The sequence below is a fragment of the Paenirhizobium selenitireducens ATCC BAA-1503 genome (genome assembly GCF_000518785.1).
Lineage (GTDB): Bacteria > Pseudomonadota > Alphaproteobacteria > Rhizobiales > Rhizobiaceae > Allorhizobium > Allorhizobium selenitireducens.
Genome location: NZ_JAEG01000012.1, coordinates 54,260 through 110,912, shown reverse-complemented (window position 1 = coordinate 110,912; position 56,653 = coordinate 54,260). Strand labels below are relative to the sequence as shown.

The following is a 56,653-nucleotide window of genomic DNA, read 5'->3' as shown; positions in this document are numbered from 1 at the left end:
GATTCCGTCCGACATCTGACCGATGCGTTCCGACGCTCCTGGGCCGACCACGTCGCCTTGATGGATCGGCGGGAAACCGAGGACAAGGTTCGGCTCTGCCACGGCGACCTGCACCTGAGAAACCTGTTCATGGGCCCGGCCGGGCCCCGCATGTTCGACTGCATCGACTTCAACGACCAGATCGCAACGGTCGACGTGCTCTATGACCTCGCCTTCCTGCTGATGGATCTCTGGCAACGCGGTTTCGCCGATTTCGCCAATGTGGTGGCCAATCGCTATCTCGACATCAGCCGGGACGACGACGGCTTTGTCCTCCTGCCCTTTTTCATGGCGGTTCGGGCAGCCGTGCGGGCCCACGTGACCGGCACGCAGATCGAGGAAGGCGCTGATGCGGAGGGTCCTTTGGCCCAGAGCGCCAAGGCCTATTTCGAATTCGCCGCATCGCTGCTGTTTCCAAGCGCGCCACGGCTCGTGGCCATCGGCGGCTTGAGCGGTTCCGGCAAGTCCACGCTTGCCGATGCGCTCGCGCCGCGGCTGGCAGGACCGCCGGGAGCCCGCATCCTGGAAAGCGACCGTATCCGCAAGGCTATGTTCGGCGTGGCTCCCGATGAGCGCCTGCCGCTTGAGGCCTATCGCCCGGAGATCTCCCGCAAGGTCTACAAGGAACTCGCGGATCGCGCGCGCCTCATCCTCTCCGGTGGGGGAGCCGTGCTCGTCGATGCGGTCTTTGACCGTCCGGAAGATCGCGACACGATCCAGTCGCTCGCCGAAGAACTTGGCGTGCCGTTCACCGGCATCTGGCTGGAGGCCGATTCTTCACTGTTGATGGCAAGGGTCCGGTCGAGACCGCAAGGCCAGTCCGACGCGACGGTCGACGTACTGCAAGCGCAGCTGGCCAAAGATTTGGGACCGATGCGCTGGAGCCGCATCGATAGCGCCGGCCCGATCGAGACGGTGCTGGCGGCAATCGAATCACACCTCACCTAGACGCTAGCGAATGTTGAAGCGCACCGGCGCGGTGATTGTCTTGCTGACACCCGGCGGCGGGGCCGGAACGGGAGAAGCCCGGCGCACCATGTCCAGCACCGCCTGATCGAGGCTCGAATGACCTGACGAGCGCGACAGCGACACCGAAAGCACATTGCCACCGTCGTCGATGCGGAACCGCACGTAGACGATGCCTTCCTCGCGATTGCTGCGCGCCTCGGACGGATAGCGCTTGCGGCGCTCCAGATGCGACATCAGACGCGACTGCCATTTGGCGGGACTGACATTGCGTCCACCGCCGGTGCTTGTCACCTTCGCCGCCGTGCGGTCGGACTGGGCGACCTCGACCTTGGCCTTGCGCGCGGCTTGGGATGCCGGCGGAGGTGGCGTCCTGGGCTTCTCCGCCCTCTTCTTTTCCGGCGCCTTCTTCGACTTTTCCTTGACCGGTTTGGGCGGCGGTGGCCGCCCAACGGGGATCGGAACCGCCACGTTCTCCAGCTGCGCCATCACCATTTGCTCGATCGGGTTGATCTCCTCGACCGGCTCCGGCAAGGGTTCGGGAACCATCGGGGGCGGTTCGATGACGGGCTCCGGCACCTTTTCGACCACCTCCTCGACGGGCGGTTCGGGGATGGGCTGCGGCATGGGTTCGGGCAGAGGTTCCTCGGCAGGCTCGGGCGCCGGCTCGTGCGAGGCCGTCTTGATCTCCTCGGCATCGACCTGATCGGGGACGATCTGCTCCTCCTGCGTCACCTCGGCAACCGGTTCAGGGGCAAGTTCGATCATGATCACCGCCGGAGGGGCGGCGTCCTCGGCCACCATGTCCGGCTCCTGCATCAGCAGCGCCACAGCCCCGGCATGGACAGCTGCGACGCAGAGAGCCGCAGTCGTCCACAACAGCAGCTCGCCGAACGCCCGGCCCGGGGAACGTTGCAGCGGGACCCGACTCACGGCCGCACCCCGGTCCCGGACTCCGCCGGCTGGGTCGAAACCTGCGCGGAAGGCAGGGCCTCGAGCCCCACCAGCGCAATCTTCAGATAGCCGGCATCCCGCAGCAGGTTGATCACCTCCATGAAGGCGCCATAGTCCACGGCCTTGTCGGCGCGCAGGAAGATCCGGGCCTCCTTGTTGCCCTCGGTCAGCCGATCGAGATCCGAACCGAGCGTCTCGCGGGCCGCAGTCTCGTTGCCGAGCGAAAGGCTCATGTCCTCCTTCAGGGTGACATAGACTGGCTCGTCTGGACGCTCCGTGGGCTTCGCTGTCGAAGCCGGAAGATCGACACTGACATCAACGGTCGCGAGCGGCGCTGCCACCATGAAGATGATCAGCAGCACCAGAATGACATCGATGAAGGGCGTGACATTGATCTCATGATTTTCCGCGAGATCGTCGCCGGAGTGATTTTCCCGTATGCCGCCGGCCATGTCCGTTACTCCGCAGCCAGCGGCAAGGACGTGGCCAGCACGCCATTCGGCACCCTCCGATAGTCGAGATCGCGACTGACCAGCCGTTCGATCCCCGCGGCCGCATCCCCAAGCAATTGCCGGTAGCCGGTGACCGAGCGGGCAAAGACATTGTAGATGATGACCGCCGGGATGGCGGCAACCAGGCCGATGGCAGTGGCGAGCAGCGCTTCGGCGATGCCGGGCGCGACGACGGCAAGGTTGGTCGTCTGGGACTCCGAAATGCCGATGAAGGCGTTCATGATGCCCCAGACCGTGCCGAACAGCCCGACGAAAGGCGCTGTCGAACCGATCGTCGCGAGCATACCGGTTCCCTTGGCAATCTGGCGGCCGGCACGAACCTCGATGCGGGCGAGGGCCGAGGCGACGCGTTCCTTCACACCTTCGCCACCAACATGGGCGATGGCGGCGTCCGACAGACGGATTTCCGCGCTGGCACTGCGCAGCATCGATACGACCACACCGCCTTGGCGCGCCATGCGGCCAGAGGCAGCCTCCAGCGTGTGGGCCTCCGTGATCGCCTTCAGCCCGCGGGTCGCGCGGATCCGGGCGCCGGCGAGCTGCAGCGTCTTGGCGAGCCAGACTGTCCATGTGGCGAGCGACGCAAAGGCAAGGGACAGCATCACCCCTTTGACCACCCAATCGGCAGCCAGGAACATGCCGAGCGGCGAGAGGTTGTGCGGCAGGTCAACGCGCGCGTTCTCTGCGCCCTCGGGCAGTCCGACGAGCGCCTCTGTTGCGACTGACATGGGAGTTGCTGCGTCACCTACGGCCGGTGCGCCGGATGGGGCAGCTTCGAGGGCCGTCGTCGTCGCCTCAGTGACCGGCGAGGCAGTGGTGGGCAAAGTTTCCTGCGCGAATGCGGCACTGGAGACGAAGGCAAGAGAGACTGCCAGGGCGAGACTTGCGGTGGAAGGTCCCGAATGACGACGAAACACTGGGAGTTCCTTTTCTGACAACAGGCATTGGAGACACGGCACGCCGCCATCCGGCGCGAAGCCCCTGGCAATGCGCTGGAATGCTTCTTCGATATTAAACTTGAGTTATTTTGACAAGTAATAACCTGCGCAGCATTCGAAAAAGTTGACAATCGCACACGAGATTTATGCACCAACGGACGACGGCTCAGGTCGATACGGACCGAACCGGACCCGCCGCCCCTCCCTTGGGAATCAGGTGCCCGATTGCTCTCGGCCTGCCATCTTGCGCGGGACCTTGGCCGACTTCTCCTGGCGAAACTCGCGCACCACCAGCGCGTAGAGCGCTTCGGCCGGCGGGCTTAGCGGAATGCCCTTCCGCGTGATGATGCCGATCGTCCGCACGACCGAAGGATTGCGGATCGGCACGGCGACGATATCGGTCGACCGGCTTGCTTCGAGGGCGATCCGGCAGCAACTCCACCCCGGTCGGCGTCAGGGTCACCTGACGTGTCGTGCGGGCCAGGAGCTTCAGGCCGAGATCGTCCTCCCGCTTCTTGATCCGGTGGCTGAGCGCCGTCTGCGACAGGTTTAGATGGGCCGCGGCCCGGTGAAAGCTGCCGCGCTCGGCAATGCGCAAAAAGGCCTCAAGGCCGAGAAAATCGACCCGCATGAATCATGCCGTTCCTTTGATGAGACATGGGAATGAATACCGCTGAAAACAGAATTTGATTGAAGCCCGGCGGGGACGCAGGCTCAATCATCGCGTACGTTGCGCCAGCGACCGCATTCGCCCTGCTCTTTGATCATTGTCAAAGCACCGTGACATTGCGGTGGTTATTCTCGATAACATTACAATCGCTCCGAGCGACACGACATCAAGAACACCATCCGGGAGGGTTTCCATGTCTACAGTGCAGCAGTCCATCGCATGGTTTGAAACACTGGGACGCCACGACGTCCCACGCGTCGGCGGCAAGAACGCCTCGCTGGGCGAAATGGTGCAGACCCTGGCCGCCGGAGGCATTCGCGTGCCCCCGGGTTTCGCCACCACCTCCGACGCCTATTGGAGCTACGTCGCAGCGAATGCGCTCAGGGAACGGATGACTTCCTTCCTCGCGCAATGGGAAGCCGGCAAGGCGACGCTCGCCGAGACCGGAGAGGCCATCCGCAACATATTCCTCAAGGGCGACTGGCCGGCAGACATCGAAACGGCGATCCGTGCGGCCTATCGCGAGTTGTCGAAGCGGGCCGGCGTGGACGAAGTTGAAGTCGCGGTACGATCGAGCGCGACGGCCGAGGATCTTCCGGATGCCAGCTTTGCCGGCCAGCAGGAAACCTTCCTCAACATCAAGGGCGAGACGGCACTGATCGATGCCTGCCGCCGCTGCTATGCCTCGCTCTTCACCGACCGTGCCATCAGCTATCGCAAGACCAAGGGCTTCGACCACATGAAGGTGGCGCTGTCGATCGGCGTGCAGCAGATGGTGCGCTCCGACATCGGCGGCTCGGGCGTGATGTTTTCGATCGACACAGAGACCGGTTTCGACAAGGTCGTGCTGATCAATGCGGCCTGGGGCTTGGGTGAAAACGTCGTCCAGGGCACCGTGGACCCGGATGAATATCAGGTCTTCAAGCCGCTGCTCGACAACAAGGCGCTCTCGCCGATCATCGAGAAGAAGAAGGGCGCCAAGGACATCAAGATGATCTACGCGGTCGGCGACAAGCCGACCCGCAACGTGCCCACCTCCAAGGCCGAGCGCGCGGCCTGGGTGCTGAGCGACCCGGAAATCGTCGAGCTTGCACGCTGGGCGGCGACCATCGAACAGCATTACGGCTGCCCGATGGACATGGAGTGGGCGCGCGACGGCAATACCGGCGACATGTACATCGTGCAGGCCCGCCCGGAAACGGTTCAGGCGCGGCGTGATGTCGGCATCTTCAAATCCTACACCATCCACAACAAGGGCAAGCTGCTCACCAAGGGCCTGTCGATCGGCGATGCGATCGCCAGCGGTCAGGTTTGCCTGATCGAAACCGCCAAGGACATCGAGAAGTTCGTGGACGGCTCCATTCTCGTCACCCAGACCACCGACCCTGACTGGGTCCCTATCATGAAGCGCGCCGCAGCCATCGTCACCGACCATGGCGGGCGCACCTCGCATGCCGCGATCGTCAGCCGCGAACTCGGCCTGCCCGCCGTCGTCGGCACCGGCAATGCCACGGAAATCCTGCATACCGGTCAGGACGTGACCATCTCGTGTGCCGAGGGCGACGAAGGCTTCATCTATCAGGATATCGCCGATTTTTCGGTCGAGGAACTCGACGTCACCGACCTGCCGGAAACCAAGACCAAGGTCATGCTGAACCTCGCCAATCCGGGTTCGGCCTTCCGCTGGTGGCGCCTGCCGGCCGATGGCATCGGTCTTGCCCGCATGGAGTTCGTCGTATCGAACGCGATCCGCGTCCATCCCATGGCGCTCGTTCATTTCGACACGCTGAAGGACGAGAAAGCCAAGGCCGAGATCGCCGCGCTGACCGCTGGATATGACAACAAGCCGGACTATTTCGTCGACAAGCTTGCCCTGGGCCTGGGAAGACTTGCTGCCGCCGTCTACCCAAAGCCGGTCATCGTGCGCATGAGCGACTTCAAGACCAATGAATATGCCGGTCTCGTCGGCGGCGCTGAATTCGAGCCGGCGGAAGAAAACCCGATGATCGGCTTTCGCGGCGCCTCGCGCTACTACTCGCCTCGCTATCGCAATGGCTTTGCGCTCGAATGCCAGGCGATCAAGCGGCTGCGCGACGAGATGGGGTTCACCAATGTGATCGTCATGATCCCCTTCTGCCGCTCGGTCGGCGAAGCCGACAAGGTGCTCGGCGTCATGGCAGAGAACGGCCTGAGGCGCGGCGAGAACGGCCTCCAGGTTTATGTGATGTGCGAGATCCCCTCGAACGTCATCCTGGCGGCCAAGTTTGCCGACCGTTTTGACGGCTTCTCGATCGGCTCGAACGACCTCACCCAGCTCACCCTTGGCGTCGACCGCGATTCCGGCGAACTGGCCGATCTGTTCGACGAACAGGACGAGGCGGTCAAATGGATGATCGAGAAGGTGATATCCGAGGCCAACAAGGCGGGTGCCAAGATCGGCCTTTGCGGCCAGGCGCCCAGCGACCATCCGGAATTTGCGGAATTCCTGGTCGAATGCGGCATCGACTCGATGTCGGTGAGCCCGGACAGCTTCATCGCCGTGAAACAGATCGTCGCAGAGGCCGAAAAGACCAAGACCGACCGCGGCTGACAGCCGGCGACAAGCAGAAGCGGTGCGGGCGAAATCTCCCGCACCGATTGATCGGTGTCAAAACATGCGGCCCATATCGTCGTATCGTGATATCGTTCGCATGCCCGCAAAGCGCGCATATTGGCGACCGCGGGTTTCTACGCAGAACAAGTAGCCTTTTCCAAAATGCCATTCGGCAATCGGACCCTTGCGTCCGCAATAATCGGGAGGATGCCATGCGTAACTTGAAATCCATTTTGACTGCCACCGTCGTTTCCCTCTTCATGCTTCCTGCGACCGGCCATGCGGGCGGCACCGTGGAAGTTCTTCACTGGTGGACCTCGGGCGGCGAGGCGAAGGCCGTCGGAACGCTCAAGGAAGCCTTCGAGAAGCAGGGCGGCAAGTGGGAAGACTCGCCGATCGCCGGCGGCGGCGGCGATGCCGCGATGACCGCGCTTCGCGCCCGCGTGATGGCCGGAAACCCACCGGCCGCCGTGCAGCTGAAAGGCCCCGGTATTCAGGAATGGGCCGATCAGGGTGGCCTCGCCGATGTCGAGGATGTAGCCAAGGCGGAGAAATGGGACGATGTCCTGCCGCCGTCCCTGGCTGAAATCATGAAATACCAGGGCAAATACGTTGCCGCCCCGGTGAACGTCCACCGCATCGACTGGATGTGGATCAATCCCGCCGTGCTCGCCAAGGTCGGCGCCGAGGTACCGAAGACCTGGGACGAGTTCAACGCGGTCGCGGACAAGCTGAAGGCCGCGGGCATCACCCCGCTCGCCCATGGCGGCCAGCCCTGGCAGGACGCGACAGTCTTCGAAACGATCGTGCTGAGCATGGGAGCCGACTTCTATCGCAAGGCGCTGATCGAACTCGACCAGGAAGCGCTGACCGGCGACACCATGGTCAAGGTCTTCGACCAGTTGCGCAAGCTGCGCGGCTATGTCGATCCGGGCTTTTCCGGCCGTGACTGGAACCTCGCAACCGCCATGGTCATGAATGGCGAAGCCGGCTTCCAGATCATGGGCGACTGGGCCAAGGGTGAGTTCCTGGCCGCAGGCAAGGTGCCGGGCAAGGACTTCATCTGCGCCCCGACCCCCGGCAACGGCTACAGCTTCAACACCGACAGCTTCGCCTTCTTCAAGGTTGCCGGCGATGACCGGATCGAAGGCCAGAAGGTACTCGCGAGCCTGATCATGTCGCCAGAGTTCCAGGAGACCTTCAACCTGGCCAAGGGCTCCATTCCTGCCCGCACCGACATCAAGCTGGACAAGTTCGATAGCTGCGCCCTCAAGTCCTACGAGGACATGACCGCAGCCGTGAAGAACAACACCTTCGTTCCGTCCATGGCCCATGAAATGGCGGTTCCGCGCACCGTGCGCGGCGAATTCCTCGACGTCGTCACCAACTTCTTCAATTCGGAGATGAGTTCGGCCGACGCGGCCAAGGCGATGGGTGAAGCGGTGAAGCGCGCCCAGTAAGGCATTTCTTCGATCGATGACCACCGGTGTACGGCCAAGCCGGACTCCGGTGGTTCCCTTTGGCGCGGCGCAGAATCGCGAATGGGGATGAAGACAAGGCCGGGAGGAGTTGTGAAATGAACACCAAAAGCCGACGAATCGCGCTCGATCGCTTTTTCGAGCGATGGCTGCCGCAGATCGTCGTGTCACCGATGTTTGCCGCGAGCCTGGTGTTCGTCTACGGCTTCATCGCCTGGACGGTCTACATCTCCTTCACCAAATCCGGCGTCATGCCAAACTACACGCTGATCGGCCTCGCCCAGTACGAGCGGCTGTGGACCACGCCACGCTGGTTCGTCGCGATCGAGAACCTGTTCATCTTCACTAGCCTGTTCATGGTCTGCTGCATGGTGATCGGCCTGTTCCTGGCGATCCTGCTCGACCAGCGAATTCGTGCCGAAGGCATGATCCGCACCATCTATCTCTACCCCATGGCGCTGTCGTTCATCGTCACAGGCACCGCGTGGAAATGGATCCTCAACCCGACGCTCGGCATCGAGAAGATCATCCAGGGCTGGGGCTTTCCCGATTTCAATTTCGACTGGCTCGTCGATCCGAACATGGCGATCTACACCGTCGTCATAGCCGGCGTCTGGCAATCCTCCGGCTATGTCATGGCGCTGTTTCTCGCCGGCCTGCGGTCGGTCGACGACGAGATCATCAAGGCTGCGGCGATCGACGGCGCAGGCCCGTTCCGGACCTACTGGAGCATCATCCTGCCGATCGTCAGGCCGGTCTTCTTCTCCGCCTTCGTGGTTCTCGCGCACCTGGCAATCAAGAGCTTCGACCTGGTCATGGCGCTGACCGGCGGTGGACCGGGCTATGCGACCGACATGCCGGCGACCTTCATGTATTCCTTCGCCTTCCAGCGCAGCGAACTCGGCACGGCGGCCGCAAGTGCGGTCATGATGCTGGTCACCGTGACGGCGATCTTCATCCCCTATCTCTATTCGGAACTGAGGAGGCCGGCGAAATGAGCGGAGCCGCCATCTCCGGCATTGTCCGGCCCCGGGGCCTGAAGAACACGCTGCTGCGCCTGCTGCTCTTCGCCATCCTCGGGCTCTTCTGTCTCTACTATCTCATGCCGCTCTTCGTCATGATCTCGACCTCGTTGAAATCGCTCGAAGAGATCCGCACGTCGTCGCTGATCAGCCTGCCGAAGGAGGTGACCTTCGCTGCCTGGGAAAAGGCCTGGAGTTCGGCTTGCGTCGGCGTGCGCTGCACGGGGCTGCAGCCCTATTTCATGAACTCCATCCTGATGGTCGTCCCGGCGGTCGCCATCTCCACCCTGCTCGGCGCGCTCAACGGCTACGCGCTGACCAAGTGGAAGTTCCCCGGCGCCGACATCATCTTTGCGCTGATGTTGTTCGGCTCCTTCATCCCCTTCCAGGTCGTGCTGCTTCCCATGGCCCGCATGCTCGGCTATTTCGGCCTGGCCGGCAGCGTCTACGGCCTGATCCTGGTCCACACCGTCTACGGCCTTTCCTTCACCACGCTGTTCTTCCGCAATTTCTTCGTCAGCGTATCGGACGGAATCGTTCATGCGGCAAAGATCGACGGAGCCGGCTTCTTCCGCATCTTCTTCACCCTGCTCTTGCCCATGTCGCTGCCGACCATCGTCGTCGCCGTCATCTGGCAGTTCACGCAGATCTGGAACGACTTTCTGTTCGGCGTGGCCTTCACGGTCGGGGACAGCAATCCGGTGACCGTGGCGCTCAACAACATCGTCGCGTCGAGCACCGGCGTGAAGGAATACAATGTCGACATGGCGGCGGCGATCATCGCGGCCCTGCCGACCCTGCTCGTCTACATCGTGGCGGGAAAATACTTCGTGCGCGGTCTGGCCGCAGGTGCCGTGAAAGGGTGATGAGATGGCAAAAGTAGAACTGCGGGACGTCTGGAAGAAATTCGGTACGGCCGAGATCATCAAGGGCGTGAGCATCGACCTTGATGACGGCGAGTTCGTCGTGCTTGTCGGGCCTTCGGGTTGCGGAAAGTCCACGCTCCTCAACCTGATTGCCGGGCTCGAGACGCTGACCAGCGGCGAGATCCGGATCGGCGACGCGCTGGTCAATGACGTACCGCCGAAGGACCGCAACATCGCCATGGTGTTCCAGTCCTACGCGCTCTATCCGACCAAGACCGTGCAGGAGAACATCACCTTCGGCATGCAGACCCGTGGTGTCGATCGCGCCGTCCAGGACAAGGCGCTCGCAGACGTCTCCCAACTCCTGCATATCGAGCAGCTGCTCGACCGCAAGCCGGGGCAATTGTCGGGCGGCCAGCGCCAGCGCGTCGCCATGGGCCGCGCCCTGGTGCGCAATCCCGACGTCTTCCTGTTCGACGAGCCGCTCTCCAATCTCGATGCCAAGCTGCGCATCGAAATGCGCACCGAAGTGAAGAAGCTGCACCAGCGCCTCGGCAAGACGATCGTCTACGTCACCCACGACCAGATCGAGGCGATGACGCTCGCCTCGCGCATTGCCGTCATGGACAATGGCCATGTGCGGCAGTTCGGCACGCCCGAGGAGGTCTATGAAAACCCCGTCGACCTCTTCGTTGCCGGCTTCATGGGCTCGCCGTCGATGAACATCGTCAAGGGAAAGGTGCTCAACGAGGATGGCTACGCGATCGCCGTCACCGACGAGGAAGGCACGATCCGCTTTCCCCTCGGCCCCGAGCAGGCCGGCAAGGTCAAGGGACGGGAAGGCGACGAAATCTATCTCGGCCTGCGCCCCGAAACGATCACCCATGTCGGCGCCCACGGTGCAGAGCAAACCGAGCTGTTCGTCTTCGAGCGCGCGGTCGACGTGGTCGAACCCACCGGTCCGGACACCATGCTGGTCTTCACGCTGGGCGGCATGGAAGCGATCGCCCGGGTGCGGCCCGAAGAGCGCGTCAAGCCCGGCGAGACGTTCCGCTTCGAGGTCAACATGGGCAAGGCCAAGCTGTTCGACGGCAAGGCCGGCATGCGGCTGTAAGCAGTCGGACGAAGCCGCCGGGCAAGATCAGCCCTTGTTCGCCTCGTAGAGTGCCAGCACGTCCGCACGTCGGCAAAGCTCCGTGCCGGAAGTCATGACCGCCGCGGCACCCGCCGCCAGGCCGAAGCGGAAGGCCTCGCCGATCTCGTGGCCCTCGGCCAATGACCAGGTCATCGCGGCGACAAAGCTGTCTCCCGCACCGACCGCCGATTGCACCGGCACATCGATTGCCGGCACGCGCTGGATCGTGTCGGCACCGACCAGGATCGCACCATCGCCACCGAGCGTGACTGCGATATAATCTGCGGCACCGCTGCGCACGATGGCCTGGGCAGCAGATCCAGCGTTGTCATGATCGATCTTCTGACCGACAAAGCTGGCCAGCTCGCCAAGGCTCGGCTTGACGAGGAAGACTTTCGCCTTCGACAGCGTCTCGTGCAATGCCTCGCCGGACGTATCGAGGATAAGGCGGGCTTTCTTGCGGGTCGCAATTTCGGCCATACGCGCATAGGTACCGTCAGAGACGCCGCGCGGCAGGCTACCGCTGGCGACGACATAGTCAGCATCGCTTCCCTCGAGCAGATCGAAGACCGGCGCCAGCTCTTCCTCGGTGACCTCCGGTCCTTCCGGGACGAAGCGATATTCGAGATTGGTCGAGAGTTCCCGCACGTTGTAGGCGACCCGGACAGGATCATGGATGCGAAACCGGTGTTGCTTGACGCCGAGCGGCTCGAGCATGGCTTCGAGCAGCGTCCCGGTGGCCCCGCCGGTGAGGTAGAGCAGCTCGCACTTTCCGCCCAGCTCGACGATGACGCGTGCGACATTGATGCCGCCGCCGCCTGCATGCTGGCGCTGATTGTGCGTACGGGTCTTGTGCGTGTGACGAACCGCATCGGCGTCGCTGGAAATATCGATGGCGGGATTGAGCGCGATGGAGAGAATTTTCGACATGCCCGAGCCTAGCGTCCCTTCATGACAGTTCCAAGAAATCGTTTCGCACCGCAACCGGCCGAGTGAAGCTATAGCCTCAATGCCCCGAGGGTCGCAAGAAAGCGCACGACCGCAGCAGCCGTGATCCTTCGTCTCAGGCCGTCGCCTTCCAGAGCCCTTCGGAGTTCCGCTCCAAAAGCGGCGTGGCAATTACGCTTCGGGTCCTCTCCGGCCACCCCTCCCCGCAAGCCGAAATCGCCGGCCTCCAGCGCTCGGTCTGCAACATGGCCACCGCGAGCGCCACCGGCTCGATGTCGAGCGCGGCCAGCAGGTTCAACCCGGCCACCATGGATGCGCCGCTCGACATGACGTCGTCGACGAGGACGACGCGACGGCCCTGGAGCAACGGCAACATGCGCGGATCGGCGAACAGACGCTTCTGCTGGTGCGGCGTGGTGATCGAACTCATCGGCACCGACAATTCGTCGAGATACCAGAACTTGCGCGAGGTCCCGAACGGGACATAGCGGGTGTGGCCGAGCTTCTGTGCCACGGCGGAGGCAAGCGTCAGCCCGAGCGTCGGCAACCCCACGATCACGTCCGGGCGGTATTCGGCAAGTCTGTCGGCAAGACAGCAGGCGAGCGTGTCGAGCACCGCGAAGCTCGCCTGGTTGACGATGAGGGATGCAATCCCATGCTGGCCGTCGGCAAGCGGCCGGATCGGCAGAAGCATCTGCCCACCGTCAGGCAAGCTTGCCGGATAGCTTTGGCGGTGCGGGCCGGCAGGGTCGAATCTGCCCGGAGGTTCTATCGTCTGCCAATAGTCGTGAGGCTGCATGCGATAACCCTTGCTCCACGGAGCGTTGCGAACTTTCCGTTCATCGCAAGGCCACGCGTCTTTGACAATGCACGCTTTCGCGAAACACGCCTGCCCCCACCGTTCAGTAATTCTTGACGGAGCGTCCGGATTTTACGGTTGTCTTTAGCCAATCGCACATTACCTTTGGCCAACGACGCCGCGACCGGGCATTTGCGAGCCTGCGCGGGCAACACAGGAAAAGACATGTATACCGGTATCGTCCAGGCGGTGGCCCCGGTCACCAACATCATCCGTCATGACGGATACACCGAATTCCATATCCAGTTTCCCGAACGGCTGGTCGAAGGCCTGCAGATCGGCGGAAGCGTTTCGGTGGAAGGCGTCTGCCTTTCCGCGACCTCCATTGAAGGAACGACCGTGACCTTCGACGCCATGGACGCGACCCTGGAGCGCACCAACCTGTCCGACCTTTCCGTCGGCGACGGTGTCAACCTGGAGCGCTCGGCCAAGCCGACGGACGAGAACGGCGGCCATGCGATTGCCGGCCATATCGCCACGACCGCAACGCTGATAGGCGCCAAGAGCGAAATGCCGGGCGCCCACATCCACTTTTCGGTTCCCGAGGAATGGGCGAAATACATCTTCCCGCGCGGCTTCCTGGCCGTGAACGGCGCAAGCCTGACGGTTGCGGAAGCCGAAGGCAACGTGTTCCAGATCAATCTCATTCCCGAGACGCTCCGGCAGACGACATTTCCCCGCTACAAGCCCGGAGATCGGCTGAACATCGAAGTGGACCACCAGACGATGGTGATGGTCGATGTGGTGGAACGCACGCTGACGCGGCTGCTCGACAAGCGCGCCTGAGAAATGCGGGCCCGGCGACTGTTCAGTGGCTCGGCCTCAGCGCGGTCCACGGCCGTTCGCTGATCAGCGAGACGAGCACCTTGAAATAGTCGGCCGGCTTCTGCGCGCAGAGCCCGGGCGGAATGCCGTTGGCGGCGATTTCGGCAAAAGGCGAGCCGGAGACGATGCGGAACGGGATGCCCTTCTTCCGGAGTACCGCAACGATGGGCGTGACCGCGCCGTCCCGGACATGAAAGTCGAGGATGGCGGCCGAGATGTCTTCCTGTTCCAGAATTTCGAGCGCATCACGCACGGTTTCGGCGGTGACGACATTGACCCCTGCGCGCGATACGCTGTCGGCGGCGTCCATGGAAACGAACACATCATCCTCCACGATCAGGATGGTATCTGTGGGCAGGTTGGCTTTCATCGGCATGGCAAAGATCTCCTTTGCTGCCACAACGCCTGCAACTCGAAGTTTGTTCAGATTTTAGTCAATTCGTGAACTGCTTGGTAAACAAAGGGTTTACCGCGCTACGCGGAACAAATCGCAATTGAAAGTTGCCGGTGGCGCATTCAACAGACGGGCATCGCGCCACATCGTTGTCTTTCGATGGAACCAGTGCGGTCGGCATGCGTTTTCCATTGGATCATCACAATGGGAGAATGACCATGCAGATCGTTGGAACACAGGTACACGAAGATATGGGTGGCGTTCCGGGCTACACTGTCGAGTTCGTCGGCGACGGTGGCGAAGTCGTATCCGTTCGCATAAAGCAGAGCGAAAGCGGCGATCTAAATCGGGAAAACGCCCTTGCCAAGGCGCGCGTCCTGCTTCTCCAGGTGGGCGCCTTCGACGGCGCCACCAAGAAGGAGCGCGACGACAACCTCGCCCGCAGCGGCGACGATGCGGTATCGGATGCCGTTCTGAGCGCTCGGCGCGCGCGGGACGAAACCGAACTCGATTCACAGGTTGACGAGGGACTGATCGATACCTTCCCGGCCAGCGATCCGGTATCGGCCACTTACTCGTCGACAGCCGGCTCGAAAGAGCGCCACTAACATTCGGAGATGCAGAAAGGAGAGCGTGTCGGCATCTGCCGATGCGCCCTGTCGCATTGCAAATGCGCCTCCCACATTAGCGCAGCAGGCTCTGGCCTCCTGGGTTACGAAATGACGCTTGGGAGCAGCGCCTTGCGCCAAACTACCGCAGAGTGTCAAAGGTTCCCTCAGCCACGGACACAGGCGGTATTCCTTGCGCCTTCAGGGAACAAATTCCGCACCGCAGCATTGAGCATGCGCAATTCCTCCCGATCAAGGATCTACCAATGGATGCTCGCAGCATGCAGTTCGCAGTCGAAGCCGGTGAATGGCAGGTGCTCGGCGCGCGTTTCGATGGAGAAGGCACGAATTTCGCGCTGTTTTCCGCCCATGCGGAGAGGGTCGAACTCTGCCTGTATGATGAGAGCGGCAGGACGGAGATCGCCCGGATCGAATTGCCGGAATACACCAATGAAGTCTGGCACGGCTACCTGCCGGGAGTGAAGCCGGGCATGCTCTACGGCTACCGCGTGCACGGCCCCCATGACCCGGCAAACGGCCACCGCTTCAATCCCAATAAGCTCTTGCTCGATCCGTATGCGCGCGAGATCGTCGGCGATATCGCCTGGACGAAGGCGCATTTCGGCTATGACATCGATAGCGACGAGAAGGACCTGTCGTTCAGCGCGCTCGACAACGGCGCGGACATGCCGAAATGCCGTATCATCGATCCGCGGATCAGCCGTGAATACAATGGCTCCCCGATCATCCCATGGGCGGACACGATCGTTTACGAGACCCATGTGAAGGGTTTCACCAAGCTCAACCCGGCGATCCCGGAAAACCTGCGCGGCACGTTCGAGGGCCTCGGCCATGCGGCGGCCGTCGACTATGTGAAAAGCCTCGGCATCACCTCGATCGAGCTTATGCCGATCCACGCCTTTCCCGACGACAGTCACCTGCTCGACAAGGGCCTTCGCAACTATTGGGGCTATAACACCATCGGCTTCTTCTCGCCCGCGTCGCGCTATTATGGGCCGAAGGGACTGGACGGGTTTCGCGACATGGTTCGCGCCTTCCATGACGGCGGCATCGAGGTGATCCTCGACGTCGTCTACAACCACACGGCCGAGGGTAACGAACTGGGGCCGACGCTTTCCTTCAAGGGCATCGACAATTTTTCCTACTACCGCACCATGCCCAACAATCATCGCTATTACATCAACGACACGGGCACCGGAAACACGGTGAACACCTCCCATCCCCGCGTTCTGCAAATGGTAATGGACAGCCTGCGCTACTGGGCGGAGGACATGCATGTCGACGGTTTCCGCTTCGATCTCGGAACCATTCTCGGCCGCGAGCCGGAAGGCTTCGACCAGCGGGGCGGGTTCTTTGATGCCGTGGCGCAGGATCCGGTTCTGTCGAAGATCAAGCTGATTGGCGAGCCCTGGGACATCGGCCCCGGCGGATACCAGGTCGGCGGCTTTCCCCCGGGGTGGGCCGAGTGGAACGACAAGTATCGCGACTCGACTCGCGACTACTGGCTGGACAAGGATAACTGCGCGCCTGACTTCGCGGCCCGACTGCTGGGCTCAGGCGACATCTACGACCTCAGGGGCCGCCGCCCCTGGGCCAGCGTCAACTTCATCACCGCCCATGACGGCTTCACCCTCAATGATCTCGTCTCCTATGACGGCAAGCACAACGAGGCGAACGGCGAGGACAACAACGACGGCCACAATGACAACCGGAGCCACAACTACGGCGCCGAAGGCCCGACGGACGACTCCGGCATCAACGCCCTTCGCGATCGGCAAAAGCGCAACTTCCTCGCCACGCTGTTCTTCTCGCACGGGACGCCGATGCTGCTCGCCGGGGACGAATTCGGGCGCTCGCAAATGGGCAACAACAACGGCTATTGCCAGGACAACGAGATCAGCTGGCTGCATTGGGAAAACCTGCCGCAAAGCTGCGAGGTGCTGCGCGAATTCACCGCAAAGCTCATCGCCCTTCGCAAAGAGCAACCGCTGCTGCGCCGCGCCAGCTGGCGGGACGGTACGACCATCGAATGGTATAATGTCAAGGGCGGCGCCCAGCGGCCGGAACACTGGCTCGACCGCAACCCCCTGGCATTGAGACTGCAACGCGACGATCTGGAAGGGATCGAGGGTGCCTGGCCGGAAATCCTGATCCTGTTCAATCCCGTCGATGAGGAGATGCGCTTCACCATGCCGAAGAGCGGCGGGGGCGCCAGCGACTGGCATCTGGAACTCGACACCAACGACCCCGTTCGAAAGGGCGATCACGTTGCGTCAGGAGACACCATGTCGCTCGTGCCCCGCTCCCTCGTCCTGTTCCGCCGCGCCTGACGCGGCAGTGCGTACCCGGAGCGGAGGAGAGCCGGATCAGTTTTGCGAGGCGTCGGTGATGACCTCGAAGTCGTAAAGCTCGCCCGCCAGCTTCAGGCGGCGGGCCGAGATGAGGATCGGCACGGTCTCGCCCTTGGCGTTGCGGATTTCCGCGCGCTCGCCCGAATAACCGCCCTCCTGGTCGAGCATGGCCAGCCGTCGCTCGCGCGCTTCATTGCCGATGGCCAGGCCCGAGGAAACCATTTCATGGCCGCGAATTTCCTCCCAGGTCCTTCCGACCAATTCCAGATAGGCCTTGTTGACCCGCACATAGCGGGAACTGTTCTGGCCGATCGTCGAAATCGAGAAAGCCACGGGCGACAGGTCGAACAGCGTCTGGATGAGCGCATCCGACGCGCCTTCGGTTTCTCCCGGATCGCCGATGAGGCGGTCCAGATCCTCCAGCTCATGGGCCATCGGCATTTCGATGTCGACGGGCATGGAGGCTTCGTCGCGAACGACCGCCACCAGGCGCCACAGATCAACCTCAAGGAACAACGGCTTGGTCGCATCCGTCACATCGTCCAGGTTGGCGGGCACGGACTGCGCCGCTTTTGCCAGCCGCACGGACTCGGCTTGCGACCGCGCAGCCGCGGCGAGGCCCTGATAGGCATTCACCGTCATCTGCCTGACCAGCTCATAGGCTTCATCCAGCAGAACGCGGCGGCAGACATCCACCGTCTCATCGACCAGCACCATTTCATCGCTCGTCGGCAACCGTTCGAGAATGCGCCAGACGCGCGCCTCGTCCGGGCTTTCCCACGTCATGGGAGTTCCGTGCGGGGCAAACCGGATCAGCGCCAGCACCGTCTCGGTGGAGAACGCGTTGGTATCGGTCGGACAGTCGGCCCCGTCTCCCCCCGCCTCGACCGCCGTCAGGCGTGCGGGGCTGCCATTGTCGTCGAAGAAGAGCGAAACCTCGCGAATCTTGTCCGGAAATTCCAACCACGGATGTTCCCGCCTGAATCCGGCAAGGGCTTTCTTGTCCAATACGGCAACGGCGTACATGTCTGCTTCTCCTTGCCTGCAGGCGGATCAGAACCCGAATATATGTCACGATCCAATACGTGCCGGCAGCGCGACAGGATCCTTTGCGCGCCGACACTGGAGGTCGCGTGGACCGGGCGGCCATCCCTTGGGACAGTCGTAGATCACGCGCATCTAAAATTCTAACAAACCGTGAATCGTTTGCTCACTGCTAACCGCGGAGCAGTTGACGAACAATTAAATTTCTTGGTCGATTGATAAACCGCAAGAATCTAAGGATTTTCACAGAGAATCACTGCAAAACCCGTCAAATCCGGGTTTAGCGGGCGCTTCCCTCCCCACAAGACGGACCGTGCCGCGCTGGCATCACCTGGGAAAAGCCGCAAATACCAAAAAAAGTAAGGCGGCCCGGAGGCCGCCTTTTTCATTCCGTAACCTCATCCAGCCTCAGAAGAAGGCCTGGATGCCGGTCTGGGCACGCCCAAGGATCAGCGCATGAACGTCGTGCGTGCCCTCATAGGTGTTGACGGTCTCCAGATTCTGCGCGTGGCGCATGACATGATACTCGATCTGGATGCCGTTGCCGCCGTGCATGTCGCGGGCCTGGCGGGCGATGTCGAGCGCCTTGCCGCAGTTATTGCGCTTGATCAGCGAGATCATCTCCGGGGCGAACTGGTGCTCATCCATCAGGCGGCCGACGCGCAGCGAGGCAAACAGGCCGAGCGTGATTTCCGTCTGCATGTCGGCGAGCTTCTTCTGGTAGAGCTGCATGCCGGCAAGCGGTTTGCCGAACTGCTTGCGGTCGAGGCCATACTGGCGGGCACGGTGCCAGCAATCCTCGGCCGCGCCCATGACACCCCAGGAAATGCCGTAGCGGGCGCGGTTGAGGCAACCGAACGGACCTTTCAGGCCGGAGACATTTGGCAGGATCGCATCTTCACCCACTTCGACGCCGTCCATGACGATTTCGCCGGTGACCGAGGCGCGCAGCGACAGCTTACCGCCGATCTTCGGTGCCGAGAGACCCTTCATTCCCTTTTCGAGGACGAAGCCGCGGATTTCGCCGCCATGGGCTTCCGACTTCGCCCAGACGACAAAGACGTCGGCGATCGGCGCATTGGAGATCCACATCTTGGAGCCGCGCAGGCGATAGCCGCCCTCGATCTTCTCCGCACGGGTCTTCATGCCGCCCGGATCGGAGCCGGCATCCGGCTCGGTCAGGCCGAAGCAGCCGATCAGTTCGCCCGAGACGAGACCCGGCAGGTACTTGTCCTTCTGCTCTTCCGAGCCGTAGGCATAGATCGGGTAGATGACCAGCGAGGACTGCACGCTCATCATCGAACGATAGCCGGAATCGACGCGCTCGACTTCGCGGGCCACGAGGCCGTAGGAGACATAGCTCGCATCCGCCGCGCCGTACTTTTCCGGCAGGGTGACACCCAAAAGACCGGCCTGGCCCATCAGCTTGAACAGTTCCGGCGCAACGGTCTCGCCAAGATAGGCTTCGTTGATGCGCGGCATAAGCTCGCTCTGGGCAAAGGCCTCGGCAGAGGCCTGGATCATGCGCTCGTCTTCGGAGAGCGCCTCCGCCATCAGGAATGGATCACTCCAGGAAAACGGCCGCATTTCGCTCATAGGTCTGATATCCTCTTTAAACTGGTGCATAGATTGATGAAACGGGACGCGAACGCAAGACATGTTTACTCATGCGGCTATCAGGTCTATTCATAGCCGATGCTGACCCATCAACGCCGTTTCCTGCCTTCGACCAGTGCGCTCGCCGCCTTCGATTCCGTCGCCAAGCTCGGCAGTTTTTCCGCCGCCGCCAACGAACTGAACCTCACCCAGGGCGCGATCAGCCGGCAGATATCCCTCCTCGAAGACCAGCTCGGGGTCAAGCTGTTCGACCGCAACAACCGCGGTGTGGAGCTGACACCGATCGGCAGGGACTATGCCAAGGGGATCGGCGATGCGCTGGCAACCATCCGCACCCTGTCGCTGGAGGCGATGGCGAAAGCGGAAGACACGCATCTGCGCCTTGCCATCCTGCCGACCTTCGGCACGCGCTGGCTGATGCCGCGCATTCCGGACTTCCTGCAGAAGCACCCATCAGTCATCATCGACTTCGCCACCCGCATCGGCCAGTTCGACTTTGAAACCTCCGGCCTTGATGCTGCGATCCACATCGGCGAACCCAACTGGCCCGGCACTGATTGCCAGTTTCTCATGCAGGAAATGGTGGTGCCGGTCTGCAGCCCCGCCTTTCTCCGCGACCACCCCGTGGCACGGCCGGAAGACATGCTGTCCATGCCGCTGTTCGACATGGCCTCGCGCCCGCGGGCCTGGGAGCATTGGTTCGCAAGTCTCGGCATAGCCAACGGCCGCGGCGGCGGCATGCGGTTCGAACAATTCTCCAACGTGGTCCAGGCCTGCCTTGCTGGCCTCGGCATCGCGCTGGTGCCGACCTTCCTGATAGAGCCGGAGCTGGCGAGCGGGCAGTTGGTGCGCGCCTGGAACCACGAGGTGAAGAGCGCCAGCGCCTATTATCTTGTCCGCCCACTGTCGAAGATGGCCTATCAGCCCGCCACCGCCTTTTCCAACTGGCTGCTGGGGCAGGTGCGGGAATTCAACGCTTCGAACGACGGCACCCCCGGCTGACCTGTAAAGGCAAAACAGCTCGCGGTGAACATTCGACTTGTCAAAGTCATCCGATGATTTAATCTATTTGGCATGAAACCTGTTCAGAAGACCAGCCTCGCCGACACGGCGACCGAAGCCATTCGCGCCGAGATTATCTCCGGACGTTTCGCTGTCGGTTCGCGCCTGCCGAATGAAGCGACCCTGTCCGCCACGCTCGGCATCAGCCGCGGAACCGTCCGCGAGGCCGTCCGGGTCCTTGCCTCTCAGGGGCTGCTCGAAGTGCTGCAGGGGTCCGGCACCTATGTGCGTTCCGCCGCCGACAGCCGGCGCACGCTGGACGCCGCCCGCCACGCGAGCCTTCGCGACCGCTTCGAGGCCCGCTGCGCGCTCGACGTCGAGGCCGCCCGGCTTGCCGCCCGGCGTGCGGGCCCGGCGACGATCGCGCAGCTGCGCGCCCTGCTCGCCCAGCGCGGAAGTTCCGATGCCGGCGACCGGGAGAGTTTCATCGCCCGCGACCTCGCCTTCCACAAGGCGGTGATCGCCGCATCAGCAAACCGCGCCCTGATCGAACTTTTCGATTTCTTCTCCGCCTCGATCGCGGAAACGATCCAGGCGACGACGGCCGGCGATCTGCCCGAGCCCGACATGGCCGCCCATGTGGCGATCGTCGATGCCATTGAAACCGGCGACCCGGACAAGGCCGATGCGGCAGTGCGCCGTTTCATGGCCCCGGTCTTCGCCTTCCTGGACGAAAGACTTGAAGCGTGACCATCACCGGACGGACCAAGCCGCTGGACCTTGGCGACGAACTGCTGATTGACGCCGAGGACATGCCGCCGGAGGCACCCGCCGCCGCGACAATGAGCCCGCTCGCACGCCTGCTGCTCGGCGTCAGCCTGGTGCTGATCGCCTTCAACCTTCGGCCGCTGTTTTCCAGCGCCTCGGCGCTGCTGCCGGAAATCCGCACCGAACTCGGGCTGTCGGCGGCCGGCGCGAGCCTGCTTACGACGGTACCCGTCGCGTGCCTCGGGCTATTCTCGCCCCTCGCACCCCGTCTGGCCGCACGTCTCGGCGCCGAGCGCACCCTGCTGGCGGCCGTCGCCCTTCTCGCCCTCGGCACCGCCTTGCGCGCCTTCCACTCCCTGCCCCTGCTCTTCCTCGGCACCGCACTTGCCGGCGCCTGCATCGCCGTCGGCAATGTCCTGCTGCCCGGACTGGTCAAGCGCGACTTTCCCGACAAGGCCGCGCTGATGACCGGCTTCTACACCATGGCGCTCTGTGCCGGTGCAGCGGGCGCCGCCGGCCTGACGCTGCCGATCGAGACCGCGCTTGGCGGTTCGCTCGGCGCTGCCCTGGCGATCTGGGCGATCCCCGCCGCCGTCGTCGGACTGATCTGGCTGCCCCAGGCCCTCGGCAGCCGGGCGAAACCGGCCAAGACCAGCTTCCGCGTCGAAGGTCTCTGGCGCGACCGGCTGGCCTGGCAGGTGACCCTGTTCATGGGTCTGCAATCGGCGCTTGCCTATTGCGTCTTCGGCTGGCTGGTGCCGATCCTTCGCGATCGGGGCATTGACGGCGTCACCGCTGGCGCGATCGTTTCGCTGTCGGTCATGGTCCAGGCCGCCTCCTGCATCGTCTCGCCGCAGATCGCCGTGCGCGGCAAGGACCAGCGCGTGGTTCACGTCGCATTGGCCGCCATCGCCGTCACCGGCCTGCTCGGCCTTCTGTTTGCGCCGCTCTGGACCGTCTGGCCCTTTGCCATTTTGCAGGGCATCGGCCAGGGCGGGCTGGTTGCCGTGGCGCTCACCGCCGTCGTGCTGCGCTCGCCCGACCAGCATGTCGCCGCCCACCTCTCGGGCATGGCGCAGTTCGTCGGCTACACGCTGGCCGCCATCGCACCGCTCCTCGTCGGCCTGATCCGCGACTGGACTGGCAGTTTTGCCGCCACATCCATCGTCTTCGTCGCCTTCGGCCTGGGCGCCGCGATCAACGGCTGGGGTGCGGGGCGCGCCCTGCATGTCGATGTCCGGACCATCCAGAATCCAGCCTGACGCAGACCTGTGTCGGCGCTCACAGCGCGACATCCGCGCCGATTGACAAGCGCCTGTTATGGACGAAGAGTACTCTCCGCGAAAATGCTCAAGCGTGGGGAGGGACATCATGTCCAGGCGCAGGTCCAACGGTTTCACCGCACTCTTGTTTGGTCTTCTGGCGCTTGCGCCACCCGCGCTTTCCGCCGGCGGACGCAGTATCGTGACCACCCGCGACGGCGACTATTTTGGGTTCGACCTGAGAACCGAGCAGAACGTTTCGCTCGCCCAGTGCCAGTCGAGCTGCATCGCCGACCAGGAATGCCGGGCCTTCACCTACAATCCCAAGGTGAAATGGTGCTTCCTGAAATCCGACTTCAACCAGCTGAACACCTTTGCCGGTGCCGTCGCCGGACGCATCGTCGAGCAGGGCGCTGAGCCGGATATCGGCGCGCCGCAGCGCCCGGATTTCGTCTCCGAACAGCTGATGGAAGATGCCCGCCAGCAGCGCGCCGACCTGGCGCTTGGCGAAGACCAGCAGGGTTTCGGCCATAACGCCCTGCTCGAGCAGGGTCGGCAGGCGCTGTACACCAGCAATTTCGAAGGTGCCCTTCACGCCTTCAAGGGTGCGCTCGCCTTGACCCCCGAAGATCCGGCCCTGTGGATCGAGGTGGCCCGCGCCGCCAATTCCGTCACGGGCAATAGCGAAATGACCGGCCAGGGCGTGCTTGCCGCCCTGAACGGCTTTCTCCTGACCCGTTCCACCCAGGCTCGTGCGGATGCGCTCGCAGTGCTCGCCAAGGGGCTGGAGAACTCGGAGAACTTTCGCGGCGCGCTCAGCGCCTACAAGGCCAGCCTCGAACTGGTGACGGCCAAGACCGTGCAGGCCGCCTATAACGACCTGCGCGCCCGCAAGGGCTTCCGCGTCGTCAGCCACACGGTCGATGCCGACAGCCTGACGCCGCGCGCCTGCGTCGAATTCTCCGATCCGCTGGTCAAGCGCGGCGTCGACTATACCCCCTTCGTCACCCTCGACGGTTCGGCTCCGAAGGCGGTCGACGCCAAGGACAACCAGATCTGCGTCGAAGGCCTGACTCACGGCCAGCGCTACAAGCTGGCGCTCCGTGCCGGCCTGCCCTCCTCCGTTGAGGAGAACCTCGAAGCCCAGGTCGATCTCGAAGTCTATGTGAAGGATCGCTCGGCCGCCGTGCGCTTCACCGGCGACAATTTCGTTCTGCCTTCGACCGCCCGGCGCGGCATCCCGATCGTCTCCGTCAACACGGAGAGCGCCAAGCTGGAACTTTATCGGATCGGCGACCGCAATGTGGCCCCGCTGCTGGCCGCCTCGCAGTTCCTCACCCAGCTCGACGGCTACGGCGCCGACCGCATCGAAAGCGAAAGCGGCGAGCTGATCTGGCAGGGCACGATCGACATTGCCAGCGAGCTCAACAAGGACGTGATCACCAGCTTCCCGGTCGACGAGGCGCTGCCCAAGCGCCGCGCCGGCATCTATGTGATGACCGCCGCCGTCGCCACCGCCAATAGCGAGGACTGGGACACCCGGGCCACCCAATGGTTCGTTGTCTCCGACATCGGGCTCTCGACCTTTGCCGGCACTGACGGCCTGCATGTCTTCGCCCGCTCGCTGGCAAGTGCGGCACCGCTTGCCGATGTCGATCTTCAGCTGATCGCCAAGAACAACGAAATCCTCGCCACCGCCCGCACCGACGCGGACGGCCGCGCCCGCTTCGACGCAGGCCTGATGCGCGCCGGGGCAGCGCTTGCCCCCGCCGTGATCGTGGCCCGCAAGGGCGAGGACGACAACGTCTTCCTCGACATGACCCGCGCCGGCTTCGACCTCTCCGACCGTGGCGTCACCGGTCGGCCTGCGCCCGGCGCCATCGACGTGCTCGCCTGGACCGAGCGAGGCATCTACCGCCCCGGCGAAACCGTCCATGCGGCGGCGCTGTCGCGCGACACCGAGGCCGATGCGATCGAGAGCCTGCCGCTCACCTTCATCTTCAACCGTCCCGACGGGGTGGAATTCCGCCGCATGGTGGTAACCAGCGATGCGCTCGGCGGTTATTCCGCCGATCTTCCGCTACTGGCCGACGCCATGCGCGGCACATGGACGATCAACATCCACACCGATCCGAAGAAGGAACCGATCGCCCAGAAGGGCTTCCTGGTCGACGATTTCGTGCCGGACCGGCTGGAATTCGACATCACCAGCGACACCACGAGCGTCGAGCCGGGCGTCCCCGTTCCGGTTTCCGTCGACGGCCGCTACCTCTATGGCGCTCCGGCTGCCGGCCTGATGCTCGAGGGTGAGGTCAACATCCGCCCGACCCGCACGAGCCCGGCCTTCGAACGTTATGTCTTCGGTCTTGCCGACGAGGAGCAGAGCGAAGATACCCGCATCCCGCTCGAGGCGCTCGAACCGCTCGACGAGGACGGCAAGACAAGCTTCGACGTGGACATCAGCGAACTGCCGTCGACCACGCAGATGCTGGAAGCCGAGATCGTGCTGCGCATGGTCGAAGGCGGCGGCCGGGCCGTCGAGCGCAAGCTCACCCTGCCGGTTCGTCCCGAAGGAGCGATGATCGGCGTGAAGCCGGAATTCACCGGCGACCTCGCCGAGAACTCCATCGGCCGCTTCCATGTCATCGCCGTCGGCCCCGACGGGGAAAAGCAGGCGCTTGCCGGCGCCAGGTGGAAGCTCGTCAGCCTGGAGCGGAACTACCAGTGGTATCGCGAGGGCTCGTCCTGGCGCTATGAACCGATCGTCACCACCAAGCAGGTGGCCGACGGCACCGTGGACGTCGAAAGCGACGGCGCGGAAATCGCCGTGCCCGTCACCTGGGGCCGCTATCGCCTCGAAATCGAACAGGCAAGCAGCGACGGTGCTGCGACCAGCGTCGAATTCGACGCCGGCTGGTTCGTCGAGGCAAGCTCGACCGAAACGCCCGACGCGCTGGAAATCGGTCTCGACAAGGAGAACTATAAGGTCGGCGACACGGCCAAGCTGAAGGTTTCCCCGCGCTTTGCCGGCGAACTGCTGCTGACCGTCGGCACCGACACGCTGGTGACCGCTCAGACCGCCAGCATTCCGGCCGGCGGCGGCGAGGTTGAGATCCCGATCACGGCCGATTTCGGCCCCGGTGCCTATGTCACCGCCACCCTGTTCCGTCCCGGCGAGGCGCAAGAAAGCCGCATGCCGATGCGCGCGATCGGCGTGACCTGGCTGACGGTCGATCCGGGCGCCGACAAGCTGGCGATCAAGCTATCGCCCCCGGAAAAGACGCTGCCGCGCCAGGCCCTGCAGATCCCGATCGAGGTGGCCGGAGCCGGCATCGGCGAGGAAGCCTATGTCATGGTTGCCGCCGTCGACGTCGGCATCCTCAACCTGACGCGCTACGAAGCGCCCGATCCGGAGACCTGGTATTTCGGCCAGCGTCGCCTGGGCATCGAGATGCGCGACCTCTATGGCCGCCTGATCGACGGCTCGCTCGGTGCGACCGGCAAGTTGCGCACCGGCGGTGACGGCGCCGAAATGCCGCTTCAGGGCAATCCGCCGAAGGAAAAGCTCGTTGCCTTCTTCTCCGGTCCGGTGAAGCTGGATGCGCAAGGCAAGGCGACCGTCAGCTTCGACATTCCGCAGTTCAACGGCACGGCCCGCATCATGGCGGTCGCCTGGTCGAAGACCGGCCTCGGCCATGCCCAGACCGACGTGATCATCCGCGATCCGATCGTGGTCACGGCAAGCCTGCCGCGCTTCCTTGCCCCCGGCGACGTCAGTGCTCTGAGGCTCGACATCGTCGCCACCGACGCTCCGGCCGGCGACTACACGCTGGCGGTCACGCCGAGCGATCCGGTCTCGGTCGAGGCAGACGATGCCACGCAGACGATCAGCCTCGAAGCCGGCGGCAAGACGACGGTCACCCTGCCGCTGACCGGCGTGCAGCCTGGCCAGGGCACGATCGACATCGCGCTTTCCGGTGGCGACGGGATTTCGCTCGACCAGCAGCTCATCGTCCCGGTCAGGCCGTCCTCGCTGCCGGTCACCGAACGCCGGATCATCAATCTGGCCGCCGGCCGCAGCCTCACCGTCGACGGCGACCTTCTGGCCGACAGCCTGTTGCAGGACGCCTCCGTCAGCCTGAACGTCTCGCGCGCCGAGGGCTTCGACATCCCGGCGCTGATGATGAGCCTCGACCGCTACCCCTATGGCTGCGCCGAGCAGACCACCAGCCGTGCGCTTCCGCTCGTCTATTTCGATGAGCTGCAGTCCGGCTCCGGCCTGCCCGCCGACGCCGAGATCAAGAAGCGTGTCCAGGATGCGGTCTACCGCGTGCTGTCTTACCAGTCGTCCAGCGGCAGTTTCGGCCTCTGGGCACCGGGTTATGAAGACCTCTGGCTCGACGCCTATGTCAGCGATTTCCTGACCCGGGCGCGCGAACAGAAGTTCGACGTGCCGGACGAAGCCATGGTGCAGGCGCTGGAAAACCTGCAGAACCGCATCGGCTACGACACCAACATCAAGGATCGCGGCAACGAGATCGCCTATTCGCTCTACGTGCTCGCCCGCAACCGCAAGGCCGCGATCAGCGACCTGCGCTATTATGCCGACACGATGCTCGGCGACTTCCCGACGCCGCTGTCCAAGGCGCATCTGGCGGCCGCCCTCGCCCTTTACGGCGATGCCGAACGCTCGCGCGCCGTCTTCCTTGATGCCGCCGGCATGTCGGAAGAAGCCCGCATCCACAAGGTCAGCCTGAACCGCTCGGACTACGGCTCGTCCTTGCGCGACGCCGCCGCCGTCCTGGCGCTCGCCGCCGAGAGCCGGCCCGTGCCGCCGATCGTGCCCATGCTGGCCAAGGTGGTGAGCGCGGAACTGCGCGAGAAGCGTTATCTCAGCACCCAGGAACAGACGTGGGCGCTGCTTGCCGCCCGCGCGCTGGACCAGGGCGACGAGGGCATCAACGTGGAGGTCAACGGCGCCGATCATAGCGGCGGCTACCGCGCCAGCATTACCGGCGACGCGCTGCTCGAACATCCGGTCACGCTGACCAACAAGAGCAGCGATCCGCTGACGGCGTCGGTCACCACGGTCGCCGCACCGAGCGTGCCGCTGCCGGCAACCGAGGAAGGCTTCACCATCGCCCGCAGCTACTACACGCTGGACGGCGAGGAGGCCAATGTCAGCGAAGCCAGCCAGAACGAGCGCTACGTCGTCGTGCTCGAAGTCACCGAAACCGACGAATGGCCGGCCGAACTGCTGATCACCGACCTTCTGCCGGCCGGCTTCGAGATCGACAATCCGAGCCTCGTCGATAGCGCCAAGCTCGCCAATTTCGACTGGATCGGCGAGACCGAAACCGCCCATCTCGAATTCCGCAACGACCGCTTCATCGCGGCCATCACACGGAACGCGGGGGAAAACGGCGCGATCACGCTCGCCTATGTGGTCCGCGCGGTGACGCCGGGCGTCTATGACCACCCCGCTGCCCATGTCGAGGACATGTATCGCCCGCAGTTCTTCGCCCGCACGGCGACAGGACGCATGGAGGTCTTGGCAGCGGAATAATGAGGCTGTTTCGAACCATCGGCATCGGCACGCTCGCCGCCTCCTTGGCGGTGGGCGTGCTGGTCGCCGGCCTTGTCTGGGCCGACCGGGCGTTCCCTCCGCCGCTGGAAGGGGCCGCAAGCGTCTCGACGGAAGTGGCCGATCGTGACGGACGGCTGTTGCGCGCCTTTGCCACGCGGGACGGGCTTTGGCGCCTGCGGACGCGCGCAGCCGATGTCGATCCACAATTCCTCAAGATGCTGATAGCCTATGAGGACCGGCGCTTCGATGAACATGTCGGGGTCGATCCCGTGGCACTTGGCCGGGCTGCGCTTCAGCTCGTCGCCAATGGCCGCATCATCTCAGGCGGCTCGACCATCAGCATGCAGGTGGCACGCCTGATCGAGCCACGGCGCGAACGGTCGATCACCGCCAAGCTCATCCAGATCGCACGGGCAATCCAGATCGAGCGGCGCCTCGGCAAGGCGGAAATCCTCGATCTCTATCTGACGCTCGCGCCCTATGGGGGCAATCTCGAGGGCGTGCGGGCCGCAAGCCTTGCCTATTTCGGCAAGGAGCCGCGCCGGCTTTCGGTGGCGGAGGCGGCCCTGCTCGTCGCCTTGCCGCAGCTGCCGGAACGCCGCCGACCGGATCGCCATCCGGCCACGGCCGAAGCCGCCCGTCACCGGGTTCTCGAGCGCATGCAGACGGCCGGTGTGCTCGACGCGAGCGAGATCGCCCGCGCCGACACAAGTGCCGTTCCCACCCGGCGCGCGCAGCTGCCGGCACTGGCCGCACATTTGGCGGAAGCCGCCCGCAAGAAGGATCCGACGGCGGAGCGCCATGAAACGACGCTGAATGCCGACATCCAGCAGAGACTGGAAACCGTCGCGCTGCACGCCTCGGCCAAGCTCGACCCCAAGGTTTCGCTCGCCCTGATGATGGCCGATGCGGAGACCGGCGAAATCCTCGCCGAAGTCGGCGCCGCCGACTATTTCGACGCCTCCCGATCCGGCTGGATCGACATGACGCGCCAGAGCCGCTCGCCGGGCTCGACGCTGAAACCCTTCATCTATGGCCTAGCCTTCGAAGAGGGCCTCGTCGCCCAGGAGACCATCGTCGAGGATCGCCCCGCCGACTTCTTCGGCTACCGCCCGAAGAATTTCGACATGACCTACCAGGGCGATGTCTCGATCCGACAGGCGCTGCAATTGTCGCTCAACGTGCCGGCGGTTCGCCTTCTCGATGCGCTCGGCCCGACCAAGCTCATGGCCCGCCTGCGCCGCGCCGAGGTGACACCGCGCCTGCCGACCGCCGAAGCGCCGGGCCTTGCGATTGCGCTCGGCGGGGCCGGCCTGTCGCTGAAGGATCTGGTCCAGCTCTATGCAGGGCTGGTGAACCGCGAGAAGCCGGTCAGGCTCGGTGACGGCATTCGCGATCTGCCCGGAGCGATCGACAGCCCGCCGCTGTTCGAACCCGTCGCCGTTTGGAATGTCGCCGATGTGCTCTCCGCCGTCCTGCCGCCGCTCGGCAGTCCGAAAAGCGGCATCGCCTACAAGACCGGCACGAGCTACGGCTACCGCGACGCCTGGTCCGTCGGCTACGACGGGCGTTACGTGATCGGCGTATGGATCGGCCGGCCCGACAACGCCGCCATTCCTGGCATTTCCGGCTATGCCACCGCCGCGCCCGTGTTGTTCGAGGCCTTCGCCAAGTCGGGCATTGCCGGCACGCCGCTTCCCCCGGCACCGCGCGGCGCTGCCCGCATCGCCCAGGCCGAACTGCCCGTCAGCCAGCGGCGGTTCTCCATGCAGGCGAACGGCCTCATCTCCGCCTCTGCGCGGGAAAAGCCGCCGCAGATTGTCTATCCGCCGGAAGGCGCCCAGGTGGAACTCGGCACCGCGCCGGACGGCTCAGCCCTGCCGCTGATCCTCAAGCTGCAGGCCGGGCGCGCGCCGTTCCGCTGGCTCGCCAATGGCAAGCCACTCGCCGAACCGACGAGGCGGCGCACCAGCGACTGGATGCCGGAAGGCTCCGGTTATTCGACGCTGACCGTGATCGACGCCGCCGGCCGCGCGGCAAGCGTCGGCATTTTCATACGCTCGCCCTGACAAGGCGCTGATCCACCACCGCATAGGATGCGTATCCCCAACGGAACACGCTTGGAAACCGGCCGGGAGATCAGACAGATGACGACAGCAAAGGCGATCACGGTGTTTGCAGCGCTTGCTTCCGCGCTTTTTCTGACAAGCACCGCCAGCGCCTGACCCTACGCACGATCGGGCGAAACTTGGTCACCTGCCGTCTTGCAGGACGGCACCTTTGACCGCTAAGCATTGGCACTGCAAAGCGCGAAAGGTGAACCGATGCACGAACCGAAGACGCGGGCGACCGGTGCCACGGCTCATCTCGGCCGCACCGGCTTTCCCCATATCGTCACCCCGACGGGCGGAGCGCTGGATATCGTGACCGGGGCATCACAGCCCGGCTTCAACCCGCTCGATCTGCTCTATGCCTCGCTTGCGGCCTGCATGGCGATGAGCGCCCGCATCGCCGCGAGCCGGAGGGGCGTGCTCGGGGCTATCCACGATATCCGCGCGGAAGTGAACGGAGAAAAGGCGGCCGAGGAGCCGTCCCGCATCGCCCGCTTCGTGGTCGTTCTGACGATCGACGGCGACATCGACGCGGCCACGAAAATGGCGATCGCGCACGAGGCCGAGGAAATCTGCACGGTCAGCAATACGCTGGGCTCGGTCCCGGTTCTGGACATGCGGCTGACAGAGTAACGCCTTCTTGTCCGCAATGAGCGCAACCCGCGAATGGACAAGCGAGAACACCGCCCTAAATCGATTAGCGCCCGGCCGACGCTGAACGAAGCCTTGACGCAAGGTCCCACTTCAGTGAAAACGACCGGGTTCCGTGGCTCAAGGACCAGAGTTCGCCACGGATAAACTATGGTGCCGGGCCCCTCTGGCGAGAGTATACGGCGCTCTCGTGATGTCGGTACCGCCAGCAATATGAGCCGGCGGATTCAAGAAAATGATCTCTTTGAACATGCCACTAACCCGTGCGTGCTGGGCGACGCGCGGAGAAACCTCACGCCTTTTCTCTTTGACGACGGTTATCGCAGGGGAGATGGGTCGATGAACAAGCAAGCCACTGGAAACAGCTCCCTCGGATATTTCAAATGGGCCTTCATCGTGACCATCGCCGGCCTTGCGCTCGGCGGCTGGCTCGGTTGGCAGACAACCGGCACGATCGGCGGCATGGCGACGGTGTTCTTCATCTGCGCCGTTCTCGCGGTGCTCGAAATCTCCCTCTCCTTCGACAACGCCATCGTCAATGCCAACAAGCTCAAGGACATGACGCCGGTCTGGCAGCATCGCTTCCTGACCTGGGGTATCGTGATTGCCGTGTTCGGCATGCGTATCGTCTTCCCGCTGCTGATCGTCGTGATTGCCGCCGGCATCGGGCCGGTCGACGCCATCATCCTCGCGGCGCACGAACCGGCCGAATATGCCCGCATCATGAACGAGGCGCACCTGCCGATCGCGGCCTTCGGCGGCACCTTCCTGATGATGGTCGGCCTCACCTATTTCTTCGACCATGAGAAGGATGTGCACTGGATCGAGATGATCGAGAAGCACATGGCGCGCTCGGCCACGATCAAGGGGATCGAGATCGCCTTCGTCCTCATTCTCATCCTGCTGTTTTCGAACCTGCTCGGCGGCGAGGAATCCGTGACCTTCGTCTATTCGGCGATCTACGGCCTCCTGACCTTCCTAGCCGTCGAGGTGCTCGGCGGCCTTCTCGACCAGTCGCAAAAGACCATGTCGGCGGCGGCCAAGGGCGGTCTCGGCGCCTTCATCTACCTTGAAGTGCTCGACGCCAGCTTCTCCTTCGACGGCGTCATCGGCGCCTTCGCGCTCAGCCAGAACCTCTTCGTTATCGCCATCGGCCTCGGCATCGGCGCCATGTATGTGCGTTCGATGACGATCATGCTGGTCGAAAAGGGAACGCTCGCCGAATACCGATACCTCGAGCACGGCGCCTTCTACGCGATCCTGATCCTGTCGGTGATCATGTATTGCCAGACACTGGTGCACATCCCGGAGGTCATCACCGGCCTCGGCGGCGCAGGCCTGATCGGCGTCTCGCTGTGGTCCTCGATCCGCTACAACCGCCAGGAACGGGCGGAAGAGATCCGGCGCGAGCGGGAAACAGTCGCAGAAAACATCTGAGACGATCGCAACCGAATACAGAGAGGCCGGCGGACACCCGCCGGCCTTTCGTCATTTCCGCAGTATGGCGCCGATCAATCGGGGCCGACATCGGCCTTGGCAGCCCCGGGCTTGGGCAGTGAGCCGGTTCCCGGGGTCTTCATCGGGTCGGTCAGTTCCTTGCGCGCATGCGGGCCGGCTGCCGGCATGTGCTCTTCGCGGCGCTCGCGTTTCAATTCGGCGGGGTCGATCTTCTTCTCGGTGCTCATGCTGGTCTCGCGGTTTCCATGCCGGAGAAACCCCAAAGTCCTTCTTCCGGTTCCAGCCCTCGTCAGTCGACCGTCAGCGGCGCCAGCGCGAGCCGCGTCTCATCGTCGAGCGCCAGCGGCCGGCGTGTCGCGCGATCGACCTGTACATGGATGAAATAGCCTTCCGCCGCCGCCGTAGGCTCTTCATTGCGGAACAGGCCGACCTCGTAGCGGGCGGACGACCCGCCGAGCCGGGCCACCCGGATGCCGGCATGCACGACATCCGGAAAGGCCATTTCCGCAAAATAACGGCACCCCGTCTCGACGACGACAAAGATCCGTCCGCCGCCATGGATGTCGAGCACACCCTTCTCGATCAGGAAACCGTTCACCGCCGTGTCGAACAGGCTGTAATGCACCACATTGTTCATGTGGCCATAGATGTCGTTGTCCGCCCAGCGCGTGGTCAGCGTGCGGAACACCTTGTAGGCGGCACGATCGGCCGCGATTGCCCTGCTCATGCCGCTCGCCATGCCGTCCCGTAGATTGTCGGCACATCCGCTTTGACGACTGGCCGGAGATCGTCAGGCAAAAGATCCGCGGGAAGCGCTATACGGAGGTCAGCGCCTTGCGGGTGAATGTCGAATCGAAACGGCTGCATTGCTCCTCCTTCAGCTCTGGCTTCTCGCCGGCATGCTAGTCGAGGCCCGATGCAATGGCCACAGGGGCCGCACACGCAAGCATCCCTGTCCTTGTCCCGTCCGCTGGCGCCCTTACATACAGGAACATGCACAGCCCAAGAAATGTAAGATCGGCCCTTTGGCCGAGTGACGGAATGGGAAGGATGCACGTTTGAACCATGTTTCGCCAGAAAGCCGGACCGGTACCACCTCGCTGCAACTCGCCGCGCTCGCGCAGGCGGCAGGCGAAGCGGGAACGATCACGCTTGGCGGACTGCTGGCCGCCATGGGTCGTACCAGCATCGCCTTCGCGATCCTCATCCTGTCGTTGCCGGCCCTGACACCGATCCCCGGCCCGTTCGGCATGTTCTTCGGGACCTGCCTTGCCATCGTCTCGCTGCAGATCATCACCGGTGCCCGCTCCATCTGGCTGCCGGGGATATTGGCAAGGAGACAGTTGTCTGCGGCGACCGTCGAACTCGTGGTGCGCCATACCTCTCCCTTCATCCAGCGCGTCGAGACGATCCTGCGCAGGGACAGGCTGAGGCTCCTGACCGGCCGCACCGCGGAGACGCTGCTTGGCGTCCCCATCTTCCTGCTTGCGGTCACCATTGCGCTGCCGATCCCCTTCGGCAACTTCCTTCCCGTCGCAGCGCTCGTGGTTATTGCCATGGGCCTGATGGAACGCGATGGGCTCGCCACATTGTTTGGCATCCTGCTAGCAGCGGTCGCCCTCGGCACGTCCGGCGGCCTGCTTTACGGCACGGCCTCCGCGCTGGGTTGGGCGATAGGATAGCGCCGCATTTCCTTCCTGCCGGTCCCGGCCTCCCGCGTAGACGGGTAGAATTATCCACGGACGTCAGCCAATCCGGAAAATGCCGTGCCATTGCGACGCCGGAAGAGGATAGCCTGTCTCGCGACTGCGGGCTGCGGGACATAGGATCGCGACCCTAAATGCAAGGAGTCCCCCCATGTCTACAATTGCATCTCCGTTGAGCGCGCCCGAACGGCAGCCGCTGCTCCGCGCACCCGGGCTTGGCGCTCTCGCCGTCCTCGTTCTCGGAACGCTCTTTCTGGGCTATGCCTATGGCATCAAGCATGGCGCGCTCTTCCTCGTCGGGGGCGGTCTCGGCATCGCGCTTTATCATGCCGCCTTCGGCTTCACCTCCGCCTGGCGCGTCTTCATCATGGACGGCCGCGGGCGCGGCTTGCGGGTGCAGATGATCCTGCTTGCGCTGGCCGTCGTCCTGTTCTTCCCCTTCCTCGCCAGCGGAACCCTGTTCGGCAATCCGGTCAAGGGCTTCGTCTCGCCGCTCGGCACCTCCGTGCTGGCCGGCGCCTTCATGTTCGGCATCGGCATGCAACTCGGCGGCGGCTGCGCCTCCGGCACGCTGTTCACGGCCGGCGGCGGCAATGCCCGCATGCTCGTCACGCTGCTCTTCTTCATCATCGGTTCGTTGCTCGCCACCATTCATTTCGACTGGTGGGTGGCGCTTCCGTCGCTGGCACCCGTCTCTCTGGTCGACACATTCGGCGCCGCCGGAGGCATCCTGGTCTCGCTGGTCCTCTTTGCCGCCATCGCCGCCGTCACGATCCTCGTCGAGAAGCGCCGCCATGGCGCCCTGGAAAGTGAACCAGCCTCGAAGCGCCAGGGCGTGTCCCGGCTGCTGCGTGGCCCATGGCCGCTCATCGCCGGCGCGGTCGCGCTGGTGCTCCTCAACTTCGCGACGCTGGCGCTGGCCGGCCGCCCCTGGGGCATCACCTCGGCCTTTGCGCTTTGGGGTGCGAAGGGTGCGCAGCTGATCGGCATCGACCCTTCGGCCTGGGCTTATTGGCAGCTTCCGCCCAACGCCAAGGCGCTCAGCGAAAGCGTGCTGGCTGACGTCACATCGGTCATGGACTTCGGCATCATCGCCGGCGCCATGCTGGCAGCAGCGCTCGCGGGCAAGTTCGCCCCGAGCCTCGACATTCCGCTACGCTCGGTGCTGGCCGCCGTGATCGGCGGTCTGCTGCTGGGCTATGGCGCCCGCATCGCCTATGGCTGCAATATCGGCGCCTATTTCTCCGGCATCGCTTCGGGCAGCCTGCATGGCTGGCTCTGGGCCGTATTCGCCTTTGCCGGCAACATGGTCGGCGTAAAGCTGCGCCCCTATTTCTTCTTCGAGAAGAAGATCCTGTCGCGCGCCGACGGCTGATCCGCCGGCGACCACGGTCTCACCCGAAAGCGTTGGCGGGATAGGGCTTCGTCACCACCGGCAGATGGCGGGCCCCTTCCGCCAGCAGAAACCGTTCGAAGGCCTGCATGGCGGGGTTTGTCGCGCGATCCGTGCGCGACACACTGAACCATTGGCGCCGGATCGGTGTGTCGATTACGTCGAGAATGACGAGCCGGCCGAGTTTCACTTCCTGCTCGATCGTATGCGCGGAGATGAAGGCAAGCCCCAGCCCGGCGATCACCGCCTGCTTGATCGTCTCGTTAGACCCCATCTCCGTGCCCAGTTCCTCCAGCCGCCGCGGCACTTCGCTGAGGAAGATCTCCAGCGAAATCCGCGTCCCCGACCCGCTTTCCCGCACCAGGAACTGCTCCTGGGCGATCCGTTCGCGGGAAATGTCGAGCACGCCCGCCAGCGGGTGATCGGCCGGCGCGATGAAGACCAGCGGATGGTCGCCGAACATCTGCGAACGGACGTCGAAATCGCGCGGCGGGCGACCCATCAGGGCGATGTCCACCTCATGATCGCGCAGCTTCTGGATGATCTCCGCCCGGTTGCCGATGAACAGGTTGATGTCGATATCGGGTACCTGCTTGCGAAAGGCGGCGATCAGTTGCGGGGCGAAATATTTGCCCGTCGACACCACGCCGAGCCTCAGCCGCCCGCTCCTTAGTCCCTTCATCGAATCGATCGAATCCGCAAGGGTCGCAAGGCTCTCCTCGATCGCATGCGCCGCCTCGAGAAAGGCGAGTCCGAAAGCGGTCGGCACCATGCCTTCACGCGTGCGGTCGAAGACCACCACGCCTGCGTCCCGCTCCAATTGCTGGATCTGCAGGGTGAGCGCCGGCCCGGTCAGCCCAAGTTCTGCGGCTGCGAGATTGATCTTTCCGAGCCGGCTGACGGCTTCCACGGTGCGGAATTGGCGAAGGGATACGTTGCGCATATAAGAAAGTAAGTTTTTCTAACCAACTAAGTCAATATAATAAAATTTACAAACTCCACGGTTCCGCCATTCTCTTCCTGACAGCGGATGGGAGGAGACATCGTAATGTCAGGCGCAACCCTCGAGGCTTACCTCGTTTCATGCATCGCCACGCGCGATGAAACGGCGCGCGACGTGGCCGCCATTATCCAGCGGCTCGCAACCGCCGCCCTCGATATCCGCAAGCTGGTCGGCCAGGGCGCGCTGAGCGCCCACCTCCACGGCCTGCGCGGCGGCGCAAACAGCGACGGCGACATGCAAAAGGAAATGGACGTCATCTGCGATGACCTGTTCCTTTCCTCGCTGCAGGGTGCGCCGGTTGCCTTCTACGCCTCGGAAGAACTGGAGCATCCCGTATCGCTCAATCCTGAAGCACGGCTTGCCGTCGCCATCGATCCGCTCGACGGCTCGTCGAACATCGACACCAATGTCTCGGTCGGCACGGTCTTCTCGATCCTGCCGGCAATCCCGAGCGCCGATCACGACCCGATGCCTACATTCCTGCAGCCGGGCACCCGCCAGCTGGCGGCCGGCTTCTTCATCTACGGCCCCCAGACCGCCCTGGTGCTGTCGCTCGGCAAGGGCACGGAGATCTTCATCTTTTCGAGCCGCCTCGGCTGCTTCGTCCAGGGCTACAAGTCCGTCAGCATCGCCGACCGGGCACACGAATTCGCCATCAACGCCTCGAACTACCGCCACTGGGAAGAGGCGATCCGCCTCTATGTCGACGACTGCCTGGCCGGCGCCGACGGCCCGCGCGAGCGCGATTTCAACATGCGCTGGATCGCATCGCTGGTCGCCGATGCTTATCGCATCCTGGTGCGGGGCGGCATCTTCCTCTACCCGGCCGACAGCCGCCGGGGCTATTCGCAAGGCCGGCTGAGGCTGGTCTACGAGGCCAATCCGATCGCCTTCCTTGTCGAGAATGCCGGCGGTGCGGCGACCAATGCCGTCACCCGCATCCTCGATATCGAACCGGAGAACCTTCACCAGCGCGTGCCGCTGGTCTTCGGTTCACGCCGCGAGGTGGCACGCGTCGCCCGCTACCATGTCGACCCCACCATGATCGGTGAACGCGCGCCGCTGTTCGGCAAGCGCGGCTTGTTCCGGGCCTGAGGAGAATACGATGTCAGCCAAATATCCCATCATCTCGATCACCGGTTCGTCCGGCGCCGGCACGACCACGGTCAAGGACACCTTCGAGAAGATCTTCAAGCGCGAGAACATCTCCGCATCCTTCATCGAGGGCGATGCCTTCCATCGCTATGACCGCGAGGCGATGAAGACGAAGATTGCCGACGAGAAGGCCAATGGCAAAGACTTCACCCATTTCGCCGCCGAAGCCAACGAACTCGAAATTCTCGAAAGCGTGTTTTCCGAATATGGTCGCCGCGGTGTCGGTCGAACCCGGCATTACATCCATGACAATGCCGAGGCTGCGAAATACGGCTCCGCACCCGGCACTTTTACCGAATGGGAAGAATTCAAGGGCAGCGACCTGCTGTTCTACGAGGGACTTCACGGCTGTGCGGTAACGGAGGACCTCAACCTCGCACAGCATTGCGACCTGAAGATCGGCGTCGTGCCCGTCATCAATCTCGAATGGATCCAGAAAATCCATCGCGACAAGGCCACCCGCGGCTATTCGACGGAGGCCGTCACCGACACGATCCTTCGCCGCATGCCGGATTATGTCCACTACATCTGCCCGCAATTCTCGCAGACCGACATCAACTTCCAGCGCGTCCCGATCGTCGACACCTCGAACCCGTTCGTCGCCCGCTGGATCCCGACGCCGGCGGAATCGATCCTGGTGATCCGCTTCGCCAATCCACGCGGCATCGATTTTCCCTACCTGCTGTCGATGCTGCAGAACAGCTTCATGTCGCGCGCCAATTCGATCGTCGTTCCCGGCGACAAGCTCGACCTCGCCATGCAGCTGATCTTCACGCCGCTGATCCACAAACTGCTCGAACGCAAGCACCGCATGTCGTGAGGAGGACACCCATGAACATTTCGCAGAAGATCGAAACCCGCAATGCGGTGACCGAACAGGACATGGCGAATGCCATCCGCTTCCTCGCCATGGACGCGGTGCAGAAAGCCAATTCCGGCCATCCCGGCATGCCGATGGGCATGGCCGACGCGGTGACCGTCCTGTTCAACCGCTTCATCACCATCGATCCGTCGATGCCGGACTGGCCGAACCGCGACCGCTTCGTACTGTCGGCCGGACATGGCTCCATGCTGCTCTACGCGATCCATCACCTGATCGGCTTTTCCGACATGCCGATATCCCAACTGGCCGCTTTCCGGCAGATGGGCTCGAAGACCGCCGGCCATCCGGAATACGGCCATGCGCTCGGCATCGAGACGACGACCGGCCCGCTTGGGCAGGGCATCGCTACGGCCGTCGGCATGGCCATCGCCGAGCAGATGATGGCCGCCCGCTTCGGTTCGTCGCTCTCGGATCACTTCACCTACGTGGTCGCCGGCGACGGCTGCCTCCAGGAGGGCATCAGCCACGAGGCGATCGATCTGGCCGGGCACCTGAAGCTGCGCAAGATGATCGTGCTGTGGGACGACAACCACATCTCGATCGACGGCGCGACCGAGCTATCCACCTCGATGGACCAGCTCGCCCGCTTCCGCGCCGCCGGCTGGGATGCGCAGGCCGTCGATGGCCATGATCCGGAAGCCGTCGCCAAGGCGATCGAACGCGCCCGCAAGAGCCGCAAGCCCTCGCTGATCGCCTGCCGCACAAGGATCGGCAAGGGTGCCGCCAGCATGGAAGGCTCGCACAAGACCCATGGCGCCGCCCTTGGCGACAAGGAAATCGCCGCGACCCGCGAAAAGCTCGGCTGGCAGCATCCGCCCTTCTTCGTTCCGTCCGACATCAAGTCGGCCTGGGAAAGCGTGGCCTCCCGTGGCCAGACGGCGCGCGAGGCCTGGGAAATCCGCCGCGACACCTCCCGTTCCAGAAAGCGCTACGAGCAGACGGTCGAACGGGACCTTGGCCCCGAGGTCGCACGGCAGCTTTCGAAATTCCGTGCGGAGCATCGCAACAAGGCCACCAAGGTCGCGACCCGCCAGGCATCGCAGATGGCGCTTGAGGTGATCAACAGCGCGACATCGCTGACGATCGGCGGCTCTGCCGATCTCACCGGTTCCAACCTCACCATGACTTCCCAGACGGCCCCGATCGCCGCCGGCAACTTCAAGGGCCGCTACCTGCACTATGGCATCCGCGAGCACGGCATGGCGGCGGCGATGAACGGCATCGCGCTGCATGGCGGCTTCATCCCCTACGGCGGCACCTTCCTGGTGTTCTCCGACTATGCCCGGGGCGGGATGCGGCTCTCGGCGCTGATGGGTCTGCCGGTCGTCTACGTGCTGACCCACGATTCCATCGGCCTTGGCGAGGACGGCCCGACCCACCAACCGGTCGAGCATCTGGCCATGCTACGCGCCACGCCGAACCTCAACGTCTTCCGTCCGGCCGACATCATCGAAACGGCCGAATGCTGGGAGATTGCGCTGACGGAAAAGGCAACGCCGAGCGCGCTGGCGCTCTCCCGCCAGGCCCTGCCCATGCTGCGCACGGTCCCCGGTGACGAAAACCTCTCCGCCCGCGGCGCCTATGTCCTGCGCGAAGCCAAGGGCCCCCGCGACGTGACGCTTCTCGCCACCGGCTCGGAGGTCGAGATCGCCGTCGCAGCCGCCGAGATGCTGCGCAGCGAAAAGGGCATCGCCGCGGCTGTCGTCTCCATGCCTTGCTGGGAAAAGTTCGAGGCCCAGGACGAGACCTATCGCGAACGCACCCTCGGCAGCGCACCACGCATCGCCATCGAGGCCGCCGGCCGGCTCGGCTGGGATCGCTGGATGGGACCCCGCGGCAGCTTCATCGGCATGCAAGGCTTCGGAGCCTCGGCCCCGGCCGGCGAACTCTACAAGCATTTCGGCATTACCGCCGAGCATGTCGTCGCGGAAGCGCTGCGGCTTGCCGGCCACAACAAGGGCGGGCGCGGCCGATGACGAGACGCCCCACCCACATCACCACCGCACACAAAGAGGACGCCTGACCATGGCCCGCATCACGCTTCGTCAATTGCTCGACCATGCCGCCGAACGCGGCTACGGCGTGCCTGCCTTCAACATCAACAACATGGAGCAGGGCCTCGCCATCATGCAGGCGGCCAAGGCCTGCGATGCGCCCGTCATCCTGCAGGCATCGCGCGGCGCCCGCTCTTATGCCAACGACATCATGCTCGCCAAGATGATGGAGGCGCTGGAGCTGATGTATCCGGACATTCCGCTCTGCATCCACCAGGATCACGGCGACCGGGTCTCCACTTGTCTGTCCGCCATCCAGCACGGCTTCACCTCGGTGATGATGGACGGTTCGTTGAAAGAGGATGCCAAGACGCCGGCCGACTATGCCTACAATGCCGGCATCACCGCCGAAGTCACGCGCCTCGCCCACATGGTCGGCGTCTCGGTCGAGGGCGAACTCGGCTGCCTGGGCTCGCTCGAGACCGGCCACGGCGAGGCCGAGGACGGCCATGGCTTCGAAGGCGCCCTCGACCGGTCGCAGTTGCTGACCGATCCCGACGAGGCGGCCCGCTTCGTCGCGGAGACCGGCGTCGATGCGCTGGCGGTCGCGATCGGCACCTCGCACGGCGCCTACAAGTTCACCCGCAAGCCGACCGGCGAAGTGCTCGCCATGGACGTGATCGAGAAGATCCACCGCCGACTGCCCGACACCCATATCGTCATGCACGGCTCCTCCTCCGTACCCGAGGAATGGCAGGAGATCTTCAACGCCCATGGCGGCGAGATGCGCGAGACCTATGGCGTCCCTGTCGAGGAAATCGTCCGCGGCATCCGTTTCGGGGTACGCAAGGTCAATATCGACACCGACCTGCGCCTTGCCGCCGCCGCCGAATTCCGTCGCGTTGCCGACACCCGCCGCGACGAATTCGATCCCCGCAAATTCCTCAAACCCGCCATGGATGCCATGGCCTCCGTCTGCAAGGCTCGCTTCGAGGCCTTCGGTACGGCAGGCAATGCGTCGCGCATCAAGGTCATCCCGATGAGCGACATGGCCAAACGCTATGCGAGCGGCAGCCTGAAACCCTCAAACGCGCGGTCTGAAGCCGCCTGAACTCCCATCCGACCAAGGAAAGGACAGTGCCATGAACGCCGATGCGAAAACCGAGATCAAGGGCAAGGAACGCTACAGGGCGGGCGTGCTGAAATACGCCCAGATGGGCTATTGGGACGGCCACTACGAGCCGAAGGACACCGATCTGATCGCTCTCTTCCGCATCACGCCGCAGGAAGGCGTCGATCCGATCGAAGCGGCAGCCGCCGTTGCCGGCGAGAGCTCGACCGCCACCTGGACGGTCGTGTGGACGGATCGCCTCACCGCCTGCGATCAGTACCGCGCCAAGGCCTACCGGGTCGATCCGGTGCCGGGAACGCCGGGGCAGTACTTCTGCTACGTCGCCTATGATCTGATCCTGTTCGAGGAAGGCTCGATCGCCAACCTGACGGCCTCGATCATCGGCAATGTCTTCTCGTTCAAGCCGCTGAAGGCCGCACGGCTCGAGGACATGCGCTTCCCCGTCGCTTATGTGAAGACGTTCAAGGGACCGCCGACCGGCATCGTCGTCGAGCGCGAACGGCTCGACAAGTTCGGCAAGCCGCTGCTCGGCGCCACCACCAAGCCGAAGCTCGGCCTGTCCGGCAAGAACTACGGGCGCGTCGTCTACGAGGGGCTGAAGGGCGGCCTCGACTTCATGAAGGACGACGAGAACATCAACTCGCAGCCCTTCATGCATTGGCGCGACCGATTCCTCTACTGCATGGAAGCGGTAAACCATGCTTCCGCCGTCACCGGCGAGGTGAAAGGCCACTACCTCAACATCACCGCCGGCACGATGGAGGAAATGTACCGCCGCGCCGAATTCGCCAAGGAACTCGGCTCGGTCATCGTCATGGTCGACCTGATCGTCGGCTGGACGGCAATTCAGTCGATCTCGGAATGGTGCCGGCAAAACGACATGATCCTGCACATGCACCGCGCCGGCCACGGCACCTATACGCGCCAGAAGAACCACGGCATCTCGTTCCGCGTCATCGCCAAGTGGCTGCGTCTCGCCGGCGTCGACCACCTGCATGCTGGCACCGCCGTGGGCAAGCTGGAAGGCGATCCGCTGACCGTGCAGGGCTACTACAACGTGCTGCGCGAGACGAAGAACGAAGTCGACCTGCAACGCGGCATCTTCTTCGAGCAGGACTGGGGCGACATCAAGAAGGTCATGCCGGTCGCCTCGGGTGGCATCCATGCCGGACAGATGCACCAGTTGCTCGACCTGTTCGGCGACGACGTGGTGCTGCAGTTCGGCGGCGGCACGATCGGCCATCCGATGGGCATCCAGGCCGGCGCGACCGCCAACCGGGTCGCACTCGAAGCCATGGTGCTCGCCCGCAACGAGGGCCGCGACATCGCCAATGAAGGGCCGGAGATCCTGAGAGCCGCCGCCAAGTGGTGCAAGCCGCTCGAAGCCGCCCTCGATACCTGGGGCAATATCAGCTTCAACTACACCTCGACCGACACCTCGGACTTCGTTCCGAGCGTAAGCGTCCTCTGACAGAGCGAGAGAAAAGGAGAAACGACATGCGTATCACCCAAGGCTGCTTCTCGTTCCTGCCGGACCTGACGGACGAGCAGATCACCGCGCAGGTGGAATACTGCCTGCGCAAGGGCTGGGCGATCGGCGTCGAGTACACCGACGATCCCCACCCCCGCAACACCTACTGGGAAATGTGGGGCAATCCCATGTTCGACCTGAAGGACGCCAAGGGCGTGATGATGGAGCTCGACGATTGCCGAAAGGCCTATCCGCAGCACTACATCCGTCTCAATGCTTTCGATTCGATCCGCGGTTTCGAGACGGTGACGATGTCCTTCATCGTCAATCGCCCGGCCAAGGAACCGGACCTCAGGATGACCCGGACCGACGGTCCGGGCCGCTCTCAGCATTACTCCTGGTCGACCATCGGCTGACGAAAGGACGAGACAATGGTTATGCCCGAGACAACCGTGACGCAGGAGAGCCCCCCGACTTCGGTCGACCTCGCCGAGGAATACCGGACCTCGGGCGTCGCCGAGATCCTCGAAGAACTCGACCGCGACCTCGTGGGCCTGAAACCCGTGAAGCGGCGGATCCGCGAGACGGCGGCGCTGCTGCTGGTCGAACGCGCCCGCCGCGCCATGGGGCTATCCCACGAGCCGCCGTCGCTGCACATGAGCTTCACAGGCAATCCCGGCACGGGCAAGACGACGGTGGCGCTGCGCATGGCGAACCTGCTCCACCGCCTCGGCTATATCCGCAAGGGTCATCTGGTCTCGGTGACCCGCGACGACCTCGTCGGCCAGTATATCGGCCACACCGCGCCGAAGACCAAGGAGATCCTCAAGAAGGCCATGGGCGGCGTGCTGTTCATCGACGAGGCCTACTACCTCTACCGGCCCGACAACGAGCGCGACTACGGCCAGGAGGCGATCGAGATCCTGCTGCAGGTGATGGAGAACAACCGCGACGATCTCGTGGTGATCCTCGCCGGCTATTCCGACCGCATGGATCGCTTCTTTGAAAGCAATCCTGGCTTCCGCTCGCGCATCGCCCATCACATCGACTTCCCCGACTATGCAAACGACGAACTGCTGTCGATCGCCGAGACCATGCTGGAGAGGCAGGGCTATCACCTCGACGCGGAAGCGACGGCCGTGATGACCGACTATATCGCCCGCCGGCGCAGCCAGCCGCATTTCGCCAATGCCCGCTCCATCCGCAACGCGCTGGACCGGGCGCGGCTGCGCCAGGCAAACCGCCTGTTCGAGGAGGCCAAGGGGCCGGTCAATGCCGAGCAGCTGTCGACCATCATCGGCCGCGACATTGCCGCGAGCCGCGTCTTTTCCATGAAGCCGGCCGCACAGCCCGAACATCGTCAGGAGACCCCATGAGCCCGAAGACCATCATTGCGCCCTCGGTTCTGTCTGCGGATTTCTCGCGCCTTGGCGAAGAAGTCGAGGCCATCTGCCGCGCGGGTGCCGACTGGATCCATCTCGACGTGATGGACGGGCATTTCGTACCCAACATCACCTTCGGCCCGCCGGTGATCAAGGCGATCCGCAATCGCACCGACAAGGTGTTCGACTGTCACCTGATGATCGAGCCCGTCGACGGCTTTCTCGCCGCCTTCGCCGATGCCGGCTGCGACATCGTCACCGTCCATGCCGAGGCGACCACCCATCTCGATCGCTCGCTGCAGGCGATCCGCGATCTCGGCTGCAAGGCTGGCGTGTCCCTCAATCCCTCGACGCCGGAAAACGTCATCGAATATGTGCTCGACCGCCTCGACCTCGTCCTGCTGATGACGGTCAATCCCGGCTTCGGTGGCCAGGCCTTCATCCCCGCCGTGGTGGACAAGGTCGCGCGCATCAAGGCGATGATCGGCAATCGGCCGATCGTGATCGAAATCGACGGCGGCGTGACGCCCGAGACCGCGCCGCTCGTTGCCCGGGCCGGCGCCGACATCCTCGTCGCCGGCTCGGCGGTCTTCAAGGGCGGTGCGGATGCCTATGCGGGCAATATCGCCGCCCTGCGCCACGCCGCAGACAACGCGACCCGTCCCCTGGTCCAGAACGAAAGGTAGCTCCATGGCATCCACCGCACCGCTTTGCCATTTCGGCTGGAAGGCCATCGACGCCCGGCTGCCGAGCACCGAGGGACGCGCCCGCTCCATTCTCGACCTTGCCGGACCGAACGGCCTCGTCGTCGCCTTCATCTGCAATCACTGCCCCTATGTGAAAGCGGTGATCGGCCGGATCGTGCGCGATGCGCTGGAGCTCGAGGCGCACGGAATCGGCTTCGTGGCGATCAACTCGAACGATGCGACCGCCTATCCGGAAGACAGCTTCGACAATATGAAGCGGTTTGCCGCCGATCACGCCCTGCCCTTCCCCTATCTGCATGACGCCGACCAATGGGTCGCCAGAGCCTATGGCGCCGTCTGCACGCCGGATTTTTTCGGCTTCAACAAGCGCATGGAGCTGCAATATCGTGGGCGGCTCGATGCCTCGCGCAAGGAGATCGGTCCGGCGGATCTGAAGCGCGACCTGTTCGAGGCGATGGTCGGAATCGCCAGGACCGGCAAGGGGCCGGAAGAGCAGCATTCGGCGATCGGTTGTTCGATCAAATGGAAGCAGGACCCGTCCTGGGCCGGCGCGGAGATGATGACGCACCGTTGAGCACACGATCATGCGCCGCGATCGCTGCGGCATGGAATACCTCGCCCACCAGACTCCAGTCATATGCAGGCATGTCGCGAACGTCAAAAGCCGCCGATGATCCACCATCGGCGGCTTTGTCTATTGCTGTCGAACCCGTCTCGACCGGCAGGCCTGTGTGTTCCCCGAAGACCTCAAGCCCCGCCCGTTCTCGCTTCCGAATGGAAGAGACGCGGACAGGGCTCGGGGGGAGGAGCGCGTAGGCCTTGCTTAAGCCGGCAGGGCGCCGGATTGCTTGGCGACATGGGTGGCGATCGCATCCATCAGCGCCGGCGACAGCGCATCATAGGGCGGCAGCCCGAGTTCGTTGAGGCGCGCGCGGATCTCGCCCATCTTGTCGGGGCTGACCCCGCTCTCGATGACCGACGACACGAAGGCGGCAAATTCCGGCGGGGACCAGCCGGTCTGGTCGCTGAGTTCGGTATGGACGAAATCCAGGCCATAGAAGGGATGCTTGGTGTTCTCGATGCGGCCGTACATATGCGTGCCGCAATCCTTGCAGGCATAGCGCTGGATGGTCGCGTTCGGATCGACGATCTGAAGCTTATCGGCGCCGGAGGTGACCTTGACGTTGTCACGCGACACGACGGCGATCTGCGCGAAGATCGCGCCCTTGGGCTTCCAGCACTTGGTGCAGCCGCAGGCATGGTTGTGCGCCGTCTGGGAGCTGATTTCGACAGTCACCGGATTGGTGGCGCATTTGCATTTGAGCGTGCCGCCGTGAAAGCCGGGCGTGGCCGGCGGAAAGCCGTTGTCGATGGCCGGATGCAGTTTGATCATGGGTCCCTCCTCCTCAAGTTTGGACGTCTGAAGCGTCTTCAATCGGGGACAGGATCGGAGCAAATCAGGCGATCGGCAACATAGCGGAAAGTGGCGGTTTTTGGCGCGGCCGCGGCGTTCGAGGCGAAGCCGGAAACTACCGTCCGCGGGCACGCAGCATGGCGCGAGCCGGATCGTAGCCCCAGACGGCGGCGAGCATGAAGACGACGAAACAGCCTGAAACCCAGGCCAGGGCTTCGAGATTCAGCTGGCCATAGAGCGCAAAGCGGATCAGTTCCACCGCGTGAGTAAAGGGGTTGTAGGCACAGATGTCGCGCAGCAGCGGCGAGCTCTCCGCCATCTTCCAGAGCGGGTAGAGCGCCGACGACAGGAAGAACATCGGGAAGATCACGAAGTTCATCACCCCCGCGAAATTTTCCAGCTGGCGAATGGTCGAGGAGATCAGCAAGCCGAACGCCCCGAGCATCAGGCCGCTCAGCAACAGCGCGGGCAGAACCGCAAGATAGCCGAGCGGCGGCAGGTCGATGCCCGTCAGCGCCGCGAGGCCCAGGAACACCATGACCTGCAGGATCGACACGATGACCCCGGCCAGCAGCTTGGAGAACAGCAGCCACCAGCGCGGCAAGGGCGAGGTCAGCAACAGCCGCATCGAACCCATTTCCTGATCGTAGACCAGCGACAGCGACGACTGCATGCCGTTGAACAGCTGGATCATGCCGCACAGCCCGGGCAGGATATAGACTTCGTAAGTGATGTAGGTCTGGTACGGCGGGATGATCGACACGCCGAGCGCCGCACGAAAACCGGCGGCGAATACGAGAAGCCAGACGAGCGGCCGCACGAGGGCAGCGAGAAAGCGTCCGCGCTGCCTGACGAAGCGCAGGTTCTCCCGGGTGATGATGGCGAGGAGCGCGGTCAGCCAGGCTTTCATGCCGTCGCCTCCGCTCCTTCGGCCGTCATGGCGAGGAAGGCCTTCGCCAGGCTGCGGTCGCCGGCCAGTTCAGCCGCCGGACCGTTGCTCAGCACCCGGCCGCGATGCAGCACCACGACCTGGTCCGACAGGTTGATCTCGTCGACCAGATGCGTCGCCCAGAGCACGGCAAGCCCGCTCTCGGCGAGCCCATGCACATGGTCGGTGATCGCCTGCCGCGAGGCGGCGTCGAGGCCGACGGTCGCTTCGTCGAGCAGCAGGATTTCCGGTTGGTGAACCAGCGCGCGAGCGATCTCCATGCGCCGCCGGTGCCCGCCGTTCAGCGCACGCACCAGTTCGTCGGCGCGCTCGGCCATGCCGAGCTGGGCAAGGGCGCGGTCGATCGCCAGCGCGGCGGAACGGCCCGACAGTCCGTGCAGTCCGGCGAAGTAACGCAGGTTGCGCCGCACCGTCATGTCGAGATCGAGCGTCGGCTGCTGGAACACCACGCCGATCCGGGCCAGCGCCGCGCGTGGAGTCTTGGCGATATCGAAGCCTGCGACATTGATCGTTCCCTCGTCGGCGACAATCAGCCGGGTCAGAAGGGCAAAGAGCGTCGACTTGCCCGCACCGTTCGGCCCGAGCAGCGCGCAGAACCGGCCAGGCTCGACATTGAACGAGACATCGTCCAGCGCCTTGCGCTCGCCGTAGCGATAGCCGACATGGCTGATCTCCAGACCTTTCAAGCCGTGTCCTCCCGCTTGCCGGCAGTCGGGTTTCCGCCGTCGGTGATCGTCGCCGGGCGCCCGGCGAGCCTGAGCGTGCGTCTGGCCAGACGCCTCGCCTCGGCTTCGGAATGGGTGACGAGGATCACGGCGGGACCCGTCTCGGCGATCAGCGCCTCGGTCAGTTCCAGCATTTCCTCTGCCGTCTGCGGATCGAGCGAAACATAGGGCTCGTCCATGACGAGAAGCGCCGGGCGCCCGGCAAAGGCGCGGGCCAAAGCCAGGCGCCGCTGCTGGCCGAGCGACAGCTGGCCGGGAAAGAGCCCGGCCTTGTCGGCAATGCCGATGCGCTCGAGCGCAGCGCGCGCCGCATCCTCCCCGAGCGACGGGTGGACCAGGGTCAGATTCTGCAGCACGCTGCGCCAGGGCAGCAGAACCGGCTCCTGGAACACCATGGCGATGTTCTGCGGCCGGACGATCTCGCCCTCGAAAGCCTCGTCGATTCCGGCGATCAACCGGAGCAGCGTCGACTTGCCGATCCCCGAAGCGCCGAGGATGGCGACCGCTTCGCTGTCGCCCATCTCGAAACGGATGTCGCGCAGGATCTCCGATGGACCAAAAGCCTTCCGCCGGACGTCGACCTTGATCATGCCGTCCTCCAGGCCCGCGCCCGCCGTTCGACCGGCTGCAGGATCAGGGCTTCGACCATCAGCATGACGACGATGAAGGTCAGCGAATAGACCAGCACCATGGCGACGTCGAACAGCTGGAAATAGAAATGGATCTGGAACCCGACACCGCTGGAGCGGCCGAGGAACTCGACCACCAGGACGATCTTCCAGATGACCGCAATGCCGGAGCGCGCCGCGCCGGCGATGTAGGGCGCGAGCTGGGGAATGACGACGTGGCGGAGCCGTGCCATGGGCGGCATGCAATAGACCTTGGCCATGGCATCGAGGTTCGGATCGAGCGCCCGGGCGCCTTCGCGCAAAAGCGTCGCGACATTCGGGATCTTGTTGAGCACGACCGCGATGATCGCTGCCGTCTCGTTGAGGCCGATCCAGAGATAGCAGAGCACGATCAGCACCAGCGCCGGCAGGTTGAGAAACACCACCAGCCAGGGATCGAGCCAGCGGTCGACGGCGGGAAAGCGCCCCATCAGGAAGCCGAGCGCCACGCCGATCGCCATGGCCGGCACGAAGGCCATCACCACGCGCCCGAGCGTCATCGCGAGATGATAGGGCAAGGCACCGGAGCCAACCGCCCGGGCAAGCGGCTCCCCGAGCGCCCAGGGTTGCGGCAGGATGCTGGCATCCGCCGTCAGCGCCGCCGCACCGACCCACACCAGCAGCAGCAGGCCGAGAGACAGTGTGCGGACGATCAGCGGATTTTGGCCATTGTCACTCAAGGTGCAGGAAGACCCCCTCGGGCAGCGTCGTCGCTTTGCCGACGAGCTCCTCGCCGCCGAGTTCGGCCATCAGCCGCAGGAAGCGATCGGCCGCCGCCTCGTCGATCGGCTTGCCGCTCGGAATGCCGGCACGATAGCCGTCGCGCAACGCAGCGAATTCGGTGTCGTCCGCGGCGTTCATCTGACCGCGTATCCCCTCCCAGGCAGCATCATCGCTGCGCAGCCGCTCCTTGGCCGCCACCGAGGCCTTGTAGAGCCCCTGCGCCACCTCGGGATGCGCCTTGACGAATTCGCCCTTGAGCACATAGCCAAGCAGTGGCGTGTCGGGGTCGAGCCCGAGTTCGGTCGCGGCATCGGCGACGGAAACGAGATCATGCATGCCCTTCGCCTTCATCTTGGCGAGGAAATGCCAGAAGTTGATCGCACCCGCCGTCTCGCCGGACAGCGCAGACTTGAAGATCAGCGGCGGCGCGGCGAACACCTGCTCGGTCTCCTTGGCGAGATCCATGCCGTATTTCTTCGTGGCATAGGCGCGCAGAATGAGCCAGCTCTTGTCGAGCGGCCCGCCGGCAATGCCGATTTTCTGCCCCTTCAGATCCGTAAGCGCCTTGACCGGGCTGTCGTCCTTGACAACGAGACCGCCGACCGCGCGCGAATACGGAATGAAGACATAGTCCTTGCCGGCGGCGCGCTGGTAGGCGACCCAAATCCAGTCGGCCACCATGGTTTCGGCCTCGCCGCCCTCGAAGGCGACGCGCGTCGCACCGTTGTCGGCATAGTCCTGAACGGCCATGACGAACCCGTTTTTGGTGTCGAACCCGTTCGCCTTGATGGTCGAAATCTCCCAGTTGACCGTGCCCGAGGCCAGCATCGCCGCCCTGATCTGCGGCAGATCTTCCGCCATGGCCGGCGCCATGCCGAGCACCAGCAGGCACCCCGTCAGAATTCGTCTAAAGACACGCATCGCTCGTTCTCCCCGGGATTGCCGCCCTTGCCTTCACGGCTCGTTGACCAGCGGCTCTTACACGATTCTTCTGGCAATTCGCCAACCTGTCCAGCCTATTCCTTGCGCTTGTCGGCAACGGTGAGATCGGCATTGAGATCCATGTCGTACTGCCCGTCGGCGCAGAAAACGTCGTCGAGTTCGAAGCCATCGCCGTCGGCCTCGATATTGGCGGGGTCGACCTCGCATTGCATGGCCTTCAGCATGTCCTGGATCGCCTTCTGCTTGTCGGCAGGCACCTCGGCGGCCGATGCGGCAAAGGGCAAGGCAAGAAAGGCGGCAAGAAATACGGTCTTCATCTTGTGGCTGCGCATCGTAATCGTCCTTCTGTCAATATTGGCTTACTGAATGGAAATCGTCACCTTCTGCGTGTCGCTTGTCGTATTCGGGATGCGAACCTCGTAGGAACCCGGCTTGATGGCGATGAACGACATGGTCGCCACGCCGGCCTTGTCGAATTCGAGGCTGTCGATCGCCATGGGGCGAACCTCGATGCCGTTGATGACGATCTCGTTCATCCAGATCGCCCGGAAGAAGGGAGCACCGGAGATCGCCAGCTCGGCCGAGCCGTCGGCGGTGATCTTCATTTCGTAATAGGCGCCCGATTGCAGCGCCACGTCACCCTTGCCTAGCGGCTGGCCCGAGGCAAGCGTGATCTCGATCGGTTCGCCGCGATTGCATTTGGCCAGAAGCCCGGCAAAACCGAGCTTGTCGCACAGCGGCGCCGCGACCGCCGGCATGGCAATGATCGGACTGACCAAGGGGACGGCAATCAGAGCGGCCAATCCCGCCAAAAGGTTTCTGGTCATCGATGAATTCCTCCCAATATTGTTTCTATCTGAAAAACGGTCAGTTCGGCGCGACGACGACCCCCCACGGCTGTTCTCCGACCGGAACCGAACGAACGACCTTTTCGGCTTTCACGTCGATGATGCTGACGTCATTGGAGTTACCGTTGGTGACGACGAGAAATTCCTCGCCTGGCGTGAAGGCCATCTGCCAGACCCTCTGGCCGACGAGCAGATAGTCGAGCACCTCGTCGGTCTTGGCATCGATCACCGCCACGCGATTGGCTGGCCCGAGCGCGACAAAGACCCGCGATCCGTCGCTGGTCGCCTTGACGCCGACGGGCTGCAGCCATTCCGGCAGCACGCCGGGAACTTCGAAGGTGATCTTCTTGTCGACCTTCGGCTCCCCGGCGCCGAGATTGATGACGGACACGGTGCCGCCGATCTCGGCGCTGACATAGAGCTTCTTTCCGTCGGCGGTGAATTCCGCATAGCGCGGCCGCTGGTCGACCAGCACATTGTGCACGATCTCGTAGGTCGAGGTGTCGATGAAATGCGCCATATTGGTGGTTTCTGAGGTATTGATCAGCGTCTTGGAGTCCGGACTGACGGCCACGCCTTCCGGCTCGACACCCACCGGGATCTCCGCCAGAACCTGATGCGTCTCAGTGTCGACCACCGTCACCAGATTGTCGTCCTCGTTCGCGACATAGAGTTGCTTGCCCGAGGGGTTGAGCGCGAACAGTTCCGGGTCAGGACCGGAGGGAAGGGTATGCAACTCCTTGTAGGTCTCGGGATCGAAGACGCGCACCGTGTCGTCGTCCGAGGCGCACACATAGAGTTCCTTGCCGTCGGGGCTGATCGTGATGCCGCGAGGCCGGTTGCCGGCGGGGAACTCGGCGATCTTCTCCCAGGTCTCGCTGTCCAGAACGGTCACCGTGTTACCGCGCTCATTGGTGACGAACACCTTGTTGGCGAGGGCGGGACCGCTGGCCAGAAGGGCGGCAGGCAGGATTATCCAGGCGTATTTCAGCATTCTATCCTCCAAAGGCACGGCATGCGGTTTCGGGTGCGTCAATGCCCAGCGTGTCGAGCGGCGAATGCTGGTGCAGATAGCCGTCCTGGGGAGACACGGAGACGGTGATGCGGCCGTCGCCGAGCAGGATCGGCTGGCGCAGCTGTCCGTTCCATGCGCGGAAGGTCAGTTTCTGGCCCTTGAAAGCGGCGATCTCGAAATCCTTCGACAGCAGGAAGGACCGGATTGTGGCAGCATCGGCCTTGCCGGACCGTGTCACGGCCTCTCCAATCACGCGGAGGGCGAGCCACGCCTGGTAGTCCTCGTCCCGCGCACCACGGCCCGTCAGCTTCTCGAAACGGCGCTGGAACTGCGTCGCGCCCCAGGATTCGTGCGCCTGGTGCCAGGTGAGCGGCATCAGGCCCGCCGAGCCGGCGACCGGGCGCGGATCCCAGGAATGGTAGGGCAGATAGGCTGCGAAGACGTCGGTCTCGTCGGCCGCAACCGTGACGTCATGCTCCTCGGCGCCTTGCATGAACACCGGGATCTGCTTCTGGACCAGGACATGACCGGTATCGGTCCGCCGCGCGCCGCCGGTATCGACGAATTCACGCTCCTCGACGATCTTCGCGCCAAACTTCGTCGCCGACTTCCGGTAGCTTTCAGCGAGCAGCTTGTCTTCAGGATGCGAGCCATGAATCAGGAGGATGCGCGGCCACTTCTTCCACATCAGGAATTGCACGACCCCGTCCGTAAGCATCGACCGGCTCGGCGCGATATGCAGGACATTCGCCCGGCATTCTGCGTCGCGCAACGCATCGTCCCTCGCCCCGGCATTGAGTAGCAGCACGTCCGGCCCGGCCCGATCGGCCAGCGCTTTCAGGGTTTCGCCGTCGGAAATCACCGCGATCAGCTTGACGCCATCGGCCTTCAGCGCGTCGAGCGCCGCCTCGGCCTCCTCTGGCGGCACGGCCTTTGTGGTCAGTTGATAGTCCATGCCGGTGAAGGCGCCCGTCGTGCGGTTGTCCTCGTTGCCGAGCGTGGCACCGGCAAAACCGAGATCCGCCGGCGCAACGTCGAGCCGGGAGATCGGCGGCAACTTGACGCGATCGACGCGAAGGACGGCGGTCTTCACCGCCTCGGCCCACGCAGTCTGCGTTGTCATCCAGGCAACGCAAAAAATGGCAAGCCCAAGCCGCTGTTTCGACATCGTCGGAATGACCTCCCAATCTTCCTGACACATCTTAAAGTGGAGAATAGACGAGAGGTTTGTGCCGCGAAACCGATACTTATGGATCGTGGTGTCGCCAGCCCGCTATGTTAGGCTGGGTCGCATGCAGCGTATTTTGATGTCACTCGTGCTGGTCCTGATCCCCGTGTTTGCCTTGGCCGCGCTGGACAAGCCGCTCAAGCCGGGTGCGAAAATTGCCTTTCTCGGTATGACCTTCATCGATACCTCGACGGAAGGCGCCTATGACGGCGTGCGACCCGACCAGACTGCCCGGACCCGGCTTCTGGAGGAAACGACACGGCAACGCCTGCGCGACGAAGGTTTCGTCGTTCTCGACAACCAGCCGATCGCCGACGAACTGGCCGGCACCACCAATCCCGCCGACTGCTACGGATGCGAAATTCGCATGGCCGAACGGCTTGGTGCCGACTACGTGCTGGTCGGCGAGGTGCAGAAGGTCTCCAACCTGATCCTGTCGATGAACCTGGTTCTGCGCGACGTGAAGTCCGGCGAGGCACTGCGTGCGCTCGCCGTGGATATCCGTTCGAACACCGATCAGAGCTGGCTGCGCGGTCTTAATTACATCTTCAAGAACCACTTCTTCAAATCGTGAGGAGACCCATGCGACAGCTTCGTAACTTTCTGCTGACATTCTTCCTTCTGGCGCCGGCGATCGCCTTTGCCCATGGCCCGACGCGGCAGAAGCTGAGCCTGGCCGTTGACGTCAAGGCGCCTCCGGCAGAGGTCTGGGCGGTGATCGGCAATTTCCAGGACATGAGCTGGCATCCGGCCGTCTTCTCGTCGACCGGCACGGGCGACAACGCCATCGATGCCACACGCGTGCTGACCCTGGGCAAGGAAGGCGGACCGACGATCGCGGAGCAGCTCTACAAATATGACGCGACGAAGATGAGCTATTCCTACCGTATCACCGAAGTGGACGTGGCCGTCCTGCCGGTCACCAATTATTCGTCCCACCTGACCGTGACGCCGACGGCGAGCGGCGGCTCACACATCGAGTGGCGCGGTGCCTTTTATCGCGGTTATCCGAACAATGAACCGCCGGAAAACCTCAACGACGCGGCCGCCATCGCCGCCGTCACCGGCGTCTACAAGGCTGGCCTCGATGCCCTGGAAGCGAAGTTCGGCAAGTAGCACGTTCCTGCTCTTCTGCCTGGTCGCGGCGCTCGGCGCGCCGCGGTCGGCTATGGCCGACTATGCCTATGTGACGAACCAGTCCTCCAGCGATCTCAGCATCATCGACCTTGAGCGGATGACCGAAGTCCGCCGCATTTCCGTGCCGGGCATGCCGGCGGGCGTCGCCGTCTCGGAAGCGCTTCAAGCGGTCTTCACCGTCAGCCCCGACAGCAAGACGCTTCGCCGTTTCGGTCTTGTATCCGACCTTCCGGAAATCGAACGTCAACTCGACGGTGGTCCGATCGGCGTGGCCGTCGACGAGACGCGCCGCCGGGTCTTCGTCTCCGACTGGTACAATGCCCGCGTGTGGGTCCTGACCGCGGACGATCTGATGCTTACCGCAACGCTCGAGACCGGCAGCGCTCCGGCAGGCCTGGCAATCTCGCCGGACGGCCGCTGGCTGGCAACTGCTGATCGTGATTCCGATCAGGTGTCGATCTTCAATGCCGAAACGCTCGTGCTCGCCCACCGCATTACAGTCGGCGAGCGGCCCTTCGGCGTGACCTTCGCGCCGGATGGCCGGATTTTTTCCGCCGATGTCGGCAGCAATACGGTAACGGCCATCGATCCCGAAAGCGGTGTCATCCTCGGCAAGGCCAAGACGCGCGAGCGGCCTTATGGCCTCGCCTTCGCCGAGGGCCGTGGATTCGTCACCAACCAGTATGACGACACCGTCAGCGTCTTCGACGCCACGACGTATGCGCCCGTCGCCGTGATCGACGTCGGCGGCTATCCCGAAGGCATCGACACGACCGCGGACGGCCTGAAGGTCGCCGTCGCCAACTGGGACACCAACACCCTCTCGGTGATCGACGCACGGACCTTGAAGGTTGTCGGCGAGGTCGCGACTGGCGACGGTCCCAGGGCCTTCGGGCTGTTCCTGGCAGCCAGCGTGCAAAAGGAGTAACCACATGCGTTCGCATTCGCGTCTTCTCGCCGGGGCCGTCGGGCTGGCACTCCTTTCGTCGGGCTCCGCCCGCGCCGAAGACGAATGGTCCAATATCCGGCAGCAGCTGTTCGGCGCACGACCGATCGCCGCCGCAGACGGAATCATTACGCTGGATGCGCCCTATCGCTCCGAAAACGACGCAAGGACAGTCATCGGCGCAACGCTCGCTGCACCGCCGGGCCAGATGATCCGGGAAGTCACGCTGGTGCTCGATCGCAATCCCATGCCGGTCTCCGCGGTGTTGCGGCTGTCCCAGCCCATGGCACGCGTCGCCGTCGAGACGACCCTGCGGGTCAACGGTCCGACGCCTGTTCACGTCGTCGGGGAACTGACCAACGGTCAGTTGCTAGCCGCGGAGGGCTTCGTCAAGACATCGGGTCAAGGCGCCTGTGCGGCGCCGCCCGGCAGCGACCCGGAGGCCGCGCTGGCGACGCTCGGCGATATGGAGATCGAGATCGGCCACGAGCGCGGGACCGGCGATGGCCGTCTGCTGGCCGATCTTGCACGGCTGAGGAACCAGCAGGTTTCG

Annotated in this window: 53 protein-coding genes and 1 pseudogene (2 of these 54 cut by a window edge); 31 read left to right on the top strand and 23 right to left on the bottom strand. The window is 63.8% G+C overall.

Annotation, left to right across the window (positions count from 1 at the left end; genetic code table 11):
• Positions 1 to 987, top strand: the 3' portion of a protein-coding gene (locus tag L867_RS0117140) for a bifunctional aminoglycoside phosphotransferase/ATP-binding protein (protein WP_028738017.1). It extends 534 nt beyond the left edge of the window; only the last 987 of its 1,521 coding nucleotides appear in the window; its start codon lies off the left edge, out of view; its stop codon occupies positions 985 to 987.
• A gap of 3 nt (positions 988 to 990) precedes the next feature.
• On the opposite strand, the gene L867_RS0117135 is transcribed toward L867_RS0117140, so the two are convergent.
• The 5 genes and pseudogenes from L867_RS0117135 to L867_RS28015 form a co-directional block, all read right to left on the bottom strand.
• Positions 991 to 1,938: an energy transducer TonB gene (locus L867_RS0117135; protein WP_051439051.1), complete on the bottom strand. Its 948-nt coding sequence runs from the start codon at positions 1,936 to 1,938 to the stop codon at positions 991 to 993.
• Complete coding sequence (gene exbD, locus L867_RS0117130; protein WP_028738015.1) at positions 1,935 to 2,411, bottom strand: TonB system transport protein ExbD; 477 nt, start codon at positions 2,409 to 2,411, stop codon at positions 1,935 to 1,937. Before exbD ends, L867_RS0117135 begins: the two co-directional genes overlap by 4 nt.
• Before the next feature lie 5 nt (positions 2,412 to 2,416).
• Entirely contained in the window at positions 2,417 to 3,346 is a 930-nt protein-coding gene (exbB, locus tag L867_RS0117125) for a tonB-system energizer ExbB (protein WP_232363959.1), read from the bottom strand.
• 276 nt (positions 3,347 to 3,622) lie between these two features.
• Entirely contained in the window at positions 3,623 to 3,796 is a 174-nt protein-coding gene (locus L867_RS28020) for a hypothetical protein (protein WP_232363960.1), read from the bottom strand.
• A gap of 67 nt (positions 3,797 to 3,863) precedes the next feature.
• A pseudogene (locus tag L867_RS28015) lies at positions 3,864 to 4,040 on the bottom strand (helix-turn-helix domain-containing protein); the annotation flags it as partial.
• Positions 4,041 to 4,272: 232 nt separating this feature from the next.
• Between L867_RS28015 and ppsA the strand changes: the two are divergent.
• The 5 genes from ppsA (at position 4,273) to L867_RS0117090 (ending at position 11,152) form a co-directional block, all read left to right on the top strand.
• Entirely contained in the window at positions 4,273 to 6,669 is a 2,397-nt protein-coding gene (gene ppsA / locus L867_RS0117110; protein ID WP_028738013.1) for a phosphoenolpyruvate synthase, read from the top strand.
• 224 nt (positions 6,670 to 6,893) lie between these two features.
• A complete protein-coding gene (locus L867_RS0117105) occupies positions 6,894 to 8,132 on the top strand; it encodes an ABC transporter substrate-binding protein (protein WP_210163649.1) in 1,239 nt (412 codons plus the stop codon).
• A gap of 116 nt (positions 8,133 to 8,248) precedes the next feature.
• Entirely contained in the window at positions 8,249 to 9,148 is a 900-nt protein-coding gene (locus L867_RS0117100) for a carbohydrate ABC transporter permease (protein WP_051439050.1), read from the top strand.
• Positions 9,145 to 10,038, top strand: a complete 894-nt coding sequence (locus L867_RS0117095) for a carbohydrate ABC transporter permease (RefSeq protein ID WP_051439049.1) — start codon at positions 9,145 to 9,147, stop codon at positions 10,036 to 10,038. Before L867_RS0117100 ends, L867_RS0117095 begins: the two co-directional genes overlap by 4 nt.
• Positions 10,039 to 10,042: 4 nt before the next feature.
• Entirely contained in the window at positions 10,043 to 11,152 is a 1,110-nt protein-coding gene (locus L867_RS0117090) for an ABC transporter ATP-binding protein (RefSeq protein WP_028738009.1), read from the top strand.
• Positions 11,153 to 11,179: 27 nt separating this feature from the next.
• On the opposite strand, the gene L867_RS0117085 is transcribed toward L867_RS0117090, so the two are convergent.
• Together L867_RS0117085 and L867_RS0117080 are read right to left on the bottom strand one after the other, a co-directional pair.
• Positions 11,180 to 12,103: a 1-phosphofructokinase family hexose kinase gene (locus tag L867_RS0117085; protein ID WP_028738008.1), complete on the bottom strand. Its 924-nt coding sequence runs from the start codon at positions 12,101 to 12,103 to the stop codon at positions 11,180 to 11,182.
• Between the two features lie 133 nt (positions 12,104 to 12,236).
• On the bottom strand, positions 12,237 to 12,920 hold the full coding sequence (locus L867_RS0117080; protein WP_028738007.1) for a phosphoribosyltransferase: 684 nt from the start codon (positions 12,918 to 12,920) through the stop codon (positions 12,237 to 12,239).
• Positions 12,921 to 13,145: 225 nt separating this feature from the next.
• Here L867_RS0117080 and L867_RS0117075 point away from each other — a divergent pair, with 225 nt between their 5' ends.
• Positions 13,146 to 13,766: a riboflavin synthase gene (locus tag L867_RS0117075; RefSeq protein ID WP_028738006.1), complete on the top strand. Its 621-nt coding sequence runs from the start codon at positions 13,146 to 13,148 to the stop codon at positions 13,764 to 13,766.
• Positions 13,767 to 13,788: 22 nt separating this feature from the next.
• Here L867_RS0117075 and L867_RS0117070 read toward each other — a convergent pair whose 3' ends face one another.
• Positions 13,789 to 14,181, bottom strand: a complete 393-nt coding sequence (locus tag L867_RS0117070) for a response regulator (protein ID WP_028738005.1) — start codon at positions 14,179 to 14,181, stop codon at positions 13,789 to 13,791.
• A 236-nt stretch (positions 14,182 to 14,417) separates the two neighbouring features.
• On the opposite strand from L867_RS0117070, the gene L867_RS0117065 reads away from it, so the two are divergent.
• Together L867_RS0117065 and glgX are read left to right on the top strand one after the other, a co-directional pair.
• Complete coding sequence (locus L867_RS0117065) at positions 14,418 to 14,807, top strand: hypothetical protein (protein WP_028738004.1); 390 nt, start codon at positions 14,418 to 14,420, stop codon at positions 14,805 to 14,807.
• A gap of 266 nt (positions 14,808 to 15,073) precedes the next feature.
• The gene (glgX, locus tag L867_RS0117060; protein ID WP_028738003.1) at positions 15,074 to 17,158 is read left to right on the top strand and encodes a glycogen debranching protein GlgX; all 2,085 of its coding nucleotides are present in this window, start codon (positions 15,074 to 15,076) and stop codon (positions 17,156 to 17,158) included.
• A gap of 36 nt (positions 17,159 to 17,194) precedes the next feature.
• On the opposite strand, the gene L867_RS0117055 is transcribed toward glgX, so the two are convergent.
• Both L867_RS0117055 and L867_RS0117050 read right to left on the bottom strand, forming a co-directional pair.
• Entirely contained in the window at positions 17,195 to 18,205 is a 1,011-nt protein-coding gene (locus tag L867_RS0117055) for a PAS domain-containing protein (RefSeq protein ID WP_028738002.1), read from the bottom strand.
• A gap of 426 nt (positions 18,206 to 18,631) precedes the next feature.
• Complete coding sequence (locus L867_RS0117050) at positions 18,632 to 19,819, bottom strand: acyl-CoA dehydrogenase (RefSeq protein WP_028738001.1); 1,188 nt, start codon at positions 19,817 to 19,819, stop codon at positions 18,632 to 18,634.
• Between the two features lie 99 nt (positions 19,820 to 19,918).
• Between L867_RS0117050 and L867_RS0117045 the strand changes: the two genes are divergently transcribed.
• The 7 genes from L867_RS0117045 to L867_RS0117010 all read left to right on the top strand — a co-directional run bounded on the left by L867_RS0117045 (position 19,919) and on the right by L867_RS0117010 (position 32,658).
• Positions 19,919 to 20,842 carry a LysR family transcriptional regulator gene (locus L867_RS0117045; RefSeq protein ID WP_028738000.1) on the top strand — a complete coding sequence of 308 codons (924 nt, stop codon included), beginning with the start codon at positions 19,919 to 19,921 and terminating at the stop codon, positions 20,840 to 20,842.
• 72 nt (positions 20,843 to 20,914) lie between these two features.
• Complete coding sequence (locus L867_RS0117040) at positions 20,915 to 21,592, top strand: FadR/GntR family transcriptional regulator (RefSeq protein ID WP_028737999.1); 678 nt, start codon at positions 20,915 to 20,917, stop codon at positions 21,590 to 21,592.
• Positions 21,593 to 21,654: 62 nt separating this feature from the next.
• On the top strand, positions 21,655 to 22,872 hold the full coding sequence (locus L867_RS0117035; RefSeq protein ID WP_084638601.1) for a CynX/NimT family MFS transporter: 1,218 nt from the start codon (positions 21,655 to 21,657) through the stop codon (positions 22,870 to 22,872).
• A gap of 109 nt (positions 22,873 to 22,981) precedes the next feature.
• Complete coding sequence (locus L867_RS0117030; protein ID WP_028737997.1) at positions 22,982 to 28,438, top strand: alpha-2-macroglobulin family protein; 5,457 nt, start codon at positions 22,982 to 22,984, stop codon at positions 28,436 to 28,438.
• The gene (pbpC, locus tag L867_RS0117025; protein ID WP_028737996.1) at positions 28,438 to 30,528 is read left to right on the top strand and encodes a penicillin-binding protein 1C; all 2,091 of its coding nucleotides are present in this window, start codon (positions 28,438 to 28,440) and stop codon (positions 30,526 to 30,528) included. Before L867_RS0117030 ends, pbpC begins: the two co-directional genes overlap by 1 nt.
• 255 nt (positions 30,529 to 30,783) lie before the next feature.
• Entirely contained in the window at positions 30,784 to 31,203 is a 420-nt protein-coding gene (locus tag L867_RS25590; protein ID WP_051439048.1) for an OsmC family protein, read from the top strand.
• A 357-nt stretch (positions 31,204 to 31,560) separates the two neighbouring features.
• Positions 31,561 to 32,658: a DUF475 domain-containing protein gene (locus L867_RS0117010; protein ID WP_028737995.1), complete on the top strand. Its 1,098-nt coding sequence runs from the start codon at positions 31,561 to 31,563 to the stop codon at positions 32,656 to 32,658.
• A gap of 74 nt (positions 32,659 to 32,732) precedes the next feature.
• Here the strand turns inward: L867_RS0117010 and L867_RS27485 are convergent, their stop codons facing one another.
• Together L867_RS27485 and L867_RS25585 are read right to left on the bottom strand one after the other, a co-directional pair.
• Entirely contained in the window at positions 32,733 to 32,906 is a 174-nt protein-coding gene (locus L867_RS27485; RefSeq protein ID WP_156951574.1) for a hypothetical protein, read from the bottom strand.
• 62 nt (positions 32,907 to 32,968) lie between these two features.
• Positions 32,969 to 33,406 carry an acyl-CoA thioesterase gene (locus L867_RS25585; RefSeq protein WP_037173725.1) on the bottom strand — a complete coding sequence of 146 codons (438 nt, stop codon included), beginning with the start codon at positions 33,404 to 33,406 and terminating at the stop codon, positions 32,969 to 32,971.
• A 331-nt stretch (positions 33,407 to 33,737) separates the two neighbouring features.
• Between L867_RS25585 and L867_RS0116995 the strand changes: the two genes are divergently transcribed.
• Both L867_RS0116995 and L867_RS0116990 read left to right on the top strand, forming a co-directional pair.
• Entirely contained in the window at positions 33,738 to 34,361 is a 624-nt protein-coding gene (locus L867_RS0116995; RefSeq protein ID WP_028737994.1) for an exopolysaccharide biosynthesis protein, read from the top strand.
• Positions 34,362 to 34,536: 175 nt separating this feature from the next.
• Positions 34,537 to 35,760 carry a YeeE/YedE family protein gene (locus tag L867_RS0116990; RefSeq protein WP_028737993.1) on the top strand — a complete coding sequence of 408 codons (1,224 nt, stop codon included), beginning with the start codon at positions 34,537 to 34,539 and terminating at the stop codon, positions 35,758 to 35,760.
• Between the two features lie 19 nt (positions 35,761 to 35,779).
• Here L867_RS0116990 and L867_RS0116985 read toward each other — a convergent pair whose 3' ends face one another.
• A complete protein-coding gene (locus tag L867_RS0116985) occupies positions 35,780 to 36,721 on the bottom strand; it encodes a LysR family transcriptional regulator (protein ID WP_028737992.1) in 942 nt (313 codons plus the stop codon).
• Between the two features lie 105 nt (positions 36,722 to 36,826).
• Between L867_RS0116985 and L867_RS0116980 the strand changes: the two genes are divergently transcribed.
• Genes L867_RS0116980 through L867_RS25575 form a run of 9 tightly spaced genes read left to right on the top strand, consistent with a single transcriptional unit; the run spans position 36,827 to position 46,079 of the window.
• A complete protein-coding gene (locus L867_RS0116980) occupies positions 36,827 to 37,876 on the top strand; it encodes a class 1 fructose-bisphosphatase (protein WP_028737991.1) in 1,050 nt (349 codons plus the stop codon).
• A 10-nt stretch (positions 37,877 to 37,886) separates the two neighbouring features.
• Positions 37,887 to 38,756 (top strand): phosphoribulokinase, encoded by an 870-nt coding sequence (locus L867_RS0116975; protein ID WP_028737990.1) that lies wholly within the window; start codon positions 37,887 to 37,889, stop codon positions 38,754 to 38,756.
• Positions 38,757 to 38,767: 11 nt separating this feature from the next.
• Positions 38,768 to 40,795 carry a transketolase gene (tkt, locus tag L867_RS25580; RefSeq protein WP_037173687.1) on the top strand — a complete coding sequence of 676 codons (2,028 nt, stop codon included), beginning with the start codon at positions 38,768 to 38,770 and terminating at the stop codon, positions 40,793 to 40,795.
• A 49-nt stretch (positions 40,796 to 40,844) separates the two neighbouring features.
• On the top strand, positions 40,845 to 41,924 hold the full coding sequence (gene fba / locus L867_RS0116965; RefSeq protein WP_028737989.1) for a class II fructose-bisphosphate aldolase: 1,080 nt from the start codon (positions 40,845 to 40,847) through the stop codon (positions 41,922 to 41,924).
• A 31-nt stretch (positions 41,925 to 41,955) separates the two neighbouring features.
• Positions 41,956 to 43,416 (top strand): form I ribulose bisphosphate carboxylase large subunit, encoded by a 1,461-nt coding sequence (locus L867_RS0116960; RefSeq protein WP_028737988.1) that lies wholly within the window; start codon positions 41,956 to 41,958, stop codon positions 43,414 to 43,416.
• Between the two features lie 26 nt (positions 43,417 to 43,442).
• On the top strand, positions 43,443 to 43,832 hold the full coding sequence (locus tag L867_RS0116955) for a ribulose bisphosphate carboxylase small subunit (RefSeq protein WP_028737987.1): 390 nt from the start codon (positions 43,443 to 43,445) through the stop codon (positions 43,830 to 43,832).
• A gap of 21 nt (positions 43,833 to 43,853) precedes the next feature.
• Positions 43,854 to 44,792, top strand: coding sequence for a CbbX protein (gene cbbX / locus L867_RS0116950; RefSeq protein WP_408605992.1), 939 nt, complete (start codon positions 43,854 to 43,856; stop codon positions 44,790 to 44,792).
• Positions 44,789 to 45,484 carry a ribulose-phosphate 3-epimerase gene (gene rpe / locus L867_RS0116945; RefSeq protein ID WP_028737985.1) on the top strand — a complete coding sequence of 232 codons (696 nt, stop codon included), beginning with the start codon at positions 44,789 to 44,791 and terminating at the stop codon, positions 45,482 to 45,484. Before cbbX ends, rpe begins: the two co-directional genes overlap by 4 nt.
• Positions 45,485 to 45,488: 4 nt before the next feature.
• Positions 45,489 to 46,079, top strand: a complete 591-nt coding sequence (locus L867_RS25575; RefSeq protein ID WP_051439047.1) for a thioredoxin family protein — start codon at positions 45,489 to 45,491, stop codon at positions 46,077 to 46,079.
• 249 nt (positions 46,080 to 46,328) lie between these two features.
• Here the strand turns inward: L867_RS25575 and gfa are convergent, their stop codons facing one another.
• The 10 genes from gfa to L867_RS0116890 all read right to left on the bottom strand — a co-directional run bounded on the left by gfa (position 46,329) and on the right by L867_RS0116890 (position 53,912).
• Positions 46,329 to 46,898 (bottom strand): S-(hydroxymethyl)glutathione synthase, encoded by a 570-nt coding sequence (gene gfa / locus L867_RS0116935; protein WP_028737984.1) that lies wholly within the window; start codon positions 46,896 to 46,898, stop codon positions 46,329 to 46,331.
• Positions 46,899 to 47,034: 136 nt separating this feature from the next.
• Entirely contained in the window at positions 47,035 to 47,829 is a 795-nt protein-coding gene (locus L867_RS0116930) for an ABC transporter permease (protein ID WP_028737983.1), read from the bottom strand.
• Entirely contained in the window at positions 47,826 to 48,554 is a 729-nt protein-coding gene (locus tag L867_RS0116925) for an ABC transporter ATP-binding protein (RefSeq protein WP_028737982.1), read from the bottom strand. The genes L867_RS0116930 and L867_RS0116925 overlap by 4 nt, the downstream gene beginning before the upstream one ends.
• On the bottom strand, positions 48,551 to 49,183 hold the full coding sequence (locus tag L867_RS25570) for an ATP-binding cassette domain-containing protein (RefSeq protein ID WP_037173685.1): 633 nt from the start codon (positions 49,181 to 49,183) through the stop codon (positions 48,551 to 48,553). The genes L867_RS0116925 and L867_RS25570 overlap by 4 nt, the downstream gene beginning before the upstream one ends.
• Positions 49,180 to 49,941, bottom strand: coding sequence for an ABC transporter permease (locus tag L867_RS0116915; protein WP_028737981.1), 762 nt, complete (start codon positions 49,939 to 49,941; stop codon positions 49,180 to 49,182). The genes L867_RS25570 and L867_RS0116915 overlap by 4 nt, the downstream gene beginning before the upstream one ends.
• Positions 49,934 to 50,905, bottom strand: coding sequence for an ABC transporter substrate-binding protein (locus L867_RS0116910; RefSeq protein WP_028737980.1), 972 nt, complete (start codon positions 50,903 to 50,905; stop codon positions 49,934 to 49,936). The genes L867_RS0116915 and L867_RS0116910 overlap by 8 nt, the downstream gene beginning before the upstream one ends.
• 95 nt (positions 50,906 to 51,000) lie before the next feature.
• Positions 51,001 to 51,258 carry a hypothetical protein gene (locus tag L867_RS0116905; protein ID WP_028737979.1) on the bottom strand — a complete coding sequence of 86 codons (258 nt, stop codon included), beginning with the start codon at positions 51,256 to 51,258 and terminating at the stop codon, positions 51,001 to 51,003.
• A gap of 27 nt (positions 51,259 to 51,285) precedes the next feature.
• Positions 51,286 to 51,753 (bottom strand): hypothetical protein, encoded by a 468-nt coding sequence (locus L867_RS0116900; RefSeq protein WP_051439046.1) that lies wholly within the window; start codon positions 51,751 to 51,753, stop codon positions 51,286 to 51,288.
• A gap of 40 nt (positions 51,754 to 51,793) precedes the next feature.
• Positions 51,794 to 52,768, bottom strand: coding sequence for a YVTN family beta-propeller repeat protein (locus tag L867_RS0116895; RefSeq protein ID WP_028737977.1), 975 nt, complete (start codon positions 52,766 to 52,768; stop codon positions 51,794 to 51,796).
• Between the two features lies 1 nt (position 52,769).
• Positions 52,770 to 53,912, bottom strand: coding sequence for an ABC transporter substrate-binding protein (locus tag L867_RS0116890; protein ID WP_232363956.1), 1,143 nt, complete (start codon positions 53,910 to 53,912; stop codon positions 52,770 to 52,772).
• Between the two features lie 169 nt (positions 53,913 to 54,081).
• On the opposite strand from L867_RS0116890, the gene L867_RS0116885 reads away from it, so the two are divergent.
• The 4 genes in view from L867_RS0116885 to L867_RS0116870 are tightly spaced (at most 8 nt apart) and all read left to right on the top strand, a layout consistent with a single transcriptional unit that may run on beyond the window.
• Complete coding sequence (locus L867_RS0116885) at positions 54,082 to 54,591, top strand: DUF3280 domain-containing protein (protein WP_028737975.1); 510 nt, start codon at positions 54,082 to 54,084, stop codon at positions 54,589 to 54,591.
• A gap of 8 nt (positions 54,592 to 54,599) precedes the next feature.
• The gene (locus L867_RS0116880; protein WP_028737974.1) at positions 54,600 to 55,133 is read left to right on the top strand and encodes an SRPBCC family protein; all 534 of its coding nucleotides are present in this window, start codon (positions 54,600 to 54,602) and stop codon (positions 55,131 to 55,133) included.
• Entirely contained in the window at positions 55,105 to 56,082 is a 978-nt protein-coding gene (locus L867_RS0116875; protein WP_037173681.1) for a beta-propeller fold lactonase family protein, read from the top strand. Before L867_RS0116880 ends, L867_RS0116875 begins: the two co-directional genes overlap by 29 nt.
• Positions 56,083 to 56,086: 4 nt before the next feature.
• Positions 56,087 to 56,653, top strand: partial view of a quinoprotein dehydrogenase-associated SoxYZ-like carrier gene (locus L867_RS0116870; RefSeq protein WP_051439045.1) — the 5' portion only. The gene runs 264 nt beyond the window's last position; the window shows 567 of its 831 coding nt (coding positions 1-567); it begins with the start codon at positions 56,087 to 56,089; its stop codon lies beyond the right edge, outside the window.

What these genes read in the sequence shown, in the direction of transcription:
- tkt (WP_037173687.1), top strand. Translation starts at nt 38,768, where the DNA reads ATGAACATTTCGCAGAAGATCGAAACCCGCAATGCGGTGACCGAACAG.
- L867_RS25575 (WP_051439047.1), top strand. Translation starts at nt 45,489, where the DNA reads ATGGCATCCACCGCACCGCTTTGCCATTTCGGCTGGAAGGCCATCGAC.
- L867_RS0117040 (WP_028737999.1), top strand. Translation starts at nt 20,915, where the DNA reads ATGAAACCTGTTCAGAAGACCAGCCTCGCCGACACGGCGACCGAAGCC.
- L867_RS0116980 (WP_028737991.1), top strand. Translation starts at nt 36,827, where the DNA reads ATGTCAGGCGCAACCCTCGAGGCTTACCTCGTTTCATGCATCGCCACG.
- L867_RS0116885 (WP_028737975.1), top strand. Translation starts at nt 54,082, where the DNA reads ATGCAGCGTATTTTGATGTCACTCGTGCTGGTCCTGATCCCCGTGTTT.
- L867_RS25585 (WP_037173725.1), bottom strand. Translation starts at nt 33,406, where the DNA reads ATGAGCAGGGCAATCGCGGCCGATCGTGCCGCCTACAAGGTGTTCCGC.
- L867_RS0117055 (WP_028738002.1), bottom strand. Translation starts at nt 18,205, where the DNA reads ATGTACGCCGTTGCCGTATTGGACAAGAAAGCCCTTGCCGGATTCAGG.
- L867_RS0116900 (WP_051439046.1), bottom strand. Translation starts at nt 51,753, where the DNA reads ATGACCAGAAACCTTTTGGCGGGATTGGCCGCTCTGATTGCCGTCCCC.
- glgX (WP_028738003.1), top strand. Translation starts at nt 15,074, where the DNA reads ATGGATGCTCGCAGCATGCAGTTCGCAGTCGAAGCCGGTGAATGGCAG.
- L867_RS0116890 (WP_232363956.1), bottom strand. Translation starts at nt 53,912, where the DNA reads ATGACAACGCAGACTGCGTGGGCCGAGGCGGTGAAGACCGCCGTCCTT.
- L867_RS25590 (WP_051439048.1), top strand. Translation starts at nt 30,784, where the DNA reads ATGCACGAACCGAAGACGCGGGCGACCGGTGCCACGGCTCATCTCGGC.
- rpe (WP_028737985.1), top strand. Translation starts at nt 44,789, where the DNA reads ATGAGCCCGAAGACCATCATTGCGCCCTCGGTTCTGTCTGCGGATTTC.
- L867_RS0117075 (WP_028738006.1), top strand. Translation starts at nt 13,146, where the DNA reads ATGTATACCGGTATCGTCCAGGCGGTGGCCCCGGTCACCAACATCATC.
- L867_RS0116910 (WP_028737980.1), bottom strand. Translation starts at nt 50,905, where the DNA reads ATGCGTGTCTTTAGACGAATTCTGACGGGGTGCCTGCTGGTGCTCGGC.
- L867_RS0116930 (WP_028737983.1), bottom strand. Translation starts at nt 47,829, where the DNA reads ATGAAAGCCTGGCTGACCGCGCTCCTCGCCATCATCACCCGGGAGAAC.
- exbD (WP_028738015.1), bottom strand. Translation starts at nt 2,411, where the DNA reads ATGGCCGGCGGCATACGGGAAAATCACTCCGGCGACGATCTCGCGGAA.
- pbpC (WP_028737996.1), top strand. Translation starts at nt 28,438, where the DNA reads ATGAGGCTGTTTCGAACCATCGGCATCGGCACGCTCGCCGCCTCCTTG.
- L867_RS0116960 (WP_028737988.1), top strand. Translation starts at nt 41,956, where the DNA reads ATGAACGCCGATGCGAAAACCGAGATCAAGGGCAAGGAACGCTACAGG.
- L867_RS0117030 (WP_028737997.1), top strand. Translation starts at nt 22,982, where the DNA reads ATGTCCAGGCGCAGGTCCAACGGTTTCACCGCACTCTTGTTTGGTCTT.
- L867_RS0117085 (WP_028738008.1), bottom strand. Translation starts at nt 12,103, where the DNA reads ATGTCGAAAATTCTCTCCATCGCGCTCAATCCCGCCATCGATATTTCC.
- L867_RS25570 (WP_037173685.1), bottom strand. Translation starts at nt 49,183, where the DNA reads ATGATCAAGGTCGACGTCCGGCGGAAGGCTTTTGGTCCATCGGAGATC.
- L867_RS0116955 (WP_028737987.1), top strand. Translation starts at nt 43,443, where the DNA reads ATGCGTATCACCCAAGGCTGCTTCTCGTTCCTGCCGGACCTGACGGAC.
- L867_RS0116975 (WP_028737990.1), top strand. Translation starts at nt 37,887, where the DNA reads ATGTCAGCCAAATATCCCATCATCTCGATCACCGGTTCGTCCGGCGCC.
- L867_RS0117090 (WP_028738009.1), top strand. Translation starts at nt 10,043, where the DNA reads ATGGCAAAAGTAGAACTGCGGGACGTCTGGAAGAAATTCGGTACGGCC.
- fba (WP_028737989.1), top strand. Translation starts at nt 40,845, where the DNA reads ATGGCCCGCATCACGCTTCGTCAATTGCTCGACCATGCCGCCGAACGC.
- L867_RS0116990 (WP_028737993.1), top strand. Translation starts at nt 34,537, where the DNA reads ATGTCTACAATTGCATCTCCGTTGAGCGCGCCCGAACGGCAGCCGCTG.
- L867_RS0116880 (WP_028737974.1), top strand. Translation starts at nt 54,600, where the DNA reads ATGCGACAGCTTCGTAACTTTCTGCTGACATTCTTCCTTCTGGCGCCG.
- L867_RS0117035 (WP_084638601.1), top strand. Translation starts at nt 21,655, where the DNA reads ATGCCGCCGGAGGCACCCGCCGCCGCGACAATGAGCCCGCTCGCACGC.
- L867_RS0117010 (WP_028737995.1), top strand. Translation starts at nt 31,561, where the DNA reads ATGAACAAGCAAGCCACTGGAAACAGCTCCCTCGGATATTTCAAATGG.
- ppsA (WP_028738013.1), top strand. Translation starts at nt 4,273, where the DNA reads ATGTCTACAGTGCAGCAGTCCATCGCATGGTTTGAAACACTGGGACGC.
- L867_RS0117045 (WP_028738000.1), top strand. Translation starts at nt 19,919, where the DNA reads ATGCTGACCCATCAACGCCGTTTCCTGCCTTCGACCAGTGCGCTCGCC.
- L867_RS0116985 (WP_028737992.1), bottom strand. Translation starts at nt 36,721, where the DNA reads ATGCGCAACGTATCCCTTCGCCAATTCCGCACCGTGGAAGCCGTCAGC.
- L867_RS0117095 (WP_051439049.1), top strand. Translation starts at nt 9,145, where the DNA reads ATGAGCGGAGCCGCCATCTCCGGCATTGTCCGGCCCCGGGGCCTGAAG.
- L867_RS0116875 (WP_037173681.1), top strand. Translation starts at nt 55,105, where the DNA reads ATGCCCTGGAAGCGAAGTTCGGCAAGTAGCACGTTCCTGCTCTTCTGC.
- L867_RS0117080 (WP_028738007.1), bottom strand. Translation starts at nt 12,920, where the DNA reads ATGCAGCCTCACGACTATTGGCAGACGATAGAACCTCCGGGCAGATTC.
- L867_RS0117070 (WP_028738005.1), bottom strand. Translation starts at nt 14,181, where the DNA reads ATGCCGATGAAAGCCAACCTGCCCACAGATACCATCCTGATCGTGGAG.
- L867_RS0116905 (WP_028737979.1), bottom strand. Translation starts at nt 51,258, where the DNA reads ATGCGCAGCCACAAGATGAAGACCGTATTTCTTGCCGCCTTTCTTGCC.
- L867_RS27485 (WP_156951574.1), bottom strand. Translation starts at nt 32,906, where the DNA reads ATGAGCACCGAGAAGAAGATCGACCCCGCCGAATTGAAACGCGAGCGC.
- L867_RS0116895 (WP_028737977.1), bottom strand. Translation starts at nt 52,768, where the DNA reads ATGCTGAAATACGCCTGGATAATCCTGCCTGCCGCCCTTCTGGCCAGC.
- cbbX (WP_408605992.1), top strand. Translation starts at nt 43,854, where the DNA reads ATGCCCGAGACAACCGTGACGCAGGAGAGCCCCCCGACTTCGGTCGAC.
- gfa (WP_028737984.1), bottom strand. Translation starts at nt 46,898, where the DNA reads ATGATCAAACTGCATCCGGCCATCGACAACGGCTTTCCGCCGGCCACG.
- L867_RS0117050 (WP_028738001.1), bottom strand. Translation starts at nt 19,819, where the DNA reads ATGAGCGAAATGCGGCCGTTTTCCTGGAGTGATCCATTCCTGATGGCG.
- L867_RS0117065 (WP_028738004.1), top strand. Translation starts at nt 14,418, where the DNA reads ATGCAGATCGTTGGAACACAGGTACACGAAGATATGGGTGGCGTTCCG.
- L867_RS0117100 (WP_051439050.1), top strand. Translation starts at nt 8,249, where the DNA reads ATGAACACCAAAAGCCGACGAATCGCGCTCGATCGCTTTTTCGAGCGA.